A 57671-nucleotide genomic window follows, 5' to 3' on the forward strand; every position below is an offset into this window, starting at 1 on the left:
TCACTCCCTCCTACTCGATTTTCTGACAACTGTCTTGTATCATGATAAACTAGTGAAAAAGAGGAAGAATGGGGAGATAGAGTGGATAGGAAAAGGTTAATCATGGGGCTGATTGTCATTATTGCAATCCCTCTATACGTATGGATTGCTTATTATGAGATTCCTGGAAAAGCGAGAATTGGAGAGGAAAAGCTCCAACAAGACCCGATGAAGCATGATTTCGAAAAGGTCCTTGAGTTTGAAAGCAACTACATGGGAGATGCCTCAAATACTTCAGCACTTTTTCAGTTGCTGCCTTTGAATGAATATAAAGGGTCAATTGAGATGGATCCTGACCGCTTTTCGTTAGTCGTTCACTATCAAGCTTCGATTGCGGAACTCGGGGAAAAGGCGGAGCAGGCATTTCTATATAATACGACTGCGGCATTTTTAATGCTGAAAAACTTGGAAGTAGTGGAATTGCGGTTTCTTGATGATTCATACATAGTCCATCGTGAAAATGTGGAGGAGTGGTTTGGTGAAGAGTTCGGGACACTGATAGAACCGGATGTATTTAAGGAGAAAGTGCAAAAGCCTCTAGGGGAGCCGGGAATTGACGAGTGGCTAAAAGCTTATATGAAAGAGGAATGAGCATGAATATTTATATTGTAACAGGCGCCTCAAAAGGAATTGGATTTGAATTGATGAAACAATTGAGGGATAGGGGCGGGAAAGTAATTGGTGTTGCACGTACGAATCAGGGTGACCCATCCGATTTCATTAAAGTTGATTTGACTGAAACGAGTAATTTAGAGGAATTGATATGGCGTATTGTCGAAGAAAATATACATCAGGCAACAGCCTTCACGTTAATAAACAATGCTGGAATTGTCGAGCCGATCGGGTTGAGTGGCAGTGTAAATGCAGAGCAAATAACGCAGGCTGTATCTATTAATATGACTGCACCGATGATTTTATCCAATGCATTCATCGCGAGTTTGAAGCGATTTGAAGGACAAAAAAAGATTGTCAATATATCATCCGGGGCTGGTCGGAAGTCCTATGAAGGATGGGGAGTCTATTGCGCGACGAAAGCAGGACTTGATCATTTTTCCCGTGTTATTTCCTTGGAGCAGGAAAATGCCGAGTTCCCGGTTGAAATTGTATCGATAGCACCCGGAATTATTGACACAGGCATGCAGGAGACGATTCGGTCGAGTGATGCAGATGATTTTCCCCTGCTGGACCGTTTCATTGACTATAAAAGTCAAGGCCAGTTAAGTAGCGCTGCACAAACAGCTGATCAGCTAATTGCCGTATTGGACAGGAAAGACTTCAAGGAAATCGGACCGATTGCGGATATACGCCAGATAATTGACTAAAGAAACGCTTGGATCCGAAATGGTCCAAGCGTTTTTCAATCCAGCACCTGTCGAGGCTAAACGCCGCCCTGCGCTTTTTAATCGACCCGCACAACTTCTTCAAAGTCTCTCACTTTTTCAAGTGCAACGAGGAAAGGCGGGTTGTTCCGCTGGTTGAGCAGTTCATAGCGGATGACGTGCACATCCGCTTGGTGCAATGTTTTGACATAGGCGAGCAGTGCGTCCCGCTCTTCTTTGCCTCCATCGTGGCCGTCATAAACGGATATTGTAATGATCCCTCCCTTTTTTAGCATTCCCAGCAATTTGTGGATTGCTTGGATTGTTGACTTGGGTTTCGTAATAATGGACTTATCGTCGCTATAAGGTAGGTAGCCTAAATTGAACATCGCTCCGCCAATCGGTTGATTGACATAGCGATCGACATCCGCATGACTGTCCAAGATGAGATTGACTCGGCTAGTCAACTCCCCTAATCTGCCGGCAGTCGCTTCGAGGGCGGCTTGCTGAATATCGAAGGCAAAAACCTTTCCATCCTCTCCAACTAGCTCCGCTAAGAAAAATGTATCATTCCCGTTCCCGGCGGTCGCGTCGACGACGGACTCGCCAGGAAGGATAGTTGCACTCATCAGCCGCTTTGAAAAAGGAAGGACCCGGTGCAAAAGGATTTGACTCATTTACATTTCCACCTTTCCGTATCGATTGACTAAATTGTATCATGAACAATTTGAAGGGTGTCATCTGAATTGCGGAACATATTCCGTTTATCTTGTCTGATTGTGGAAAAAAGCATACACTCAAAATATCCTGCAAGTATGGGGTCGATATTACTTGAACGGAGGCAGGGATATGCCTAAAAAAGTTTGGTTGCTCGTTATCGGGATGTTCGTGAATGTCATCGGAAACTCTTTTCTTTGGCCTTTAAATACAATTTATATGCATGATTATTTAGGCAAGTCATTGGCGGTTGCGGGGCTTGTGCTCATGGCAAATGCGGGAGCAGGTGTAGTCGGAAATCTGCTAGGTGGTTTCTTATTTGATAAGATTGGCGGATTTAAATCAATCATTAGTGGAATCATCCTATCGATTTTGGCGCTTGCCTATCTCGTTTACAACCATGATTGGTATCCATATATTATTTTTCTTACAATATTAGGATTCAGTGGCGGTATCATTTTTCCGAGTATGTATGCCATGGTCGGAACAATTTGGCCTGAAGGGGGCAGGAAGGCGTTCAACTCGATCTACCTTGCTCAGAACGTCGGTGTTGCGATCGGTCCCGCTTTGGCAGGATTTGTCGCATCTGTCCATATTGACTATATCTTTTCTGCAAACCTTGCCTTTTATATTATCTTTCTGCTCATTGCGTATTTTGGATATAAGAAATTAGAAATTGCACCAGACCGGCACACCGATGTTATCCGGGAAACAGGGCGGATCAAACATAGGGCACCTTTCTATGCGCTGCTCATATTGGTTGCCGGCTACTTGGTCACTTGGCTCGTCTATTCCCAATGGTCGACAACCATTTCCACTCACGCCTTATCGATTGGCGTTACGTTGAGGGAATATAGCTCCATTTGGACAATTAACGGGTTACTCATTGTCATCGGTCAACCCATTATTAAGCCGCTGATTAAGCGGATCGAGAATAAGCTGAAGACACAGATGATTATCGGGACGTCAATCTTCATCATCTCTTTCATCGTCGTCAGTTTTGCGGGATCCTTCAAAATGTTCATCGTTTCCATGGTTATTCTTACATTCGGTGAAATGATCGTATGGCCTGCCATACCGACGATAGCTAGTCAGTTGGCGCCTAAAGGGAGAGATGGTTTTTATCAAGGTATTGTAAACTCCGCGGCAACGATCGGGCGAATGATCGGTCCATTTGCGGGTGGCGTTCTTGTGGAAATCTACGGCATGAAAATAATGCTTTTACTACTAACTAGCCTTATGGCGATAACAATCGTTTCAACATTGCTATATGATCGGCCACTTAGAACGTCGGGTGAAAAACCGGAAATCCAATAAGGATTTTCCGGTTTTTTTCATACGAAGATTGCGTTCAATATGATAGTTTGTTTAAATGAAGATAGGATAGTTGTTATTATTCTGAGGATTCAAAAGGGGGAATGCTAGATGAAACCAATTTATTCAACAGCGATGGAAGCAATTTCACGAATTGAAGATGGTTCGACATTAATGGTAGGAGGCTTCGGCCTCGTTGGAATTCCTGAACAACTCATTTTAGCGCTCGTTGAAAAAGGCGTCAAAGATTTGACGGTCATTTCAAATAACTGTGGTGTCGACGAATGGGGACTCGGTCTTTTATTGAAGGAAAAGCAAATAAAGAAAATGATCGGCTCCTATGTTGGGGAAAACAAGGAATTCGAACGTCAAGTCTTATCCGGTGAAATTGAAGTTGAATTGACACCGCAAGGGACACTTGCTGAAAAAATCCGTGCAGGTGGCGCTGGAATTCCTGCATTTTATACGCCGGCTGGGGTAGGTACGACAGTGGCGGATGGTAAAGAGACGAGGGTGTTTAACGGCAAGGAGTATGTTCTGGAAGAAGCGCTTGTCGCTGATTTTGCTTTGATTCGCGCAGCGAGGGCAGATAAAATCGGAAACTTGATCTATAACAAGACGGCTCAGAATTTCAATCCGATGATGGCAGCTGCAGGGAAAGTTACGATTGCAGAAGTTGAGGAAATCGTGGAAACAGGGCAACTCGATCCGGCGACAATTCATACACCTAGCATTTACGTACAAGGCCTATTGCAAGCGAAACAGGAAAAACGGATAGAGCGACTAACGCTCTCGTAAGGGAAGGGGATGTTCACGATGAATTTCAGAGAGAGAATTGCAAGACGAGCGGAAAAGGAAATCAATGATGGCGACTACGTCAACCTTGGTATCGGAATGCCGACATTGGTCGCTAACTATATTTCGGCTGATAAGACGGTCGTGCTTCAGTCGGAAAACGGACTTCTTGGAATTGGGCCGTATCCAACGGAAGACGAGGTCGATCCAGACCTGATCAATGCGGGGAAGGAAACGGTAACGACAATCCCCGGCTCTGCATTTTTCAACAGTGCGGAATCGTTCGCGATGATTCGCGGTGGACATGTCGACGTGGCAATCTTGGGTGGTATGGAAGTGTCCGAAAATGGGGATTTAGCAAACTGGATGATTCCTGGCAAGATGATTAAAGGGATGGGCGGCGCGATGGATCTTGTGCACGGCGCTAAGAAAATCATCGTCATTATGGATCATGTCGCAAAAGACGGTTCAGCGAAGATTAAAAAAGAATGCGCACTGCCTTTAACTGGAAAAGGCGTCGTTCATAAAATCATTACAGAACGAGCTTTGATCGACGTGACACCAGATGGTTTGGAATTGAAGGAAGTGTTCGAAGGATTCACAGTCGAAGACGTTGTGAATTCGACGGATGCGGAATTGAAAGTGAATCTAGGTTGAATATAAAATGCCAAGTCCTTCAGCGAGGGCTTGGCGTTTTCATCTATATTTCTTCATGTATTGTATTTTGGAACAATTTCGGGTACACTACAATAAACTAACTTCAATAGCGTTGGCGTTGAAAAGGAATTAGTAATCGGTCCGGTCGATTAAAGAGAGCAGGCGGTTGGTGCGAGCCTGTACGACTACGATGAACTCGCCTTTGAGCCTGTATCGGTGAACGAATAGTAGCCGGTGCCGTTTTCCGCGTTAAGGAATCAAGTTGGGCGGCATTGCCGTCAATTTGGGTGGCACCGCGGGAGTACATATACCTCTCGTCCCTTATTTATAAGGGACGGGAGTTTTTTATTTCCGCAAAACGCGATTTGAGTGTAAAGGGAAGGATGGATCGACATGAGTTATAAACATCAAGAAATTGAAAAGAAGTGGCAACAGTATTGGAAGGACAATAAGACGTACAAAATGATTGACGATGAATCAAAACCGAAATTCTATGCGCTTGATATGTTCCCATATCCTTCTGGCGCGGGCCTTCACGTCGGTCACCCGCTAGGCTATATCGCGACGGATATTTTAAGTTCATTCAAACGGAAACAGGGCTATAACGTCCTTCACCCGATGGGATGGGACGCGTTCGGTCTGCCGGCTGAACAATATGCGATTGACACTGGGAATGACCCTGCTGAATTCACGGCGAAAAACATTGCAACATTCAAACGTCAAATGAATGACCTTGGGTTTTCATACGACTGGGACCGCGAAGTGAATACGACAGATCCGAAGTATTACAAATGGACACAATGGATTTTCATTCAATTGTATAAAAAAGGCTTGGCGTATATCGATGAAGTGCCAGTGAACTGGTGTCCTGCGCTTGGCACGGTCCTTGCGAATGAAGAAGTGATCGACGGGAAATCCGAGCGTGGCGGCCATCCAGTAGAACGCCGTCCGATGCGCCAATGGGTATTGCGCATAACGGAATATGCTGACCGCTTGCTTGAGGATCTTGACGACGTTGACTGGCCGGATAGCCTGAAGGATATGCAACGCAACTGGATCGGACGATCTGAAGGTGCTCAATTGACATTCGAAATCGACGGAACCGAGCTTTCATTCGAAGCATTTACGACTCGTCCCGACACAATCTTCGGCGCAACATATGCCGTCCTAGCTCCTGAGCATAAGCTGGTCGAGCAAATTACGACAGCTGAACAAAAAGGTGCAGTCGACGCTTATTTGGATAAAGTGAAAACGAAGAGTGACTTGGAACGTACGGACCTTGCGAAAGAGAAAACAGGCGTATTCACAGGCGCTTACGCAATCAACCCTGCGAGCGGCGAAAAAATGCCGATCTGGATTGCGGATTATGTCCTTGCATCATACGGAACAGGCGCCATTATGGCGGTGCCTGCGCATGATGAACGGGATTATGAGTTCGCAGTTGAATTCAAATTGCCGATAGTAGAAGTCGTCGCTGGCGGAGATGTTACGAAAGAAGCATATACAGGAGACGGCAACCATATCAATTCTGATTTCCTAGACGGTCTAGGAAAAGAAGAAGCAATTGAAAAGGCGATTGCATGGTTCGTCGAAAAGGGCAAAGGCGAGAAGAAAATCACATACCGCCTTCGCGACTGGCTATTCTCCAGACAGCGTTATTGGGGTGAACCGATTCCAATCATCCATTGGGAAGACGGTTCCATGACGACGGTCGATGAATCCGAATTGCCGTTAATGTTGCCGAAAACGGATAACATTAAACCGAGCGGAACAGGAGAATCTCCGCTTGCGAATATCGAAGAATGGGTCAATGTCGTTGATCCCGTCACAGGCATGAAAGGCCGTCGGGAAACGAATACGATGCCGCAATGGGCAGGAAGCTGCTGGTACTACTTGCGCTATATTGACCCGGATAATGATGAAATGCTCATCGATCCGAAGCTTGCGGAACGTTGGTTGCCGGTCGACATTTATGTTGGCGGTGCGGAACATGCAGTGCTTCACCTTCTTTACGCACGTTTCTGGCATAAGGTGCTGTACGATATCGGTGTCGTATCGACGAAAGAGCCATTCCAAAAGTTATTCAACCAAGGAATGATCCTAGGAGAAGGGCATGTGAAAATGTCCAAGTCGCTTGGCAATGTCATCAATCCAGATGATATCGTTCATTCACACGGCGCAGATACACTCCGTTTATACGAAATGTTCATGGGCCCACTTGACGCATCCAAAGAATGGTCAACAAACGGCCTGGACGGATCACGTCGTTTCTTGGACCGCATTTGGCGACTATTCGTTAATGAAGATGGATCGCTTAGCGAGAAAATCGGCGGTGAACCAGGAGGCGCACTTGAAAAGGTATACCACCAAACCGTGAAGAAAGTGACCGAAGACTTCGAAGGAATGCGTAATAACACGGCGATTTCGCAAATGATGGTGTTCATCAACGAAGGTTATAAAGTCGACTCAATTCCAAAAGAATTCGTCGAAGGCTTCGTCGTCATGATCTCACCAATCACGCCGCATCTTGCAGAAGAGCTTTGGGAGAAACTTGGACATAGTGAGTCAGTAACCTATGTCACATGGCCAACATTTGATGAATCAAAACTATCCGATGACACGATCGAAGTAGCGGTTCAAATCAACGGAAAAGTCCGTGCGAAAATCAATGTTGCGAAGGATATTACGAAGGAAGAGCTTGAAAAAGTTGCTTTGTCTGACGAAAATGTAAAGCAATGGATTGATGGCAAAGAATTGAAGAAAGTGATCGCGATTCCAGGAAGACTGGTTAATATTGTAGCGGTATAAGCATAGATATATTTGTAACCCGTGGAAAGGGTATATTACTTTCCGCGGGTTATTTAATCGCGTCCAAAGGAAGTCGCCGCGCGTCCAAAGCTGGTAGTCCCAAACCCATACCCGCCATTCGAACCCAAACGAAAAACACCAGTCGCATAAAACTGGTGTTTTAATCGTGCTATCTCTTATCTCTTCGCAAACGACCCAGCACTCATCCCGGCAATTCGACCAGTAACGAGCGCGGAAGTTATATTATAACCGCCCGTATAACCATGTATATCCAAAATCTCGCCGCAGAAGAAAAGTCCTTCTTTTTTCCGCGAGGCCATCGTTTTCGGCTCGATTTCTTTCGTCGAGATGCCTCCGCCTGTGACGAATGCCTTTTCAATCGGCTGCGTGCCGTTTACAGTCATCGGAAATCCTTTCAACAAGCCCGCCAACTTACGAATCTTTTCATTCGAAAGCCCGGCACCGATATCAGCTGCGTCAATTCCCGCACGTTCAAATAAAAATAACAGCCATCGTTCTGGCGCGATTCCCTTCAAGCTGTTCTTCAATGCTTTCTTCGGATCCTCTTTTAACAAACCTTGAATCATCTGAAACGCCTTTTCTTCATTCATCGCAGGTAGGGAATCAATCCTCAATTCAACAGGCTTTCTCCCGTTTTTCATCTGTTCCTTCACGATGAACTGGCTGCATCGTAATATCGCAGGACCGCTCAATCCGAAGTGGGTGAACAACATGTCCATTTGATGCGTGACCAATGTTTTCCCTTTTGCATTCAAAACGGAAACAGCTACATCGCGCAATGCAAGTCCTTGTAGTTCTTTTGATTGGATGAACGATTCATTGGATAATAAAGGCACTTCCGTCGGATACAATTCCGTTACGGTATGACCTGCTTTCTCGGCCCAAGGATAGCCGTCTCCTGTACTCCCAGTTTGCGGTACTGCTTTGCCGCCTACAGCGATGACGACTGCATTCGCCCGGATTTCTTCGCCATCTTCCAGCCGAACACCCAAAATCTGTTCATCATCCATCAATAATTTCTTTACCCGGGTCGACAGTCTAACTTCGACGTGCAACCGATCCATTTCAGTGAGCAATGCATTGACGACATCCTTCGCTTTATTCGAGACAGGGAACATTCTGCCGTGATCTTCTTCCTTTAACGGCACACCGAGCCCTTCAAAAAATGCGATAATATCCTCATTATTGAAAACGGAAAACGGACCATATAAAAATCTTCCGTTTCCGGGGATGTTTTTCACGATTTCCTCCAAAGGCAATCGGTTTGTTACATTGCATCTGCCTCCGCCAGAAATGGATAGTTTATTTCCAAGCTTTTTTCCTTTGTCGAGAAGAAGGACTTTACTTCCGTTTTCAGCTGCGGCGATCGAGGCCATTAACCCTGAGGGACCCCCGCCGACAATTATGACGTCATACATATATGAAACCACACTTTCGATTTTTCTCCATTATACATGATGTCTTCAATAATCATTGTGAAAAATGTCGGCTGGGGGTAAACTGATAAGTAGCTTTGTGGGGTAGTTCTTAAGATTGGAAGGATCAAATATGTCATCAAATCTTGTAAAAGGCACGGCCATTTTAACGATCGGGCTCTTTCTATCGAAGGCGCTTGGTCTATTATACGTTATTCCGTTTTATGCGATTGTTGGGCAAGAAAATATCGGTTTGTATCAGTACGCATATATCCCTTACAACTTGGCGTTGGCGATTGCTATATCGGGCGCACCGCTGGCTATTTCGAAATTCGTATCGAAATATAATGCGGTTGGAGATTATGCCACCGGCCGGAAATTGATGAAATCCGGCATGCTTGTCATGGTAGTTACAGGTATATTGTCGTTCTTAATATTATTCTTTCTGGCTGAACCAATAGCGCATCTTGTTGTAGTCGATGATGACCAAAGATATACGTTAGCAGAAATTACATCCGTGATCCGATGGGTGAGTTATGCGCTGCTTGTTGTCCCGTTGATGAGTATTGTACGTGGGTATCTGCAAGGTAACCAGAAGTTTGAACCGACTTCTGTTTCTCAACTTGTTGAGCAGATTGTCCGAATTGTATTCGTATTGCTTGGAGCGTTCATCGTAGTTAATATCTTGGATTTATCCCCAAGGACAGCTGTGAAATTTGCGGTATTTGCCGCATTCATCGGTGCACTTGCTGGCCTTGCTGTCTTATATAAGTATTGGATGAAGTATAAACCTGAATTCAATCAACTGTATGCGAGCAGTCCACCGGCAAGCGATATTACTTTTTTTGATATGTATAAAGAGGTGATAGGGTACACAATCCCATTTATCCTTGTCGGTGTCATTAATCCCTTGTACCAATTTGTAGATATGATTACATTCAACAATGCGATGAAATCAATTGGCCTATCGGACGTAACAGATGACTTTTTTACAATGCTCAACTTTTTGACGCATAAAGTCGTTATGATTCCCGTTATGGTGGCTACCGGTTTTTCGATGGCTTTGATTCCGGTCATTACAAGTTATTATACAAAGAAAGATCAGAAAGGAATTACTCGATCACTCGACCAAACGTTTCAAATCATGCTGTTTCTAACCGTTCCGATGGTTCTTGGTTTGATTGTCCTTTCGAATGAAACCTATACTTTCCTATATAGCAAAAGCGCGGCCGGCGCGGAGGTCCTCGCCTCTTATGCACCCGTTGCTATTCTGTTCGGTTTATTCACCGTAACTGCTGCCATCCTTCAAGGAATCGACAAGCATAAATGGATCGTCTTCACTTCATTGACAGGGTTATTGTTCAAAATGGTGTTGAACATCCCTCTTATTAAGCTTTTTGAAGTGAATGGAGCAATCGCTGCTACGGCGATCGGCTATGCAGTTGCTGTCGCCATTAATATTTATGTCATTTCGAGGGTCCTTCATTATCGTTCGAGAATGGTGTTCAGAAGACTCATCCTCATCGGGATTTTCAATGTCATTATGCTTGTAGCTGTTCAATTAACATTAAAAGGCCTGCTAGCGATCAGCCCAGTGGGCGGCAAGATGCAAGCATTGCTTTACGTTCTAATATGTGCGTTTGTCGGGGCGGCAGTATATGGGGCTCTGTCCTTGAAATCAGGCCTTGCACAAAAATTATTCGGAGATCGTTTAACGAAGATTACAAAGAAGCTCGGTTTTGGAGGGTGAAGAATGCGTTTAGATAAACTATTGGCAAATATGGGGTTTGGCTCCCGAAAAGAGGTGCGCCAACTTTTGAAGAAAGGCGCTATCCAGGTACAAGGCGAGCAGGTGAAGGACCCCGCGCTTCACGTTGATCCACAAATCGATGAAGTGACGATTCTTGGTGAACGGGTCGTTTATAGGGAGTTCATCTACTTGATGATGCATAAACCTCAAGGCGTTATATCTGCAACGGAAGACACGCGTGATCAGACCGTCATCGACTTGTTAGATGATGAATACAGACATTTCGAGCCGTTCCCAGTCGGCAGGCTAGACAAAGACACAGAGGGCTTATTGCTCATAACGAATGACGGAAAGCTTACACATGAATTATTGTCGCCGAAAAAGGAAGTGCCGAAAACGTATTATGCCCATATTGAAGGGGTTGTCAGTGAGGAAGATATCAATAGGTTTGCTGAAGGAGTAACGCTGGAGGATGGCTATTTCACAAAACCGGGAAAACTTCGCATCTTAAAATCAGCAACTATATCCGAAATCGAACTGACAATTACGGAGGGAAAATTCCACCAAGTGAAAAGGATGTTCGAAGCTGTAGGCAAGCGGGTTGTCTACTTGAAACGCCTTTCCATGGGGCCTTTGCAGTTGGATGAAAAATTGCTGCTTGGGGAATATCGGGAATTGACAGATGAAGAGCTCTCTATGCTTCGCAATGAAAAAGGCTGAACCGGATTATCCGATTCAGTCTTTTTCATATGCTGAATTGAAGTGAATTTAGGAAGGCAATTTAACTTTTTTCTGAGTTGTCGTCCATTTACCGCGAGCGGGGCTTGTAATAAGCTCATTATATTCGAGGACGTTCAAGTCCCTTTGCGCAGTACGGTTGGTGATACCGAATTCTTCGACCACATTTTCCGTTGTGACAATACCTTTATCAAGGATATACATATAGACGTCCTTAATGCGGGTAAGCATACGATCAGTAGCTGGATTCAACTGTGGAACCACTCCTTCATCTTCATTTTCCAAAAACGATGGGCATGAGACTATTGAATGTACCCTAGGTTAGTTGAAATCGCCTCCGACAATGCACTCCTTTCATCAGAACGTTGCGTCAGATGCAATGTTCTGACAATACTAGTATAACTCATTTTGTTCGATAGTACATGAATTTTTTGTTAATTGTTTGTGTAGAATGTTTTGTCCTTTATTTTCTTAGCCGAACGTGCAAAAATAGGGTATTAAGAAAGAAGGTGCTTGGATTGGTGAATTGGGAAGAAAAAGTGTTGGCTGGGCAAGACATGTTAATCGATGATTTAAAGCAATTAGTATCCATTCCGTCTGTTTTGGATGAGGAAGCGGCAACAGAGGAAGCGCCGTTCGGACCAGAACCGAAGCGTGCGCTTGCATGGATGCTTGAAGAAGGCAGGAAGGCAGGCTTCACCGTCAAGAATGTCGACAATATGGCAGGACATATTGAAATGGGCGATGGAGATGAATTAGTAGGCATCCTCTGCCATGTCGATGTCGTCCCTGCTGGCAGCGGCTGGACGCACGGTCCATTTGAGGGCGTTGTTAAGGACGGGAAATTATTTGGACGTGGAGCGATCGATGACAAAGGGCCCACAATAGCCGCTTGGCATGCGATGAAAATGATTAAGCAATCAGGCGTTCCGTTGAATAAAAGAGTGCGACTCATCATTGGGGCTGATGAGGAAAGCGGATTCCGTTGCGTTAAGCGTTATTTCGAAAAAGAGGAGATGCCGACAATCGGATTTGCGCCGGATGCGGATTTCCCCATCATCAACGCAGAAAAAGGAATTGCTTCATTGAGTTTTCAACTGAAAACACAATTGACTGACGGCCAGCTACTTGCATTTCAATCGGGAAATCGGACAAATATGGTGCCGGATCTAGCAGAGGCTGTTATTGGGATCGGCATTTCAGAGATCAAGGACCAATTTGAAACTTTCATGGATACACATAATTATGGTTATTCAATCGTTGGGAACGAAACCGAGACAACTTTTAGTGTTAACGGCAAGTCTGCGCATGCGATGGAACCCGACAATGGCGTGAATGCGGCTGTTGTATTGGCGACATTCCTAAACCGCATCTTTGAGGAGGGACAGTCCAAAGACTTTACTCAATTCATTGTTGATGCATTTGGAAATGAAACGAGGGGAAGCTATTTGGGCTTGGCTTTTAATGATCACATATCAGGTGATACGACATTAAATGCAGGCATTGTTACTTTCTCTCCGGAACAAGGAGGGCAAGTAGAAGTGAGTATGCGATACTCGGTCACTTATCCATTTGAGGAGAAGATTGAGACGTGTTTGGAAAGATTGAAGGACTCCCCGTTCGAATTAACGGTAAAGGGTAACTCAAAGCCACACCACGTTGATGCAAATGATCCATTCATCAAAACCTTGCAAGAAATTTATAAAACATATACAGGTGAAGAGGCCGAGCTTTTGTCAATCGGCGGTGGCACGTATGCGCGTGTTCTTGATAAAGGCGTCGCTTTCGGAATGCTATTCCCGGGCAGGGAGGATGTCGCACATCAGGCGGATGAATATGTATATATAGAGGATTTATTGAAGGCGACAGCCATTTACGCAGAGGCAATCAGCCGCCTTGCATCGAAAGAAGAGGAAGGGGAAAAGGAATGACGATTTACTTTATTGACGGCCAATTCACCAGCAAGGACAGTTTGAACATCTCGATTGATGATCGAGGATATTATTTCGGCGATGGGGTTTACGAAGTTGTTAAAGTGTACGATGGAGAATTGTATACAGCCGAGGAGCATTTTGAGCGTTTATTCCAAAGCGCATCGAAAATTAAAATGTCCATCCCTTATTCTGAACAGCAATTGATCGATATTGCAAAGGAATTGGTCAAGACGAACGACATCAAAACAGGGCATATCTATATTCAAGTGACACGGGGCGTATCACCACGCGTTCATCAATTTCCAGAAATGGAAGTGCCGCCAGTCGTAACGGGATACGCAATTCCGAATCCTAGGCCATATAAAAATTTGGAAGACGGGGTATCGGCAAAAACAGTCGATGATGTCCGTTGGCTCCGCTGTGATATTAAAAGCTTGAACTTGCTTGCTAATGTGCTTGCTAAACAAGAAGCCTATGAGGACGGGTGTGCTGAAGCGATCATGGTCCGGGATGGGGTTGTCATGGAAGGATCTTCGTCCAATATGTTTGGGATTAAAAATGGCGTTGTTTATACACATCCTGCAACAAATTTAATCCTTAACGGCATCACACGCCGGGTTGTTTTAAAACTATGTAAAGAAATGAGCATTCCGGTGGAAGAGAAAACGTTCACTTCTGAGGAAGCTATGAAGATGGATGAATTTTTCATGACATCTACAACAGCTGAAGTTACACCGGTAGTTAAAATTGATGGAAAAGCGATAGGTTCAGGTTCGCCAGGTCCTATTACAAAAAAATTGCAAGAAGCTTTTACGCGTCAGATTCCGGTGACTGTAATAGGAGAATAAGAATCGCCAACTGATCGGAGTGGATGAAATTGGCGCAGCTTGTCAAACTGCTTGATTATGTATCACGCTATGAAAATGACTTATCACGATACCCGACACAATATGTCCGTTTGAAAAATTCCCAATGGCAACGAATGAAACTTCAATGGGAAAATGGAGCTGATCTTTCTGATTGGCGGCAAATTCCGGAAGAAGTTGAAGAACAACCCGAAGAGGGGAAATGGTACACCCCTCTTTTTCGTTTATTCGGCAATAGAAAAGAACAGACGGAAGAATTGATAGAAATAGAATCACATGAAGATGGCGAGGAAGAAACGGACCTTTTTAATTTTAATCCGAATATCATTTCCAATCCGACAAACCTTGAACAGCTGCGCCGGCTCTATTTGAATCAGTTGTTCCATTTCCAATTAAAATGGGCAAGCTCTACAATGCTTGAAAGTTCCCGACTCGATGCAAAATTCATGCGTGATCCTTTGCTAAAGAGTTTCACGCAACAGCTCCCGGATAGTTTTCTATTGTTTTATTATCCTGTCCTGAAAGTGAAAAAAGCGCCAGTTGAGCTGGATATTATCGTCATCACTCCACTTGAGTGCTTGTGCATTACAATGTTGGAGCAGGAAGATGTCGCTGCATTCATTGGAAGCGGGGATCGTTTTTGGATAAAAAAATCAGGAGAGCGCGAATCGAGAATCCTAAATCCGCTCATTGGGCTGAATCGGATGGAGAAAATCCTTTCAGGAATCTTTCTCGCGCAAGGAATAGATTTTCCGATTAAGAAGATCGTCGCTTCAAGAAATGGATATATTGACTACCCAAGTACGCCGTTTGATACGAAAGTTATTGATCGGCGGACATATGGTGAATGGTTCGATGCATTACGGAAATCGACGGTGCCAATGAAATTCAATCAATTCAAAGCAGCACAGTCGATTTTAGATAATGTGCAAACGACAGCAATCAGCCGATTGTTCGAGGAACCAATTGAACAATCGACTGACGAGAATAATGAACAGAAATGAGTGTAATCAATTATGCGTCTTCGCAATAAACCGTGGGCAAAAGATTTCATGGGGGAACATCCGGATATCTTAATCCATGAAGATGAAAAAACAGTGAAAGACTGGAAAGAGATCTTTGGCAATGAAAATCCGATTCATGTAGAAGTCGGAACTGGAAAAGGGCAATTCGTCATTGGTATGGCAAAAGCCAATCCGGACATCAACTATATCGGAATCGAGCATTTTGATAATGTCATCGTTTCTGCATTGGAAAAGGCAATCGAGACGGACAAGCCTTCGAACTTGCGCTTGCTCCGTGGTAATGGCGCCAATTTGGAGGAGTTGTTCGAAACGGGGGAATTGGACCGGATCTATTTGAATTTTTCCGATCCGTGGCCGAAATCCCGACATGCAAAACGGAGACTTACGCATGAATCATTTTTAGCGCGCTATGAACATGTTTTACGGAAACAGGGGGAAATCCATTTTAAGACGGACAACCGTAAGTTATTCGAGTACTCACTCGTTTCCATTTCTGCCTATGGCATGATTCTTCAAGATGTTTCACTCGATTTGCATGCTGAAATGCCGGAAGATAATATTATGACGGAATATGAAGAGAAGTTCTCCGCAAAAGGACAACCGATCTATCGATTGGAAGCGATGTACAACAACTAGGGAAATGGAATTTTTAAATGTGGCTTCCACTTCAGGCGGACGCTTTCCGCGGGCGAGGCTGAGCCTTCTCAGTCACGAAAAGCATGCTCCTTGCGGGGTCTCAGCTGTCTCGCTTTTCCCACAGGAGTCGCCGCCTTCCGTTCCAGCCAACGGAGAGTGCTAGAAAGAATGAAGTTGAAAGGGGAAATATTTTTGGATACATATACATTTCACGATATGACACTGACTTGGCTTGATGGAGGAGTGAACTTTCTTGACGGCGGCACAATGTTCGGCGTAGTGCCAAAAGCGTTGTGGTCACGGAAATACGAGGTTGATGACGATAATCTGATTGAACTTCGAACTGACCCCATATTCATTTCTTATGCCGGAAAGAATATTTTGATAGACAGCGGGATTGGAAAAGGGAAGTTGTCGGATAAGTTGAAGCGGAATCTCGGAGTTCGCGCTGAGACGAAAGTGGAGGAAAGCTTGGCAGAGCTCGGTTTGACACCGGACGATATTGATATTGTCCTCATGACGCATCTGCATAATGACCATGCAGCGGGATTGACATGTTTTAAAAACGACGAGCTTGTATCGACTTTTCCAAATGCAGAAATTTATGCATCTCAAGTGGAGTGGGATGAAATGCGGAATCCAAATATCCGTTCCAGAAATACATACTGGAAAGAAAACTGGGAGCCCATACAACACCAAGTGAAAACGTTCGAAGACCGGGTTACTGTCCTGCCAGGCATCGAAATGATCCATACAGGAGGCCATAGTGATGGCCATAGCGTCATCAAACTTACCCAAAACGATGAAACAATCTTGCATATGGGTGATATTATGCCGACCCACGCGCATAGCAACCCATTATGGGTACTCGCTTACGACGATTACCCGATGACATCGATCTTCGCGAAAGAAAAGCTCATGAAAGAAGCATTGCCGAACCGCTACCGTTTTATCTTTTACCACGATGCGGTCTATCGCCTCGTCCAATGGGATGAAACCGGAAAAGAAATCACCGAATCGGTCAAACTTACCAGATCATAAAAATAGCCGTCACACGAAAACGTGTGACGGCATTTTTTATTTCTGAATCAATTCAACGACCGTGCCAGTTTCAGCATTCGCCGCGAATTCAAACTGTTCAAGTTCACCATTTCTAATTCTCGAAATACCGCCGCGATATACTTCCATTGACAATACATTGTTTGTAAACTGCTCAGGCTTCATAACGATCCAAGAACCATCGATCGGTCCTTCTTTTTTAAAAGCATCCTTCACCGAATTCAAAACCTGTTCCGCCGGTGTATTCGGATTCATCTTTTCAAAGGCCTGGTTAACAATCAGACCGGCAGCCACACCCGTTAAAATTCCTGCTACGAAATCTTTTGCTTTCATACCTAGAAACCCCCTCAATCAATCTCCCCCAAGTGTACCATATTTACATAAAGATTTTAAATTCCGATATATATTTTCATATTGATTCAAATTAATTCGTAAAGCTAAATATTCAAGATGGATAGTTTCTGAATACTGCATTATAATAGGGGAAGTACATATCGAATTGGGGGAAATATTCATGAACAATGAAACGTTGACAATGTTTAAAACTTTAACCGAACTACCCGGAGCACCAGGAAATGAACATATGCTCCGCAGCTATATGCGCGAAGAGCTTGGAAAATATTCTGATGAACTGATCCAGGACAATCTCGGAGGTATTTTCGGTGTCCGTAAAGGACCTGAAGACGCTCCTCGCATCATGGTGGCGGGCCATATGGATGAAGTCGGCTTCATGGTATCAGCTATCACTGACAACGGCATGATCCGTTTCCAACCGCTTGGTGGCTGGTGGAGCCAAGTGCTGCTCGCACAACGCGTTCAAATCATTACAGATGAAGGTCCTGTCGTCGGCGTCATCGGTTCCATTCCTCCGCATCTGCTCAGTGACGAAGTCCGCAATAAACCGATGGATATTAAAAACATGCTGATTGACATCGGCGCAGACGATAAAGAAGATGCTAAGAAAATCGGAATCCGGCCAGGACAGCAAATCGTCCCGATCTGCCCATTCACACCAATGGCGAACGATAAGAAAATTTTGGCGAAAGCATGGGATAATCGCTACGGATGTGGATTAGCGATAGAGTTACTGAAAGAGGTACAAGGTGAAAAGCTTCCGAATAACCTTTACTCCGGAGCTAACGTTATGGAAGAAGTCGGCCTGCGTGGCGCTCAAGCTGCTGCTAGAATGATTAATCCTGACCTGTTCTTTGCATTGGATGCGAGCCCTGCAAATGATGCTTCCGGCAATAAAAACGAATTTGGACAGCTTGGTAAAGGGACGTTGCTACGTATTTTCGACCGGTCGATGGTAACGCATCGAGGCATGCGTGAATTCATCTTGGATACGGCAGAAACTCATAAAATCCCTTATCAGTATTTCATTTCCCAAGGTGGAACAGACGCCGGACAAGTTCATATTTCGAACGAAGGCGTACCGAGCGCTGTCATCGGCATTTGTTCTCGTTATATCCACACATCGGCTTCCATCATTCACACGGATGATTATGCAGCTGCAAAAGAGCTTCTTGTGAAACTTGTGAAAGCGTGTGATAAAACAACCATTGATACTATCAAAAGTAATGTTTAATTAATTTGACGACCATCCTTCGAAAAGTTGAGGATGGTCTTTTCTTGGAAGAGGAGGAAAAGCATGAAATTCGTAATTGGATCAACCAACAAAGCGAAGGTGAAGGCAGCACGTACAATAATCGATGAACATTTTCCAAGCAGTGAACTGTTTGAAGTGAAAGTGCCTTCAGGAGTCAAGGATCAACCCTTCGGTGATGAGGAAACGAGAACGGGGGCATTGAACAGAGCAATGAATGCTTCCGCTGAAATAGACGGAGCAATTGGCATAGGCCTGGAAGGAGGCGTGCGGATGCTTGGTGACGAAATGTTCGTTTGCAACTGGGGTGCAATCGTGACACCTTCCGGAAAAACATTCACCGCTGCAGGCGCTCAAATTCCATTGCCGAAACGTATTGCAACGGAATTGCAACGAGGTAGGGAACTGGGCGTCGTCGTCGATGAGTATTTCAAAGCGAGCGGCATCCGCCAGAACGAAGGGGCGATTGGTATGTTTACAGCACATGTCGTAACCCGAGATTTACTTTTCGAGCATGTCATGCAATTATTGATCGGCCAATTAACATACAGTCAAAACGATCAATGAACACGATATTTGCATATGGCTGTTATTATCTTTAAAATAGATAGCGGTATATCCATATAACTACGCTTGAATGATTGGAGGAAGTTGAATGTTCCGTACATGGAAATTTCTATTCCTGACTTTCCTTTCCATAACGATTCTAGCCGGCTGCGGGAAAACGCTTGATGAGCGATCTGCGGACGGTATTGCAGCAGCTAAAGAAGCTTTTCAACTGCATGATAAAAACGTAAATGACGAAGTGAAAGGTGTTTCATTATATAAGCCGGCGGGATTTACGATCGAGGACAATTCCGATGCGCAAAATATAGTGATGAAAAAGGGCGATGAAATGTTCATCCTTTTCATCAATCCGAACGAAAATAGGGATAGTCGCCTTTTCTATGACTTATTGGAAGGCGAAAAGGAATCGGATCGCTATGAAGAAGTATTTACCGAGGAAGGGTATTTCGGATTTGCATCCATTTCAGAAGTGGGCGAGGATCAGGTTGAGTTGATTGCAAGCGTCGGCGGCATTAAAATGACAACCATCACAAAGAATAAAAACATCGAAAAAAACATGGCCAGCATGATGGAGATCGTACGCTCCATTGAACAAGACTCTTAATACCCTGTTATTATGGGTCAGTTGAATGGAGCGGAAGGCGGCGACTCCTGTCTGTCTAGCTACAGGCGCTAGATGCTCGGGTCATAAGTCAAAGCTGCTCTGTGGCAAAGGACGCCACGCCGCATCTTCGTCTTATGCCTGTCGCATCTGAGCAAGCGCCTTCCGCTTTTCGTTGGAAAGCGTCCGTCTGGAGCGGAAATCAACGGTATTATTAAATAGAAAAATAAAAAAGCGGTCACCCGACGCATTTGCGACGAGCGGCCGTTTAGTATTGAAAGGAAAGGTGATAAAAATGAATTCTGCACAATTAGTGGAATTGTTGAAAGAACGCCTTCCATCCGAAAACCTGCAATGGCGTTTTGACAGGAAAACCGATAAAGTTCGGTTAGAGCATTCCATATTGAAAAAAGGGATGGATATATCATTACCTGAAATCCTTGCCAAATATGAAACGAAGAAAGAATCTGCAATCAATGAGGTCATCTATACAATAACGGAAACGTTCAACGCGATGGAAATGGAGCAGAAGGAAGGGTTCAAAAAAACCAATTCCATCTACCCTGTCATCCGTTCCACCTCATTCCCACAAAAATCCAAAGCAGGAGACAGTTTCATCGTCAAAGATCATACTGCGGAAACAAGAATCTTCTATGCATTGGATTTAGGAACTACATATCGATTAATCGATGAAACAATGCTGGACTCCCTTGGAATGTCAGAAAACGAAATTATGGAGTCTGCCATATTCAAGGTAAGGTCTTTACCGACCGAAATGAAAAAAGATGAAGTTGCTGGAAATGTCTTCTACTTCGTCAATAACAATGACGGTTATGATGCAAGCCGGATTTTGAACCAAGCATTCCTGAAAGAGATGGAAGGGAAGATTGAAGGACATATGACTGTTTCCGTCCCTCATCAAGATGTTCTGATCATTGGCGATATCCGAAACGATACTGGATACGATATACTTGCTCAAATGACCATGCAGTTTTTCACGGTAGGGACAGTTCCTGTGACATCCCTGTCATTCATATACGAAGAAGGTAAAATGGAACCAATTTTCATTATGGCGAAAAATCGAGTTGCAAGAAAGGAAGGAAGAAAGAAATGAATCTATTTTACAATCAAAACGGCGTCGGGGACGTGCTTATGGTCCAATTGACCACTGTCCGTCCACAAGATACAGAAGTTGAAACAGTGAAAGATATTACATTAATAAAGGACTCAACGACCGGTGAAATCGTTGCAATCAATGTCTTCAATGCATCTGAGTACGTGAAAATCGGAGCGGATGGACAAGTGGAAACAACTGAAGAAATCGTTGGGTCTTTAAAGAATGCATTGAAAAATAACGGAGTCGATCTGGAGCTTGATGTAGACCTTACTCCTAAATTTGTTGTTGGGTATGTGAAAAAGAAAGAAAAGCATCCGAACGCTGATAAATTAAGCATCTGCACTGTTGATGTTGGAAGCGAAACACTTCAAATCGTCTGCGGCGCCCCGAATGTAGATGAAGGCCAGAAAGTAGTTGTAGCAAAAGTAGGTGCAGTTATGCCTTCTGGAATGATTATCCGCGATGCAGAACTAAGAGGAATCGCATCATCCGGGATGATCTGCTCAGCCAAAGAACTGAACTTACCAGACGCCCCAGCAGAAAAAGGAATCCTAGTCCTCCCAGCAGACGCTGAAATTGGCCAACCATTTGAAGGGTAACATTAGACGTTGATTGAAGCGGAAATCATCTATATTGTATAAGTATTCCGAAGCGTACTGTCCAAAACAGTACGTTTTTCTTATTTTAGCCATCTGATTGATTTAATTGATGAAAACCTGCTAAAATAGAATGATCGACTTGAAAAGAGTGATAGTATGACTTGGATTAAAAAAGTAATGAACCGTTTCTTTGATACAGAAAAAGATGAAGAAATTGAGAATGAAATCGAAATTGAAAATGGTATGGAAAATAGTAAACCTAAAAATGATATGGAAGAAGCACGGAGGGAAAAACCCGCTTTCCGATTTCCAATCATAACCGATGCTGAAATATATGGTTGGGAACCCGACGCTGACCGAGATCTGGAAAGTGACAGAAAGAAATTGGAACAACTCGTAACAGAGTTAGACGATGATGATTTTGAACCCATTCCGTTATACAAGAATGATAGATGGCCGAGCGACAATACAAAAGTGACTATTCACAAGTCCACATCCACACCCAAATACCGGACTGGGATAAATGATAATCCGCTCACTACGCCAATGCCGGAGAAAAGTGTTTCAAAAGAAGAGGACGATAAACGCTCGACCATTATCCAAAAACGGAGTAATCGGCCGTTTACGCCGACCAACGTTCCATCCCCTGTGTACGGATATCGAAAACCGAAGCCGAAAATGGAAGATTATCAATCTATCTATGATAATGAGATAGGCAAAGTAGAAGAATCTCAAACTGAAAATGCAACAGAATTTCAATATGAAAATGAAGAAACTGAAATAGCTGGTTCAATCATAAATAATGAAATATATCGCATTGAATCAGAGGATCCCGTACATACTTTGGATAAAGATGCTGAAATGATTGAACGTGAAAGTAATTTGACACCGCCACTAGAAAAAGAACAACCAGATGAACGGGAATCTGTAGAAGTTATGAAGCCACTGGATGATTTGCCAGAGATTGACGACCGTACTGAAGTTATAATCGAAGAAAGTGTTGATGCCTCTCCAGTTATAGAAACTGAAGAGCAAAAGGTTGAACAACCAGTTGAAATCATGGAAGAAGAGACAATAGAACATGAAGAGGCAGAGCCTCCAAAAAAGGAAAAAATTGTTCCCTTCAATGTTTTGATGCTGAAAAACGATAAACTGAAGTACGAAACTCATGACAAAAAAGAAATACGTACACAGGCAAGCATGATTGAAGAACGTGAAGAAACCGGGCGTGCCATAAGTCAGAATGAAGATACAGTGAAGAATGTTTCGGAACGCGAGGATGTTTTTGAGGAAATTGAAGAACCGCCACATTATGCTCTCCCGCCGAAAAACTTTCTAATTCATCCTGAAGAGCATATTGAGGATACGGAATGGCTTCAAAGTCAGTCTGTGAAATTGGAAGAAGCGCTGTCTTATTTTGCGGTTCAGGCAAATGTCATTGAAGCAGTGCAAGGTCCGACTGTCACAAGGTTCGAATTGACTGTGGGACACGGCACGAAGGTGAGCAAAGTGCGTAACTTGACCGACGATTTGAAGTTGGCCCTTGCCGCAGAAGATATACGTATTCAAGCCCCGATACCAGGGACCAGCTCGATCGGGATAGAAATTCCGAACCGTAAGGCTCGCCCTGTAAGGATTTCTGAAGTAATAGAAACAAAACGATTCCAAGAGTCGGAATCTCCATTGGAAGCCGTTCTCGGACTTAGCTTAACAGGAGAGCCGGTAACTTTGGATCTCCGAAAAATGCCGCATGGAATGATTGCAGGGGCGACAGGGTCCGGAAAATCGGTGTGCATCAACTCCATTTTAATTAGCTTGTTGTATAAGGCTGCACCAACCGATTTGAAAATGCTGCTCATTGACCCGAAGATGGTGGAACTTGCTCCTTTTAACGGCATTCCTCATTTACTAAGCCCTGTTATAACTGACGTAAAGGCTGCTACCGCGGCTTTAAAATGGGCGGTCGGTGAAATGGAGCGACGTTACGAATTATTTGCGCATGTCGGTGCTAGAAATATTGAACGATACAATGAAATGGCCGAGAAGGATCGTAAATTTTCTCTTAAATTGCCGTACTTACTCATTGTCATTGACGAGCTTGCAGATTTGATGATGATGGCTCCGGCGGATGTGGAAGTCTCAATAAGCCGGATCACCCAAAAAGCAAGAGCATGCGGGATCCATCTAATCATTGCAACGCAGCGCCCTTCCGTCGATGTCATTACAGGGACGATCAAAGCGAATGTACCGACCCGAATCGCATTTTCTGTATCATCTCAAATAGATTCCCGCACAATTATTGATACACCTGGAGCTGAAAGGCTTCTTGGTAAAGGGGATATGCTCTATCTGGGGAATGGTCAATCTTCAGCGGTACGTTTACAAGGTACATTTGTCACGGATGCGGAAATTGAACGTATAATAGAACACGTTCAGAACGAAGCCGATCCGGATTACCTGTTCGGTCAAGATGATTTATTGGCCAACTCAATTGAAGAAGAGGAATCCGACCCTCTATTTACAGATGCCTGCCTTTTCATAATAGATCAGGGAAGTGCTTCTACCTCATTATTACAACGAAACTTCAGCATTGGATACAACCGTGCTGCGAAATTGATGGATCGTATGGAAAAGCTCGGTTTCATATCTGAGCAAAAGGGAAGTAAGCCACGGGATGTCTTTTTGACAGAAAGTGAATTCAGTCAATTTCTAAACGGACCCGATAAGCCGGTGGAACGATAATTTGAATAAATGACAGATTTAACATGCCCGAATAGGGAATAGAGAAAAATAAAATGAATGAAGGATTGGTTTGAAATGCCAATCCTTCAGAATGTGGGAACAGAAATGATCCCGGGAGGTTGCATTATGACATTGTTCCATTTTACAGGAATCAAAGGATCGGGGATGAGTTCCCTTGCACAGATTCTTCATGATTCCTCTCATGCCGTGCAGGGATCAGATGTGGAGAAGTATTTCTTTACGGAAGATCCATTGCATGATCGAAAAATACCAGTATTTTCTTTTGATGAAAAAAATATAAAGCATGGGATGACGGTTATTGCAGGGAACGCTTTCCCGGATACCCATCCTGAAATTGTCAAAGCTCATGAACTCGGTATTGACGTTATAAGGTATCATGATTTCTTAGGCCAATATATGAAAAAATTTATATCTGTCGGTGTTACAGGGTCACATGGGAAGACTTCCACAACAGGATTGTTAGCCCACGTCCTATCCGGCAATTCCCCGACGTCCTATCTTATCGGGGATGGCACGGGCAGAGGGGTGGAAGAAAGTTCTTATTTTGTTTTCGAAGCTTGTGAATATAAACGCCATTTCCTTGCCTATGAGCCGGATTATGCAATCATGACAAATATCGATTTCGATCATCCGGATTATTTTAAGGATCTAGAGGATGTTATGGATGCATTCGGGCAAATGGCTCTGCGAGTAAAGAAGGCGATCATTGCCTGCGGTGATGATATTCATTTACAACAAATACAAGCGAATGTTCCGGTCGTCTATTATGGCTTTGACGAGGCAAATGACTTCTCCGCCAAAAATATCACGAAGTCGGAAAAGGGTTCCACTTTTGACGTGTATGTGAGAAATGAATTCTTCCATACCTTTACAATCGCTTTACCGGGAGATCATGCCATCCTGAATTCATTAGGCGTCATTGCCCTTTGCCATTACGAAGGGATTCCGGTAGACGGTGTTGAGGAAAGACTGGCTACATTTAACGGTGTAAAGAGACGCTTTACAGTAACGGAATCGTATGGAAGGGTCATTGTCGATGACTATGCCCATCACCCAACAGAAATTAAGGCGACATTGCAATCTGCTCGTCAAAAATATCCGGGCAAGGAAATCGTTGCGATCTTCCAACCGCATACATTTACAAGGACAGCGGCATTGTTGGAACCTTTTGCCGAAAGTTTATCGGCAGCGGATCATGTGTACTTATGTGACATTTTCGGTTCAGCTCGTGAACAATGCGGCAATTTGACGATAGAAGACTTGGTTAAGAAGATTCCTGGCTCCAAGCACTTGGAACTTGAAGGTATTGATGTGCTTGACGCACATGGAAATGCCGTTTACTTATTTATGGGTGCTGGCGATATACAGAAATATATGAATGTCTTTGCCGAACATACAAAAAAAGAGGAAACAGCCTGATCCATTAGGGTCGGCTGTTTTTTTAATGTCCAAAAGCTGTCTTTTTAGGAAATAAAATATTTTATTTCGGGAAAAATGAAGGGAATTTGAAAAAGATGTCGAAAAAGGATAGAGAGGGCAGCGTTTATTTACTTAGTTTAAAGGGTACAAATTATTTATGGATGCTTATCGGAAGGAGGAAATGCCATGGTGGTTTTATTGTATATCGCAGCGATCGTCGCTGCTATTGCATTCTTGATTTTATGTATTAGTCTTGCAATGACATTAGGTTCATTAAAAACGACTTTACGAAGCGTTTCTGAAACAATGGATGGGTTGTCAAAACAGATGGAAGGTATTACTTCCGAGACAACGGAACTTTTGCATAAGACGAACGCCCTTGCAGAGGATATTCAACAGAAATCCGAAAAGTTAAACACTGTCGTCGATGCGGTGAAAGGGGTAGGAGATTCTGTCGGTAACCTGAATAGCTCAGTTCGCAGAGTCACTAATTCAATCACGGTTGAAGCTGAAAAGAACAGTGATAAAATAGCCCAAGCTGTACAATGGAGCAATGTCGCCTTTGGAATCATTGGCAAAGTGAAGGAAATGAAAGCAGAAAGATCATCCGGTTGGACGGTCTATAAAGCAGATCCAACTCAAAAAAGGCTACCTAGCCCTAACAGCCGCTAATGAACGATAAAAAACATTAGGAGGAATGGACATGACTGAAAAACAAAAACCGAACTATAATGACACAACTTATGACCATCAATATTATGGGGGCCAAGATTATAAAAACACATTTGGCGAACCCTCTCATTTACCTGTGAATTATCCATATCGTTCCAATACGGATGATTTCTATGATAACGACAGCTCCGGGGCGGGCAGCTTTCTTCTTGGTGCACTTGTAGGAGGTGTGGTCGGTGCTGCAGCAGCGTTATTCTTAGCGCCAAAAACAGGGAAAGAGATGCGTGGCGATCTTTCCGAACAGGCCATCCAAATCAAAAATAAAAGTATCGAACTGAGCGCTGTCGCTAAAGACAAGGCGACTGAACTATCTTCTGTCGCTAAGGAAAAAACAGACGGCTTGACGAAAACAATCCAAGAGCAATCGGAACAAATCGTGGACAAAGTGAAGTCGATGGCAAACAAAACATCCATTCCAATGGATGATGGAACTGTTTCTTCCGAAGGTGAAGAAGCGATCGATTTTGTAGAGAGCAAAACCGAGGAGAATAAAGAAGCGGCAGAAAGTCAATCTACAAAAAACAGCAATGTTTCCTACGACAATAGCGAGAATATCGGAGAAGAAAAGAATGTAAATCAAAATCATATCTCGGTCGAAAAAGAGAAATGATATAAAGCCGGACAACCATTAAAAGGTTGTCCGGCTTTTGCGTTCATTGGCATTAACCTAACTTTGAAGTACTAAATTTAATTTCCAATTCGTCGCCATTGTATATCGGATCATTGAAGCCGATCGGCTCTCCATTTCTTAGTAATTTGTATGAGGAAGCTGTTGTTGGCAGTGTATAGTCGGTAAAAAGGAAAACATCACTGAAAACAAATGGTTTTTGCACAGTCTCAGTTATCGTCAAGCGATCACCTTTATTTACAATCGTGGCATTGTCGGCAGGGTTTCCATTTAAGAGTGCTTGAGCACTGTTCCGAGTAATGGTGACAGCCGTCCCATTAAAAGTCACTTGTGCAGAAGCCTGATGTCCAATTTTTAAAGAAGAAACTATTTCGCCAACCGTTGGAAGGGTTTGAGCGATATAGCTGATTTCATCCCCGTCCTTCAAATCATAATCGGCAAAGATCTGTACATCGTCGATTAGGAACTTCGCAGCATGCTCCTCAATTACAGTCCTTTTATTATTGACAAACACTTCAAAGGGAATAGACACTTTTGCATCTAATTCTTCAACCACATCTCCTAATTTTGACGGATAGGAATATCGAATACTATCACGATCTTTAATAAGTGTGTCTGGCTGGACAGGCATATTATTTATTTCGATTTGTGGGGCTATCGTTAGTTGTTTTCCATTTATCGATACATGGATTGTTGTAAAATCTCCAATAAGATCGCGAACTGTTAGTTTAGCATCTTTTCCATCAACCCCAGGTACGAGTGTAATCTGATCGCCATTAGTTATTTGGTGTTTGGTGCTTGCGGGATTGCCGTTGAGCAGGATGATTGCAGGGTTTCCATGCTCCCCGGGTATCGTTGTCATTTTCTCGTTTAAAGTTATCGACATGCCAAGCCCTGGCTTCCCATAAAGCTGTCTAGCTTTAATATTTGCAGCAAGCAATGCATCGCCAACCGTCATTTCTTTCAGTTCAAACAAACGGATCGTTTTGTCGTTGACGGTAACCGACATGTAATGGATGGGTGATCGTCTAGCGGCGATTGCAATCCCGATTGGCGTTACAAGGGCGGGGGTAGAAACGATGCCTTCCGATAACGTCACATCTTTCAAAGCGTCAAGACCCCGTATTCCGACACGATTCTCCGGTAAATCAAGCTGGCGGCTTAATTCCTTTGTTATCTCAGGTGTTAAACTGCCCCCACCAACTACCATGACAGCTTGTGGAGATTTAGTGTTGTTCAGTCTTTTGATTTCTTCGGCGATATGCGATGCCAATTTATCAATGGACGGTTTGATAATTGAAATGACTTCCGAAGAAGGCACTTGTTGATCAAATCCTAATATATCTGTGACCGCAATGGATTCTTCAGTTGCTAAGGAACGTTTAGCAAGCTCTGCAACTGGAAAGTCTAGTAAATAGTGATTACTAAGCGCTTCGGTGATTTCATCTCCCGCAACAGGCACCATTCCATACGCCACGACTGTATTATTATCCGTTATCGCAATATCGGATGTACCGGCCCCAATATCGACGAGGGCGACATTCAGTCTCCGCATGGAAGGCGGGATGAGAACGTTGATGGCGGCAATCGGCTCAAGTGTTAACGCCTCCATCTCCAAGTCTGCCCGTTTTAAGGCGGACAATAGCGACTCGACGACTACACGCGGAAGGAAAGTGGCAATGACCTCAGCAGAAGCTGTACGTCCCGTCTGGTCAATGAGACTGCCAATTTCATCTCCATCTAGTTTGTAATGAAGAACCGAATATCCTACACAATAATAATAATCATCAGAAGTAGGATTGGCCGTTAATAATAGTTGCTGCGCTTGTTGGACAGCAGCCAATTCTAGCCGATTAATATCTTCGGAAGTGAAAAGCGGGTTTTCCGAAATATCAATTGTCATTGAACCTTCGGATGTTTTCAATGCGCGTCCGGCTGCTGCTACACTTACATGTCTCAATGTGCCGTGGCGGTCTTCTAAATTTGATTTTATTTCCGATATGACATTCGCGACACTTAAAATATTATGTATTTGTCCATCAATCATCGAACGGTCTTTATGTTCGATTGTGACGAGGTCGGCGACGTGATAGATACCATCGTTTTCAGTTAAGATAATACCGACAACTGAACGCGTACCAATATCGAGAGCAAAAAGTTTTTTTGACAGAGTAATACACCCTTTCATCGTCAAATACTGAGTTTTTTAGACAATTTGTAGAAATGACGTGACTTTTCAAAAACATTTCATTATACTAGGACTATTATATAAAAATGTAACATAGAATTCCTACTTCGAAAAGGAATGATATGTGCGGGGAGGAGACATTAAGATGAGACAAAACGATTTAGACGAGTTGCGTGGTCAAGTAGATGAGTTAAATACTAAAATTTTGGATTTAATTAACGAACGTACATCAGTTGTCCAAGAAATTGGTAAAGTGAAGGAAAAGCAAGGTGTGAACAGATATGATCCAATCCGCGAGAGGGAAATGCTGAACGCACTAGTGCAATCGAATGAAGGTCCAATACCTAATGGGATTGTGGAACAGATTTTTAAAGGTATTTTCATGTCCGCTTTGGAAATTCAGGAGGATGAGCAACGAAATGCTTTGCTCGTTTCACGTAAACGAAAACCTGAAGATACAATTGTTGATGTGAATGGTGAAAAGATTGGGAATGGTACACCGTCATTCGTCTTCGGTCCTTGTGCGGTTGAATCTTATGAACAAGTATTGGCGGTTGCTGAATCCATTAAATCTAAAGGCTTGACGATGCTGCGAGGCGGAGCTTATAAACCACGTACATCCCCTTATGACTTCCAAGGTCTCGGGCTTGAAGGTTTGAAGATTTTGAAGCGTGTTTCCAATGAAACTGGATTGTCGATTGTTACTGAAATCATCACTCCAGCCCATTTGGAAGAGGCGCTTGAATATATCGATGTCATCCAGATCGGCGCGCGAAATATGCAGAACTTTGAATTGTTGAAGGAAGCTGGGATGGCGAATAAGCCAGTTCTCTTGAAACGGGGATTAGCTGCTACGATTGATGAATTCATCAATGCAGCCGAGTACATCATATCAAAAGGAAATAGCCAAATCATGCTTTGCGAACGTGGAATCCGTACGTATGAGCGGGCGACACGCAATACATTGGACATTTCGGCTGTTCCAATTTTAAAACAAGAGACGCATTTACCGGTATTCGTAGACGTCACTCACTCAACAGGCAGGAAGGATTTATTGCTTCCAACTGCAAAAGCGGCAATTGCTGTTGGTGCTGATGGCGTAATGGCTGAAGTGCATCCTGATCCAGCTGTCGCTCTATCCGACGCTGCACAGCAAATGGATATTAAACAGTTTGACGAGTTCTACGAAGAGTTGCAAAGGTTTATGAATACGCACCAGATCGTCTAAAGAAAATATAAAACGCCGGACCTTTAAAGGTTCCGGTGTTTTGATTATAATGAAGTAAGTATGCGAGTACATAATGATAAGAAGGAGATTCGACAATGTCAGTGACAATTTATGACGTGGCAAGAGAAGCGAACGTCTCCATGGCCACAGTTTCACGTGTTGTAAACGGCAATCAAAATGTAAAGCCCGCTACGCGTAAAAAGGTGCTTGAATGTATTGAGCGTCTTGGGTACAGACCGAATGCAGTGGCAAGGGGTCTTGCGAGTAAAAAAACAACAACAATCGGTGTAATCGTTCCTGATATTTCGAAAAGTTATTATGCCGAACTTTCCCGCGGCATTGCGGATGTTGCGACGATGTATGAATACAATATTATCCTTTCCAATTCCGATAAGCGTCCTACAAGGGAAGTCGAACTATTTGAAGATCATCTTGGCAAACAAGTGGACGGACTGATTTTCATGAGTGACTCACTTTCTGAAGAGATTAAGTCAGGAATGGCGACGGCAAATGTTCCGATTGTGCTTGCTGGTACGTTGGATTCGGATACAAACTTACCGACAGTCAATATCGATCATGAAGAGGCGGCATATGAGGCTGTCAAGAAATTGATTGACAACGGGCATAAGCGAATTGCACATGTGTCCGGTCCGATGTCGAGGGACATCAATCGTCTATGCAAGAAAGTAGGCTATGAGCGGGCATTGCGGGAAGCGGGCTTGCCACTGATAGAGGAGTATTTTGTTGAAACGGATAATACGTACGATGATGCATATGAGAAGTGGAAATTGCTTCGCGATTTAGATGAGAAACCGACTGGTATTTTCGCGGGCAATGATGAAATTGGTGTTGGGATCTTGAACGGTATTAGGGATGATGGATTTGCGGTGCCGGGTGATTTTGAAATGATCTGTTTCCAGCATTCTTTGCTTTCACGTGCAGTTAGACCGCAATTGACAGCGATTGTTGTTCCGTTATATGATTTGGGCGCGGTTTCGATGCGATTGTTGACGAAGCTGATGAATGGGGAAGAGGTCGAGGAGACAAATGTTGCTTTGCCGTACCGTATGGAGGAACGTCAATCGACTAAATGAAAAAAGCTGTTCCGGATGAATGAACCGGGACAGCTTTTTATCATTGAGATAAGGAACGTCAATCGGATTTCCGTTCCAGGCGGACGCTTTTCGCGGGCACGGCTTCAGCCTCCTCACTACGCTGCGCTTCGTTGCGGGGTCTTCAGCTCGCGCTGTTCCCGCTGGAAAAGCCGTAACGAAGAACGGCTTTTGCGAACAAAAGCGAAGCGTTGAGAGCACATCTTTGCATTTCGCCGCCTTCCACTCCAATCAACTAGAGTGTGCTATCAAACAATCGCGCCCGATTCTTGAACAGTGTCAAACCGTTGATTTCCGTTCCAGACGGACGCGTTCCGGAGGGCGTGCGGTGAACCAACCCGTTCGCTTCGCTTCCGTTGGTTGTTTCACCTGTCAAAGCAAAGATGTGCTCCTTTCGCTACGCTTCACTCGCAAAAGCCGTTCTTCGTTACGGCTCTCGCTGATCCTCCCGGAGTCGCCGTCTTCCACTCCAATCAACTAAGAGTGTGCTATCAAACAATCGCGCCCATTTGCTTTATAATGGCCTGTATTTTAATTGTTAGCGTGCTCGGCTGTTATACGGAGAAACCCCTTATTTTACACCGTGAAAAATAAATGATTTTGTTTCCTCTGTTGCCTGTTCAAATTCCCAATCTCCATAGGTTTGAATTTGTGAAAAACCTACTTGGTGTAATGATTCATAAATCTCTTCTTGGGTTCGGAATCTTAATTGCATTTTTTCATGAATAACTACTTCATCCGTACGTGCATTTTTCACAGTTTCATAAAACGTAAATACATCTTCTACGAACCCCTCGTATTCCGTCCAAATTTCAAGCTGCTCACCGCTCAGCTGATCCGTTGCAACATCAGGAGTTTCATCTTTTGCCCACTGTTCCCATACTTTCGCTAATGGATTACGTGTATCAAAAATAAAGTGCCCTCCAGATTTTAATGCTCGATATGCATCTGAAATGACGTTCTTCCAACTATCCTCTGTAAGAAATACTTGTGCAACATTTGCCGTCATAATTACAGCGTCGAACGCATTTGTTTGTAAATTTGTGCTATCACCAACAATCCAAGTTACTACGTCTGGATATTCCTTACTTTTCGCATATTCAATCGCTTCTTCATTCGGGTCAATAGCTGTAATATGATATCCTGCCTTCGCAAAATGAGTTGTCAGTCTTCCTGTTCCACATCCCAAATCAGCTATTTTTTTAGCATTTATCTTATTCAGGAGCCCTAAAAAGAATTCATCGTCTTTGCCCCAGCCATTAATTTGGTCATATACTAATGGAATCATTTATTTACCTACTTTCTAAATCATACTATTGTCTCTTATTTCTTCCATAAAATGGCCCGTTTGCGATATTGGTGATATTGCTTGTTCAGCATAATCTCCACCATCAAACAAATTACCAAATACAAAATATAAAACCACACTAGCAATTAACGTTAAGAAAAAAACACTAATATATTTGGACATATCATCCCTCCTACGAGTCGATACAATGGCCCGTTTGATGAATGTAACTTTATGAAATATACGCTCCGTTGCTTGGAGTGCAGGCTCCGACTCCGGGAGGATTAGCGTGAGCCTTGAGACCCCTCAAAAAGAAGGATGCCTTAATTTCTGCAAAGGTCGCAGAAATACGGCAAATCGAACCCTTCGCTGTTCAATTGGCTCAAGCCACGCCCTCCGGAAAGCGTGCGCCGGAACGTAAAGCAACAGTTTATACGCAACATCTCGGCCCATTTGCTGAAATCTATTGTATCTTAATCTACTTCATCAATTAATTTCCCATTGATTTCTTCCAGTTCTGCATCGGTCAAATTCGATGTACTCTTTACCACCCCAATTATAGATGATGGCATAGACAGATTTTGAAACATCTTTTTTAAAATAGCCCAGAAAAAACAATTAATTTCTTCACTTTTTACATTCATTTACACAACTATTTCTGATCACGAATGATATGTAGGGCTCTCTTGAGCATTTGGGCGTTTTTTTCTGTGATTTCATCCTTTCGTGGAATTGGTTCGTATAATGGTTTTGGGTCTTGCCATGTTTGGATGAACGGGACTGGTGATTCATCTTGCCAAGCATTCAACCAATCTTCGGGAAGGTGGCCAGTGGGGATCGGGATTTGCTTCATCGCAAGCCAAATGTGAGACCATGCTCTTGGAACGACTCGCCATATATCATATCCGCCTCCGCCTACTGCAATCCATCGCCCCTCACAATACCGCTCAGCAATTTCCCGAGCAATTCTAGGAATTTCTTCAAAGATTCTCATCGATCCATATAAATGGGTTAATGGATCGAAGTAGTGAGCGTCTGCGCCGTTTTGTGTCAAAATGACATCGGGTTTGAAAAAAGCTGCAACTTCTTCAATTGCAGACTTATAGATTTCGAGAAATGAATCGTCCTCTGTAAATGCATCGATCGGGAAGTTGAAGGAAGTTCCATAGCCTTCACCATTCCCACGCTCCGTAATATTGCCTGTCCCCGGGAACAAATACCGACCGGTTTCATGGATGGAAAGTGTGCAAACGTCCGGATCGTCATAAAAGGTCCATTGCACGCCATCCCCATGATGTGCGTCTGTGTCAATGTAAAGTACGCGGGCTCCGTATTTCTTTTGCATATATTTGATGGCGACTGAGCTGTCATTATAGACGCAAAAGCCGGAAGCCTTCCCTTGAAAGCCATGGTGTAGACCGCCGCCCAAGTTCACCGCATATTTTGTGCGTCCTTCCATCACTTCATCGACAGCTGTCAATGTTCCGCCTACAAGCATTGCACTCGCTTCGTGCATATTTGGAAAGATGGGCGTGTCTTCAGTGCCAATCCCGTAGACAGACCCGACATCTTCGCTGATTTGCCCTATTCCAGCTTTTTTTACAATATTAATGAACTTTGGATCGTGTACTAATAATAGTTCATCGTCAGTCGCCATTCTTGGCGCAATGATATCTTCTTCTGAAATTGCATTAATTTTCTTCAATAGATCAAGCGTCAGGACAATCCGTTTTTGATTGAAAGGGTGTGTATCTGAAAATGAGTATCCAAGTTGTTTGTCGGAAAAAATGAACACAGCATCTTTTTTCATAGACTTATGCCGGGAACATTCGGCCATAAGACTTCAAATCCGCTATCACGTAAGCCTTGAATGACTTTCAGCGGATTCATCGTCTTAATACGAATGACAAGTATTTTATTATCCTCATTTTCTTTGTCAGGATAAACGAGGACGCTAAGGACATTCATCTTATGTTCATGAAACACTTTGGATACTTCAAATAGGATTCCTGGAATGTTTGGAACTCGAACTTCTATTTGTGAGCCCGGTTGGTGAGCGCCGGTCAATTCAATATATTTATACAAAAGATCCGTTTCTGTAATGATACCGACTAATTTGCTATTCGAAACGATGGGCAGACAACCGATCTGGTTGTCATAGAAGACGACCGCGGTCTCTTCTACAAAATCCATTGGATGACCTAAAATTACATTGCGTTTCATAATTTCAGCTAATGTTTTTTTGTAAACGTTTTCATTTTTTGTGTCGGAATATAGTGAAGGCACTGCATCTTTCAAATCCCGGTCTGTAATTAGTCCGAGCACTTCACCCTTTTCTGAAACGATGGGAAGATGCCGGATTTTATGTTCCTTCATGATGGCTAACGCGTCGTTGATTGTGTGATCCGGAGAGAGGGTTATAACCTCTCTCTTCATAATTTCCTCGATAAGCATCTATGAATTACCTCCTATCAATACATGAAACGATTCATGAAACGAAGACTGTCGAATTGTTGAATAGACTCTTGATCCACTCGTTTTCCGATTCTGGCCATTAGACAATTCGCTGGATGCGAACTGATTTCGGGGTCATCGGTTGCATAATATTCTAACCCGCCGGCGTTCATCATCTTCTCCATCACTTTCCGATACTCCCACACATTTAACTTAGTCCCTTTCAAGTCCCAATGCCAATAGTATTCGGTTGTCAGTATAATATAATCTTCCATAGCGTCATCCATCATGGATACTTCAAGCAGCGCTTTTCCAACACCGCCACTTCGATACTTAGGAATTACTTCGATTGCGCCCAATTCGATTAGGTTTTCCATCTTTCCTTGTGACCATCTTTCCAAGGGATCCGGATACAAATAAGTGACATAACCGACAATTACATTCATGTCACGGACGATTAAAATTCTGCCTTCCGGAAGATCCGCTATTTCAATTAGCGCCTTATGTTGTTGTGCCGGGGGCCTGAACGCTACAAGGTGTTCATGGAAATCGAGGCTGGCAAGTTCTTTGCCGGGAATCGGTCCTTCTATTATAAGATTGCCGTTCCGATGCTTTACTTCCTTTGCATTATACGTTTTCACATGCTCCAACTTTTTCACCGCCCTATAAATAGACCTGCTTTAAGTATACAACAAATCATTGACGAGGCATTAGAAATTTATTACTACTAATCAAACAATCCAAATAAGGAAAAATGTTAGCGAATATATAGAAAATACTGTAGAATAGTAGGGGTTAAATGTCTTTTGAAAGGGTGATAGGAATGGAGAGTAAAACTTTACCTGTAATGCAAGGGGATTATCAGTTACGGGATTACGAGCAAACAGCAAAAGACTTCAAGTGGTCAGAAGCAGAGAAGGAATTTAGCTGGCATGAGACCGGGTTGATCAACATCGCACACGAAGCTGTAGATCGACATGCGAATTCCTATCGGAAGAACAAAGTGGCGTTATTTTATAAAGATGCAAACCGAAAAGAAACGTACACTTTCCATGAAATGAAAAGAATGTCAAATAAAGCGGCAAATGTTTTAAGGAATCATTCATCATTGGACAAAGGGGACCGTCTCTTCGTATTCATGCCTCGATCTCCGGAATTGTATTTTGCGATACTCGGTGCATTAAAAATGGGGACGATTGTAGGGCCGTTATTCGAAGCTTTCATGGAAGGGGCGGTATTCGATCGTCTTTCCGATAGTGAGGCGAAAGCGGTTGTGACAACGCCGGAATTGGTCAGCAGGATACCGATTGATAAGTTGCCGCATTTAAAAACAATCTTTCTAGTAGGAGATAACATTGAAGAGGATTCGAAGTTCATTGATTTCAATAAACATTTGAAGGAAGCATCGCCATATTTCCAAGTTGAATGGCTTGAACGGGAATCGCCGACATTACTTCACTATACATCGGGGTCAACGGGGAAGCCGAAGGGTGTGCTCCATGTACAAGAGGCAATGGTGCAGCAATTGCAGACAGCAAAATGGGTAATGGATTTAAAGGATGAAGATGTTTTCTGGTGTACTGCAGATCCGGGTTGGGTGACAGGCACCGCCTACGGGATTTTTGGTCCTATGCTTGCGGGCGCAACATCGCTTATTCTTGGTGGAAGATTTTCCACGGATAGTTGGTATGAATCTATTCAGGAATACGGCGTAACAGTTTGGTACAGTGCACCGACAGCATTCCGAATGCTCATGGGGGCCGGAGCTGGCCCATTGGAAAAATACGATTTGTCTTCATTACGCCATATTCTATCTGTCGGGGAGCCTTTGAATCCTGAAGTAATCCGTTGGGGGATGGAAGTGTTCAATCTTCGCATCCATGACACTTGGTGGATGACTGAAACTGGCGCGCAAACAATCTGTAATTTTGGCTCGTTGCCGATAAAACCGGGTTCGATGGGTAAACCGGTCCCTGGCATTGAAGCGGCAATTGTCGATGATCGCGGACAAATTCTACGGCCTAATCAGATGGGCAATTTAGCGATTAAAAAAGGTTGGCCTGCAATGATGAGGCAAATCTGGAACAATCCCGAGAAGTACGACTCTTATTTCTTGAATAATGAATGGTATGTTTCCGGGGACTCGGCTTATATGGATGAAGACGGCTATTTCTTTTTCCAAGGACGTGTTGATGATGTCATCATGACAAGCGGGGAGCGGGTCGGTCCATTCGAGGTGGAAAGTAAGTTGCTCGAGCATCCAGCCATTGTAGAAGCCGGAGTGATTGGGAAGCCTGATCCGGTTCGCGGTGAAATCATTAAAGCTTTTATCGCGCTTCATGAAGGCTATGAACCGTCAGAAGAACTTGCGGATGCTATTAAGCAGTTCGTCAAGAAAGAGCTTGCAGCACATGCGGCTCCCAGGGAAATCGAGTTTAAGGACAAGCTCCCTAAAACAAGAAGTGGAAAAATCATGCGCCGTGTTTTGAAAGCGTGGGAATTGAATTTGCCCGTTGGCGACTTATCGACGATGGAAGATTGATTCATTGAAAAGAGAGGGACTCCCGAATTTGGGAGTCCCTCTTTTCATTAGTCATCATCTTCATCATCGTCGGAAGGTGGTTTATTACTTCCACCGCCTCCTTGATTGTTGCCGTTATTTCCATTGTTGCCATTGTTACCGTTGTTACCATTATTCCCGTTGCCATTGCCATTATTCCCATTATCATTGCCGTTGTGTCCCGGTGGAGTGATAGGTGGATCAATTTCATCCTCGTCTTCATCATCATCCACCTCTGGCGGTTCTGGACTGTCTATCGTAACGATATTCGATCCTTCAGATAAAAGACCGGTTATATCGACAGCCCTGACATAATAAGATCCTGGTCCTACTGCTAGTGAATGAGAAGAGCCATCAATGATCGTGGCAATCCGTTCATTATTTTGATAAACGTAATAACCGATAACATCGTTGGAAGGAGATTCCGTCCATTGTAGCGTAGAATCACTAAGGGACGCGCTAACCCCTGCAGGTGCGGCTTCGTCGGCAGGGAAAGTTGCCCCTGACACAACACCTGATGCAAACACAGACATCGATGGGAATAGTTTGGATGCGTCCCCACCCCACGGGCCGAGCATTCGATCGATGAAACCTTGGTTCACTCCAGTTCCTCCTGAAACGATGAATTCGGAAGGTGTCGAAGGAAGTGCCATGTAACGGCTGCCTTTTACAGACACATAGGAAGCATTAATGATGCTATCATCTGGTTCGGTAGGAAGCATTACTTTAGAGTTGAATAAATCAGATCTGACCAAGCCTGCTGATGTACAAGCGGCTGAAGGCGCAAGCCCCGAAATGCCACAGAAAGGTTTGGATACTACGCCTTCTGGTTGTTTGAAAGTGCTGCCTGCTCCGACAATATCAGGTTTCACTTCATTCGCTTTATTCATCAATCTGCCGAAGAGCATAGTCGTCCGGGTCGTCGGATGCATTTGCCCGGATCCGCGAGTATATAATTTGCGCGATTGGTCGTAATAGCCGAACCATAACCCTAGTGAAACGTTCGGATTGTAACCGACGAGCCATGCATCCCCGTACCCATTCGTTGTTCCCGTTTTCGCAGCAAAATCGGTTTTGAAATTCATGAAACTAGATAATTGTTGTCCAGTTCCACCAGGTTTAAGAACATCCCTGAGCATATCCGTCACAATGTAAGACGTTTCTGGACTGAACACATCAACCGGATCGATTTCATGTTGATAAACGATATTTCCGTGCATGTCTTCAATCCGTTCAATGATATAGGACTGTATGAACTTTCCGCCGTTTGCAAATGTGGCGAATGCATTCGTGTTTTCCTCAACGCTGACACCCTCACTCATTCCGCCAAAGGATGTGGAATAGTTTACGTAGTCTTCGGGTTTGAGCTTGGTAAAATTCATTTTCTCCAAAAACTCTGCAGGACGTTTTTCTACAATCTCTCTATACAATCGGGCTGTTGGAAGGTTCAGTGATTCTGCTAAAGCTTGCCTTGCCGGAATAATTCCGTTTTCCACAGATGCTGTATAGTTTGTAGGAGCCCAAGTACCACTGCCGTCCGGGATTTCAAATTTGACGTCGACGACCGGGCTTCCTGCTCCGATGACCCCGTATTCAATCGCGGGCGCATAGACGAGAAGCGGTTTCATCGATGAACCATTTGGCCGATGGGTTTGCGTAGCATAGTTAGTGTTAATCAGTTGGTGATCGCGACCTCCGATGAAGGAAAGAATCCGACCAGTTTTATTTTCAATCATGATAGCCCCAACTTGAACAGGGTTGTCCTTTAAAACAGTTTCACCAGTAGTAAAATCCTTCTCGTCACGTGTATACGTAAAACCGTAATTTTCGAATTCCTGTCCGACCTTATTCATCTCATCGTAAAGGTCTTTTTCAATCGTCGAATAAATCCGGTATCCGCCAGTCCGCATATCGCGTTCCGCTAGAATTTTATACTTTTCCTTAAGCTTGTTCTCTTCCTCGAGGCGGTCCGGATCGATTCCGTCCTTCTCTGCAATGATTCTCGCTAAGATATCTTTCGTGCGCTCTTGGACCTCTTGGGTCAAGTATGGATATCTTTCAGTCGCGCGTTGCGTCTTTTCTGTGAAGTCCTTTGTAATATCGTACGTTATCGATTCGTTATATTGGGCATCCGTAATGTAGCCAGTTTCTTTCATTCTGAATAGAACGGTTTTCATCCTGTCAATTCCTGGCTTTAAATTTTCTTCCTTTTTCACGCCGCCTCCATAATAACTACTCAAGAAAGGCGTGTACGCAAAGGGAGCCTGTGGAATCCCTGCTATATAAGCAGATTGCGGAAGATTGAGCTCCTTGGCAGAAATACCGAAAATCCCTTCTGCTGCCGTTTCAATTCCTGCAATATTTTGTCCAATTGCATTTCTACCATATGGGATGATATTTAAGTAAGCTTCCAAAATTTCATCTTTGTCCATAAAATGTTCAATTCGCATAGCTAGAAGGATTTCCTTAGCCTTCCGTTCGTAAGATACCTCATTCGTCAAAATCTGGTTTTTAATGAGCTGTTGTGTAAGAGTCGAACCACCAGTCTGGCTGGAAGAGTTTGTAACGTCTTGAAACAGTCCGCGGAAAATTGCTTTTGGCACAATTCCATTATGCGATTCAAAATATTCGTCTTCCGTCGCTAGAACGGCATCGATGACATATGGAGATACATCTTTCAATGTCGTTTCCTTTCGTTCGATATCTGCGCTCACTTTGCCTAAGTATATATCATTGGAAAAATATATTTCCGAGGTCTCTTCATAGTTGAAAATGGCATTCCGCATTTCAGCTTTTGAACGAAGGGGCTCTTTTGCGACAAGCGAGGCAAAATATCCAGCTCCGACAGAGGCGGCAAAAACACCGATTGTCAAACCGAAAACGAGGAAAAGAAGGAACAGATTCCATATGACTCCGGAAGTGATGCGTACTCCCTTTGCCCAACCTTTCGCCTTCATCGATTCGAATTTTTCTTCTATTAGATCAATCCTATTTTTTCGTTTTCCACTCAAGTTTTAATCCCCCCTAAAATCCTTCCTATTATAGCACATTTCAGCAGAATCAATATAAAATGTTTGACAATCGGATATTTTAGACTACAATAGGGATTATATAATTTTTTTGCACATTGAAGAAGCCGAAGTAGCGGCGATACATCTGTTATAGAGAGGCAGCGGTTGGTGAAAGCTGCTCAGAATATCGTTGACGAATTACAGCTTTGGAGTGCGACGTTTACGCGGCGATAATGCGTCTTTGAGCGGAGAATTTCGATTCTCAAGCCGGGTGGTACCGCGTTATTTGACAAAGTTCATAACGTCCCTGCATGATTCCATTGAATCATGTAGGGGCTTTTTTATTTTACTGGAGGGATTACGTTGACGAATGAATTACTTGAGGATTTAAAGTGGAGAGGCCTTTTATATCAACAAACTGATGAGGAAGGTCTGGAAAAATTATTGAATGAAGAGAAAATCTCTTTATATTGCGGAACAGACCCAACTGCGGATAGCTTGCACATTGGCCACATCGTTCCGTTTCTGACACTTAGCCGTTTTCAACAATTTGGCCACCGTCCGATCGTTCTTGTCGGCGGTGCCACGGGCATGATTGGCGATCCGTCTTTTAAAGCGGAAGAGCGGCAGCTGCTGTCTGATGAGCAAATTGCTAAAAACGTGGCGGGCATCCGCGGGCAATTGGAGCATATCTTTGATTTCGAGAGTGAAAACGGGGCTATCTTAGTTGACAATAAAGACTGGTTTGGTGAAATGTCCGCTATCAGCTTCCTTCGTGACTACGGAAAGCTGTTAAGCATCAACTATATGCTGGCAAAGGAAAACGTTGCTTCCCGTTTGGAAACAGGCCTCTCCTTCACGGAATTCTCCTATATGCTAATTCAGGGCGCTGACTTCAGCCACTTGTACGACAAGTACAAATGCCGGTTGCAAATCGGAGGATCAGATCAGTGGGGCAATATTACAACGGGACTTGAAATCATCAGGAAAACGCATAGCGATGAAGCGAAAGCATTCGGTATAACGATGCCGCTTGTAACAAAAGCGGATGGGACAAAGTTCGGTAAAACAGCGGGTGGTTCCGTCTGGCTGGATCCGACGAAAACTTCTCCTTACGAGTTCTACCAATTTTGGATTAATACTTCCGATACAGATGTCATCAAGTACTTGAAAATCTTCACTTTCGTTGAAAGGGAAGCGATCGAAGCATTGGAAGTTTCCGTTCAAGAAGAACCGCATTTACGCAAGGCGCAACAAATGTTGGCGGAAGAGATGACACGTCTAATTCACGGGCAGGACGCTCTAGACCAAGCAATCCGCATCTCAAAAGCATTATTTAGCGGTGACTTGAAGGCATTAACAGTCGATGAAATGAAAGATGCATTCAAAGACGTTCCGACATTCGAAATGGAATTGGCGGATAAAAACATCGTCGATTTCATCGTTGAAGCGGGCGTTTCCCCTTCCAAGCGTCAAGCGAGAGAAGACGTGACGAATGGCGCGATTTCATTGAATGGTGAAAAGGTGACAGATACGGCATATGAAGTGACGGAAGCAGATCGTTTGGAAAATGCATTTACAATCGTACGTCGAGGTAAGAAAAATTATAAAATGGTGAAATTCATTTAATGTAAAAGGTGACAGCCATCCAAACAATTCGGAATTGTTCGGGTGGCTGTCACCTGTTTTCTTAAGCTTTCATCTTCGCGGCGGCGCGTTTTCGTGGTGCTGGCTTCTTCTTTTTTGTTTTATCCAGAGATGCTTGTAATGCAGCCATCAGATCTGTTGTGTTGGACGGGGAGATAGGCTGTTTTTCTTGTGTGGCGACAGTAGCATTGCCTGATTTCTTCTCTTCAATCAATTCCATTAGCGCCGTTCGATATTCATCCGTATATTTGTCAGGGTCGAAGACAGTCGTCAATTGATCCACTAATAGAAGAGCGGTGTCGAGTTCCTTTTTCACGACGGTATCTTCATCCGGAATATTCGGTACATCCCCGACATTGCGAACTTCATCCGGAAAATGAATCGTTTCCATTAATAAAGAGTCCTTATAGACCCTTACAACTGCTAATTGTTCCTTCGAACGAATAATAATCTTTGCGACACCTATTTTTCCCGATTCCTTCAAAGCCTTCCGCAATAACGCATACGCCTTGCCTCCGTTCGCATCAGGTGCCATGAAATAACTTCTTTCGAAATAGATCGGGTCAATTTCTTCCAACTTTACAAAATCAATGATCTGCACAGCTTTGTCCTCATTTTCCTTCTTCAGCTTTTCAAGCTCCTCATCATCGAGCACGACAAATTTGTTTTTCGTATATTCATACGCCTTAACGATTTCCTCGGTTTTCACTTCTTTATCACAAATCGGGCATACTTTTTGATAACTGATCGGAGAGTGGCACTCTTTGTGAAGTTGACGCAATTTGATGTCGTTGTTTTCCGTTGCCGCGTGAAGCTTGATCGGAATATTGACAAGTCCGAAACTGATGCTGCCTTTCCATATTGTATGCAATGAAATCACCCGCTTTTATGCTTAGTATGGAAAGCTGGCTCATTCCTATGTATATGAAAAGATTAATACCAAACAATAAAAGAAAAACGATGGAGCGATCATGGATGAAGCCGATGTTAATGACAGACGCAAGCGTTATTCCAACAGGGAAAGAATGGTTATATGAAACGAAATATGATGGTTTTCGATGCATCCTGCACTGGACGGAAAATGGCGTTCAGCTGTTTAGCAGAAATGAAAAACTGCTGAATGATATGTATCCTGAAATCATCCGGTTTTGCGAAAGTCTCGGAGAAACGATAACACAGTTTCTCCCTTTAACTCTTGATGGAGAATTAGTGCATTTACGAAATGATTACAGAAGTGAATTTACAATTGTACAGACACGGGGGAGGATGCGGCAAAAAAACGTTATCGAACAGCATGCCAAAGCATTTCCATGCAAATATATCGTTTTTGATCTTCTTGCATATAAGAAAAGGGATCAAACCGAACTTCCATTATTTAAAAGAAAGGAAAGTTTGGCAAAGTTATTTGAAAAGATCGGGCTGCCATTGAAAATTGATTACTTAAATTCGGCATGTATTCAACAAATCGAAGTGTTTTTAGATGCGGAGAAAATATGGCCGTTAGTCGTGACGAATAATGGGGAAGGTATTATCGCTAAAAGAAACTCGAGTCCATGGGACAATGCGAAGAGAACTGTTCATTGGGTCAAAGTGAAAAACTGGCGGACTGTAAACGTTATCGTAACGAAATATGATAAAGCGAATGGATTCTTTACTGGCGCGGTCTTTAAAAATGAAGAACTTATAGAAGTTGTCACATTTTTACATGGGTTCGATGAGGATGAATTGCAAACGTTGAGTATGCTGTTTCGGACGAAGGGCAAAAAAATAAATGAATCTGCATGGGTACTTGAGCCATCCATTTGTGTGAAAATTCATTGCATCGATTTTGATGGAAAGCATCTTCGTGAACCGAGATTTTCATCATTTGATTTTGAAATCGACTTGGAAGCTTGCCAGTGGCGACTTATGCTTCGACAACTTTATCCAATTCCTGAAACTGTACAAATTACGCATCCCGATAAGCCTGTATGGCCAAAACTTGGCGTTGGGAAAGATGATTATTTGCTTTATTTGCAATCGGTATCTCCTTATATGCTCCCCTTTTTACGCAATCGGTTGCTGACGGTTATCCGATATGCCCATGGTGTCCCGGGTGAAAAGTTTTATCAGAAAAACGCTCCGAATTATATGCCTGATTTCGTGAGAACGTCAAGAAGTGATGAGATCGACTATATAGTTTGCAACAATATTGAGACGCTACTATGGTTAGGGAACCAGCTTGCGTTGGAATTCCATATTCCTTTTCAAACGATTGCAACTGAATATCCGACGGAAATTGTATTTGATTTAGACCCCCCTTCAGTAGACGAATTTACAGTAGCTGTCGAAGCTGCCTTACGCATGAAGATGATATTCGACCAATTTGAGTTGCAGTCTTTCGTTAAAACATCAGGAGGAAAGGGTTTGCAGTTGTATATTCCTCTGCCGCTCCATACATTTCACTATGAAGACACCCGGATTTTCACGAAATTCGTTTGTGATTTTCTTTGCGATCAAGAACCGAATTGGTTTACAACTGAACGTCTGAAAAAGAATAGAGGCAATAAGCTTTATTTGGATTACGTTCAGCATCATGAAGGGAAGACGATCGTAGCGCCTTATTCACCGAGAGGAAGGGAAGAAGCGACTGTAGCTGCTCCGCTAGAGTGGGGAGAGGTGACGCAGTCATTGAGCCCGAAGTCATTTACCATTCTGACGATGCCTGACAGAATTAAGACAATCGGCAATCCGTTTCGTGATTTTCAGGAAACTGGTGATCAGCAGCCGTTCATGGAAGTTCTCGAGCACTTAAAAGCACTTTTGGCAAAACAATAAGATCCTTTATTCAGGGAAAGGCTCATTCTTCTCCGGAACGGCTCGTTTATTCGTTTCAACTGTTTATCACACAAGAGCAAAAATAAAAACCCCGGAAATAGCAATTTCCGGGGTTTAAACTAAGCATGTTATTAACGGCTGTAGAATTCAACGATAAGAGCTTCGTTAATTTCAGCAGCAAGTTCGCTGCGCTCTGGAAGACGTACGAATGAACCGACTTTAGTGTCAGCATTGAATGTAACGTACTCAGGAACATAGTTGTTCACTTCAAGAGCTTCGTTTACAACGTTAAGGTTTTGAGATTTTTCACGAAGTGAAATCTCTTGACCAGGTTTTACGCTGTAAGATGGGATGTCAACGCGCTTGCCGTCAACTAGGATATGTCCGTGGTTGACAAGTTGGCGTGCTGCACGACGAGTGCGTGCAAGACCCATGCGGTATACTAGGTTGTCAAGGCGAGTTTCAAGAAGGATCATGAAGTTTTCACCATGCTTACCAGGCATTTTACCAGCTTTGTTGAAAACAGTTTTGAATTGACGTTCGTTCACGCCGAACATGAAACGAAGTTTTTGTTTCTCTTGTAATTGCAATCCGTATTCGGAAAGTTTTTTACGTTGTGTAGGACCGTGTTGTCCTGGTGCGTAAGGGCGTTTTTCGATTTCTTTTCCAGTACCGCTTAGCGAAACGCCAAGACGACGGGAAAGTTTCCATGATGGACCTGTATAACGAGCCATGAAAGACTCCTCCTCTTAAATTGGTTTTATTTTGTTGTAAAATAAGAACCAGATGCATTCAATTCTTGTGCCATTCTATACTCTTGCATCCTCGCCTCAGCAGCCTCGAGGTTACGCGATACACCTTTTTGAAAGGAATAGACTGGACAGCATGAATCATACAACTGCTGCAACTATTTTACACAAGGTCCATCATACCAACTCTGCAAATGAGAGTCAAGTTTTTTTGTTTGAATCAAAACGGCGAAAAGTCCTATTCAAAAAGCTGTTAAATATAGGATAAATACATTAGAATATGAATATAGACATATATTTTAAGGGACGTATAGATGAGGGTGATAGGATGAATGACTATAGATCGATGCTAAATGAATTGAAATGTGCAATATTCGATTTACTTTCCAGCAGTTTCGATGAGCTACAGTTGGAGACTACGCTAGTTGAATTCAAGAAACTATTCATGAATTGTTTTGAAATCCCGAATTCAGACATACTTCTGTATGATAATAATCGCTTCATACCTTTATCCCTAGGTGAAGAAAGCGCATCCATATCAAATGATTCGATGAAGGATCATCCGATTTTAAATGTTTCATTTATATCGAACGTTGCACACGTTGGTTCTGAATACGCAGACGACTCTCTCGTAATCCGGGATTACGAGCTTAACCCGCTAGGCGCTGTACTTTTTAAGTCAACGGAGAAATGGCTTGAATTTGCCTCAACTCCTTACTTGAAGGAATTGAAAAAAGTATTTGGAACTTTTTTTAGTCAAGTTGTGAAGATTCGTCAGCTTTATGATAAGGAAAAGACCTATAGACGACTATTTGAAGTGACTGAGCTCTTTAATTCTACAATGGAAAGCAATGTCATCCTTGAAGGAATGATGGGGGCTGTATCCAAGTCGTTTCCCGCGTATGAAGTACATCTGCTCCTGTCACATGAGCAAAAAGGGAAAATTAAGGAATACCGGTTATTTGATTATTTAAATGAACGCGCCTCGGCCGTGGATGCTTTCCTTTCAGGGGAGATGACTGTTGAAAAGGCCTTGGATCTATCATGCAATTTGATGAATGCACCGATTCGTGGCAGGCAGGGTATTTATGGAGTATTGCAGATCATGGCTCCGAAAGACACTGAATTTACAGTGACACAAAAGAATTTCATTAGGCTGATTTCAAATGCGGCGGGAAGTGCTCTTGAAAACGCGAGTCTTTACGAACAATCACATCGGCTTGTGAACGATTTGCAATTAGTGAATGAAGCTTCTAGAAAATTGAACAGTAATTTGGATCTTCAAGAGATGATTGCATTTCTTATGACACAATTTAAGAAAGCATTTCAACCGAGTGAAATGGCTTTTGTTTTTAATGAAGATTACGACATAGCACCTATCAGCACTTCATTTTTCCAGGACGATGCAGGTGCGGAATTTGTGGATAAGATCTTTGCCCGATTCAGTATGGGGGAGGAAGCGATCTTTGATGCGAATGTTAAAAACTGTGAGGGCGATGGAAATTCATTTAAATCGCTAGTCGCACTTCCTATTACAAATAGGGGAGATATGATTGGATTTGTCGTTCTATTGCATAAAGAAGAATACTTTTTCTCTTTCGATAGCTTCAAACTGATGCGATCCCTTATTAGTCATTCATCATTGGCGATTTCGAATATATTGCTTCGAGATCAATTACAAGAACTTGTCGATAAAGACAATTTAACGAAATTGTACACACGAACGTATTTAGACAAATCGGTCGCAGCCGCCATTAATAAAAAGGAAGAAAGTATATTTTTATTACTGGACGTTGATGATTTCAAAATGGTTAATGATAGTTACGGTCATACAACCGGAGATGAGGTTTTGCGGCAAATATCATCTTTCATCCTATCGAAAATTAAAGGGTTTGGAATTGCAAGTAGATGGGGTGGGGAGGAAATTGCAATTTTCTTGCCGTCAATGAAAATGAAAGATGGAATTGAATTCGCAAAAATGCTTGTTGAAAGCATTCCTGCGCAGACGAATCCTCAAGTGACAGTTTCAATTGGTATGAGCAGGTGGTCGCCGACTGACGGCACTTCTTACAAGGAAATTTTCCAATTCACGGACAAGGCCCTTTATCGTGCCAAAAATAACGGGAAAAATCAATACATCATACATGGAGTCTCATCAAGCAAATGAAAAATGTTGCTGATGAGACTCTTTTTCTTTCATAGAAAAAAGAGTAGAATGAAAATAGGGAATGTAAGTGCTTACAAAAACAGAAGGGTGGAATAGAAATGAAAAAAGATACACTTCATAAAGACACGCTTGTTGTACATGAAGGCTATGATGATTCTTTGCATCATGGAAGCTTGGCGGTGCCGCTATATCAAACATCCACATATGCATTTGAAAATGCATTGCAAGGGGAAAAGCGATTTTCAGGAGAAGAAGCGGGGAACATTTACTCAAGATTAGGCAGTCCGACGGTCCAAGTGCTTGAAAAAAGAATGGCTGCGCTTGAAAACGGTGCAGGTGCACTCGCATTCGGTTCCGGCATGGCTGCGGTTAGTTCAATTCTCGTCCATTTGACGAAAGCCGGAGATCACATTATATGTTCAAGGGGAATCTATGGTTGTACGTTCGGTCTGCTAGGAATCATGAAAGAAAAATATAATATTACCCATAGCCTCATCAGTATGACGACAGAAGAGGAAATTGAAAAAGAGATTACACCGGAAACGGTCTGTATTTATGTAGAAACGCCGATAAATCCGACAATGGAATTGGTGGATTTACAAAAGGTCGTAAATGTTGCTAATCGACATGGCTTGAAAGTTGTAGTCGATAATACGTTCACCTCCCCTTATTTACAAAACCCGATTGATATCGGAGCAGACTTTGTACTGCACAGTGCAACGAAATATATTAATGGGCATGGAGATGTTATTGCTGGTCTACTCGTTGGAAAAGATGCAGATGAAATAGAGAAGATCCGGATGACTGTACAAAAGGACTATGGCGCCATCATGTCTCCTTTTGATGCTTGGTTATTAATACGCGGGTTGAAGACGTTGCCTGTAAGGATGGATAGGCATACAGTGAACGCTGAAAAACTTCTTGTCTATTTAAAAGGCCAACAATTTGTTGAAGATATTTATTATCCGTTCGACGCAGGGAATCCGCAATTCGAAATTGCGAAGCGTCAAATGAAGGCCGGCGGTGGATTGATTTCATTTACGGTAAAAGGTGGTAAGAAAGGTGCGCAATTATTCATGGACAGCCTTTCATTAATAAAGATAGCCGTAAGTCTTGGAGATGCGGAGACGCTTATTCAACATCCGGCGACAATGACGCATTCAGGAGTGCCGGAGGCGGATCGTCTGCAAATGGGGATTACCGATTCACTACTACGTTTATCTGTAGGATTGGAGCATGCCGAGGACCTAATTGCCGATTTGACATCTGCATTTACTGTTTTGGAGCAAAATAGTTCAACATTAGCGTGAAAAAAACATGGCCCGACAACTTTCTGTCGAGCCATGTTTTTGTTATAAATGTTTAATAAGTATTTTCACGACTTCTTCAAGACCTTTTTGATCGTCTTCATTAAAGCGGTTAAGCTCGGGGCTATCAATATCGAGCACTCCAAGAACTTCTCCGTCTTTTACGAGCGGCACGACGATTTCCGAGCGAGAAGCCGCATCACAAGCGATATGGCCTGGGAATTGATTGACGTCCGGAACGAGTATGGTTTTTCCCTCTGCAGCAGCAGTGCCGCATACCCCTCTTCCGAGCGGAATTCGTATGCAGGCAGGTAAGCCTTGGAACGGACCAAGGACAAGTTCATCGTTTCCATCCATCAAATAAAAGCCGACCCAATTAATACGGTCGAAAAATTGATTAAGCAAAGCGGATGCGTTACTTAAGTTAGCATATCGGTTTGGTTCGCCGGATAGCAAGGCATCGAGCTGCTTCGTCAGTTGGCTGTATTTTTCTGTTGGGACATTTGAATAATCAATCGCAGTATACAAAAAAAGCACCCCCTAAAATAGTCATACATACAGTATACGTTCCATGCAGTATTTCTACAAATTTCGTTGGTTTTGACGAAAAAACACCTTTTTCCCTATAATTCGTTCCTTTTCGATACGAAAACACTTTAAACATGTTACTATATAAGATAATATTATTTTAGCATCAATTGAAAATAATAAGGGTGATTACGATTTATCGATATATTTTGGGACGACTTGCAACTTCCAAAGAGTCGACATCGTCTGTAATCACTTATCAATATAAACGAAAACGATAAAAACTTCATATTTAGTGACTTCGGAATAGGGGGATCACAATGATGAAATACTTCATCATTCCAATTATAATTTTAATTGTGCTTATCACGATCGCATTTTTATTCAGGCGTAAACATATAAGTGAAATCGGCAGGCTAGAGCATGAAAAGATGCAGATTCAAAACAAGCCGATCTTTGAAGAAATGATGAAAGTTAAACAATTGAATATGACAGGTGAAACCGAAGAGAAATTCGAACGTTGGCGGAATGAGTGGACAGAAGTTGTTGACGTACATATGCCTAAAATCGATTCAATGCTGTTTGATGCGGAAGATATGATCGATCGGTTCCGTTTCAAAAAGGCGACGTTGACGGAAAAAGAAATCCAAGAAAAAATCCGACAATGTGATAAGAGAAAGAACGACATATTGGAAGAACTGAATGAATTAATAGGCAGCGAAGAAAAGAATCGAATTGAAATCGAAAAACTGCATGAACAATATCGCCTGGCGCGCAAGACGATATTGGCGCATCAGCACTCTTTCGGTATGACGGTTGAACCATTGGAGAAAGAACTGGAATCTTTTGCTCCTAAATTTGAAGAGTACGATGAATTGACGGCTAATGGAAACTATTTGCAAGCGCGTGAAATCGTCATTACCCTTGTATCAAAGGGCGAAAATCTCTCGACGCTTATCCATGATATTCCATCCTTATTAACGGATCTGCAAAGCAAGATTCCTGCTTCCATTCGGGAATTGCGGAATGGGATAAAGGAAATGGAAGAACAATCGTATAATTTAGCGCATCTGGAGATTCCAAAACAAATGGATGAAATGGAAATGAATATCGAGGAACTATTACAAAAAATGTCCGATCTGGATATTGATACCGTGCGCCAAAATGCAATGGAAATGTTCGACCGGATTGAAACATGCTATGATTCATTAGAAAATGAGGTCAACGCAAGGCATTACATTGAAATGTATTTTGAAGAAGTGGAAGAATCGTTGGCGACCATCACAAGTTTGACGAAAGAGACATTCAACGAAGCGGCGTATGTCCAACAAAGTTATCGGTTGGAAGAAAAAGAGGCAAAATTACCGCAGTTGAACTTAAAAAAGCTTGAAACTCTCCAAAAACGATATGATACATTGAAAATCTTGCTTGAGGATAAGGAATCAGCCTACTCTTCCCTACAAGCAGAGCTTAAGCAGATCACTGATGAGCTTGAAGGAATTGAAGAGGAACGAGAAAGTCTTGCCAACCGTATGAAAAACTTACGAATCGATGAAAATAACGTTAGAAATCGATTGAATGACCTCTCACGGGATCTTCAAAATACGGACAGGATGCTTCACCGTGGAAATATACCAGGCATTCCGGACGAAATGGATGCGCGGCTTGAAGAGGCGGAGGAGCAGCTTTACCTTGTCAGCCAAAGTTTGCAGGAAGTACCGCTCAACATCACAGTCGCGGAAAGTTACTTGGCTAATGCCGATCGTGTCGTAGAAGACGTAAAAGGCAAAGTGGAAGAGCTGTTGGAAAATGTTATGCTAATTGAACGGATCATCCAATATGGAAACCGATATCGCGCCTCCAATCCGGAGATGCATGAGCGTTTGTTAGACGCGGAAGAATCATTCAGGCAATTCCGTTATGCCAAAGCTCTAGAAGAAGCCGCCACAGCAGTCGAAGCGGTCGAGCCTGGAGCGATAAAACGGATTGAGGAAATGTTGAAAGAGCATGTGTAAAGCAAAGTAACATAAAAAGCCACCGGCATATAGAGTGCAGGTGGCTTTGTCATTCGAAAAGCGAAAGGCGCTTGCTCAGATGCGACAGGCATAAGGCGAAGATACGGCGTGGCGGTTTTTGCCACAGAGTAGCTTTGACTTATGACCCGAGCATCTAGCGCCTGTAGCTGGACAGCGAAAAGCGAAAGGCGAAAGGCTTTTTTAAAGAAAGGGAAATTGTAATGATTTATTTTGATAATAGTGCAACAACGCAGCCCGATGAAAGTGTTCTTGAATCTTTCATCGCCGCTAATATAAAATATTATGCCAATCCGGCATCGATACATGTAATGGGAAGAGAAGCGGAGGCTTTACTAAACCGTTCAAAAAAACAAATGCTGTCCATCGTCGACAACGAGGACGGAGAAGCTATATTAACTTCCGGGGGAACCGAATCGAATAATTTAGCCATCCTCGGTCTCTCCGAAGCATACAAGTCACGAGGCAACCATATTATCACTACTCAAATCGAACACCCTTCCATTTTGAATGCCTGCAGACAACTGGAACAAACCGGATTTGATGTTGAGTATCTCGCTGTAGATGAACAGGGCAGGATTTCAATAGAAGAATTAACAGCGAAGCTGAAAAAAGAAACGATCCTTGTTAGCATTATGCATGTCAATAACGAAATCGGGACGATTCAACCTATTCGCCAATGTGCTGAATTGATTAAACGCAACAGTCGTGCTATTTTCCATTCAGATTGCGTCCAAAGTTTCGGAAAATTGCCAGTTAGCATGGAAGAGTTAGGCGTGGATGCGATCACGATTTCAGCTCATAAAGTAAATGGTTTAAAAAACTCCGGCGTATTGCTTTTGAAAAAAGGTATTAAGCCCAGTCCAATCAATTTTGGCGGCGGGCAGGAAAACGGGATAAGAAGCGGAACAGTATCAGTGCCAAATGCTGTCGCGATGGCAAAAGCGATGCGAATCAGTTCTGTGAAAGAAGAAAGAACCAATTTTCGGGAATGGCGAAATATGCTCGTCGAGGCATGTGGAACTATTGAGAAGGTCCAAGTCCTGTCTCCTTTGGACGGTGCACCACATATCGTCTCACTTGCGTTTAAATCGATAAAAGGAGAAGTGGCAGTCAATTATTTTCAAGAGCAAGGCATCATCATTTCAACTTCGAGCGCTTGTTCATCGAAAAATAAAAAAGCCAGCCATGTCATCGAAACGATCGGCTTGGACAATAAGTTTAAAAACGGTGTCATCCGTGTAAGTTTCGGCAACACTAATACAAAAGAACAGGTGAAAGAATTTATAGACGTCTTACACCGTTTCATGGAATTGATTGAGAAGGGAATGTAACTGATGGAGTGGAATGAAATTTTAATTAGGTATGGTGAGTTATCTTTAAAGGGCCGAAACCGAAATGTGTTCGTACGTAAATTGAAAAACAATATAAAAGACGCGATGCGGGATTTACAGTCAGTACGTTTAAAAGCTGAGCGGGATCGAATGTTTTTAGTCGCAGATGATGAAGAAGATATGAAAAAAGCAATTGAAAGGCTACCACATATTTTTGGAATTCAGTCTTTCAGTCCAGTTGCTAAATGTGAAGCAGATCTCGATGCTATCAAAAAGAAAGCCATTGACGTCATCGGTTCAGGGGAAACAACAGGGCGGACTTTTAAAGTAGAGATAAAACGCGCAGACAAAACATTTCCTTATGTGACGGGAGAACTGCAGCAAGAAATCGGTGGGCATGTACTGAGCCAATTTCCGGAACTTGTCGTACAAATGAAAAAGCCGGATATCCTTTTACTCGTCGATATCCGCAAAGACGGAGCTTTTCTTACGTCAAAAGTATTTAAAGGTGCAGGTGGGATGCCAGTCGGTTCCAACGGACATTCACTGCTGATGCTTTCTGGAGGGATAGATAGTCCGGTTGCCGGTTATCTTTTGATGAAGCGCGGTGTATCGATAGATGCGATCCATTTTGCAAGTCCGCCTTATACAAGTGAATTGGCAAAACGAAAAGTAACGGATTTGACGGAACAGCTCAGTTCATTCGGTGCGTCCGTCCGTCTGCATATCATCCCTTTTACAGAGTTGCAACAAGCAATTGTGAAACAAGTTCCGGATAATTTATCGATGACAACAACGAGAAGAATGATGCTTCAAATTGCAGATAAAGTACGAGAAGAGATCGGTGCATTAGCAATAATAACTGGTGAAAGTCTTGGGCAGGTTGCCAGTCAAACGCTTGACAGTTTAACGGCTATTAATGAAGTGACAGCGACACCAATCTTAAGGCCGCTTATTGCGATGGATAAACTGGAGATTATCGATATCTCCCAAAAAATTGGGACATACGATATTTCAATAAGACCTTATGAGGATTGCTGCACCATTTTTACACCTTCCAATCCTAAAACAAAACCTAAAATCGAAAAGGTTCAACACTTTGAAAGCTTCTTTGATTTTCCGCCTTTGATTGATGAAGCGGTTAGAAATAGAACGACTATCGAGGCATTCGAACAGCGTCAAGCAGATGCCGATTTTTCCGACTTGCTGTAAGTAAGGAAAAAATTCCCGTTAAAACCTCCTGCATGAATTTCCGGAAACGGACCATTCTATTGTCACAAGGAGGTGACAACAACATGGCTAACAACAACAGCGGCAACTCAAACCAACTCCTCGTACCAGGGGTACAACAAGCTATCGACCAAATGAAGAACGAAATCGCGGCAGAATTTGGTGTTAACCTTGGACCGGACTCCACATCGCGTGCCAACGGATCCGTCGGCGGAGAAATCACTAAGCGATTAGTGCGTCAAGCCCAACAGCAAATGAACGGTTACCAAAAATAAAAGTGCATGAAAACTGTCCCGAATCTAACTTCGGGGCAGTTTTTTGAAAAAATTACCATTTAGAAAATCAAAATCCTTTGCATGATTTTCCGGATACGGACCATTCTATAGTTACAAGGAGGTGACAACGACATGCCAAACAACAACAGCGGCAACTCAAATCAGCTTCTAGTACCAGGAGTTCAACAAGCCATCGACCAAATGAAGAACGAAATTGCAGCAGAATTTGGTGTTAACCTTGGACCGGACTCCACATCGCGTGCCAACGGATCCGTCGGCGGAGAAATCACTAAGCGATTAGTGCGTCAAGCCCAACAGCAAATGAACGGTTACCAACAACAATAATAATTTCATGAAAGCTGTCTCGGAAATTTATTTCCGAGGCAGTTTTTCATTATAAAGCGGAAGGAGGCATTTAGCCACGACAGTTAGAGCAAAGATGTGCTCGTAACGCTTCGCTTTTTCTCGCAAAAGCCGTTCTTCGTAACGGCTTTCACTGGAGAGCTTGAAAAAAAGTGCTCTTTGCCTTTTCTTTCAAGATCGAAGTGACCCGAGACTGCCGCCTGGAGCTGGATTGAATTCTGTGATTTGATTATCCCACAGTCTTCACATTCACCGTTTGGATTATTCAAGGATATGCAAGAAAAATAAATATGTTTTGAACTTTCCGCGATGAATTTGTATAATTAGGACATACAAAAGGGGGAGAGACGAATGAATCGCGAACAATTGATGGCACCTGAGAAGTATAACCTCGTTTCTGAATTCGAAAAGTATGCAACTGGTGATGGAAAGCGTGCGCTTATTTATGTTAACTCGAAAGGGCAAGAGCAGGAAATTACATATGACGAATTGATGGTTTCTGCTAATAGAGCAGCAAATGTTTTTCTTGAGAGTGGATTAGCAAAGGGAGACGTAATCCTCGTTATGGTTCCGCGTCTGATTGATGCCTATGTTACGTATATCGGCGCTTTGAAGGCAGGTATTGTAGTTATCCCTAGCTCAGAAATGTTGCGTTCATCCGATATTGAATACCGCTTGGAGCATAGTGGTGCAAAAGCGATCGTTGCCTATGAAGCATTCATGGATCAGTTTGAGTCCGTCAATAATTTAGACGAAGTTCAATTATTTGTTATTGGTGAAGCGAAGGAAGGACAGAAATCATTAACGCACTTAATGGAGTCGGCTTCATCTGATTTTGAGGGGACTGAAACGGATGGAACGGATATGGCATTTCTATCCTATACATCGGGTACGACAGGAAAACCAAAAGGAGTCGTCCATACGCATGCTTGGGGATATGCCCATTTGCGTACAGCGGGACCGAACTGGCTTGGCATTGAAGAGGGAGACGTTGTTTGGGCGACAGCTGCACCCGGTTGGCAGAAATGGATATGGACGCCATTCCTATCCGTCCTTGGCAGTGGAGCAACAGGTCTTATATATGATGGACGCTTCGATGTGAAGGTCTATTTGGAAATGATTAAGAAATATGAAGTGAATGTGCTTTGTTGTACGCCTACTGAGTACCGTTTCATGGCAAAGGCAGATAACCTTCAGAAATATGATCTCTCTTCGTTAAAAAGTGCGGTATCCGCCGGTGAGCCGTTGAATAGGGAAGTCATTGATACTTTCAAAAATGTTTTTGATCTTCCTGTAAGGGATGGATACGGTCAAACAGAGAATACGTTGCTTGTCGGAACGATGCTCGGTATGGAAGCAAGACCTGGGTCGATGGGAAAACCTACACCAGGGAACCGTGTAGATATTATCGATGAAGAAGGCAAGCCCGTATCCCCTGGTGGAGTTGGCGATATTGCTGTCCATATTTCTACCCCAGCCCTCTTCAAAGAATATTTGAACGACCCAGAACGCACGAACATGCAGTTCAGAGGCGAATATTATGTAACTGGAGATCGTGCAAAGTTGGATGAGGATGGCTATTTCTGGTTTGAAGGACGTGGGGATGATATTATCATAAGCTCGGGTTATACAATTGGACCGTTTGAAGTCGAAGATGCATTGACAAAGCACACCGCTGTCCGTGAATGTGCTGTCGTTGGAAGCCCTGATGAAGTTCGAGGGAGCATTGTGAAAGCATTCATTGTCTTGCGTGATCCTAACTTGGAGCAGAGCGAGGATTTGGTGAAAGAATTGCAAGAACATGTGAAGACGCTAACGGCACCCTATAAATATCCGCGCACAATCGAATTTGTAACGGAATTGCCGAAGACCGCTTCGGGAAAAATTATGCGCGTCGAGTTAAGGAAAGCTGAACAACGTAAATAAGTATGTAGACCGTCCTTTACCGAGGCCACTGAAAAAGTCCAAATTAGTTGATTTCCGCTTCAGTCGGACGCTTTCCGCGGGGCGGGCGGTGAGCCTCCTCGTCCGCGTCGCTTTGCTTTGGCTCCCTGCGGGGTCTCACCTGTCCCGCTGATCCCGCTGGAGTCGCCGACTTCCGCTTCAATCAACGGAGACTGCTTGGAATCTAATCGTCTTTATATAAATGAAATGATACGAGCCCATCATCAATAAAATTGATGATGGGCTCGTTGTATCTGCGGTATAATTGATGTATTACATTCAGGTGGTGTCCCGATGATTTCAAACCAAGA

49 protein-coding genes, 1 pseudogene and 1 other annotated feature (1 of these 51 running past the window's edge) are annotated in these 57671 nt (G+C 43.2%); of the genes and pseudogenes, 36 read left to right on the plus strand and 14 right to left on the minus strand.

The features are described from left to right. The first annotated feature begins 81 nt into the window (after positions 1-81). Both SLU01_RS02325 and SLU01_RS02330 read left to right on the plus strand, forming a co-directional pair. Positions 82-630 (plus strand): DUF4825 domain-containing protein, encoded by a 549-nt coding sequence (locus tag SLU01_RS02325; RefSeq protein WP_147054945.1) that lies wholly within the window; start codon positions 82-84, stop codon positions 628-630. A gap of 2 nt (positions 631-632) precedes the next feature. Further along, positions 633-1361: an SDR family NAD(P)-dependent oxidoreductase gene (locus SLU01_RS02330; RefSeq protein ID WP_147054948.1), complete on the plus strand. Its 729-nt coding sequence runs from the start codon at positions 633-635 to the stop codon at positions 1359-1361. A 77-nt stretch (positions 1362-1438) separates the two neighbouring features. On the opposite strand, the gene mnmM is transcribed toward SLU01_RS02330, so the two are convergent. Beyond that, positions 1439-2035 (minus strand): tRNA 5-(aminomethyl)-2-thiouridylate-methyltransferase MnmM, encoded by a 597-nt coding sequence (mnmM, locus tag SLU01_RS02335; protein ID WP_147054950.1) that lies wholly within the window; start codon positions 2033-2035, stop codon positions 1439-1441. Positions 2036-2207: 172 nt separating this feature from the next. Here mnmM and SLU01_RS02340 point away from each other — a divergent pair, with 172 nt between their 5' ends. The 4 genes from SLU01_RS02340 to leuS all read left to right on the plus strand — a co-directional run bounded on the left by SLU01_RS02340 (position 2208) and on the right by leuS (position 7649). Beyond that, complete coding sequence (locus SLU01_RS02340; protein ID WP_147054952.1) at positions 2208-3392, plus strand: MDR family MFS transporter; 1185 nt, start codon at positions 2208-2210, stop codon at positions 3390-3392. A gap of 108 nt (positions 3393-3500) precedes the next feature. Next, complete coding sequence (locus tag SLU01_RS02345) at positions 3501-4187, plus strand: CoA transferase subunit A (protein WP_147054954.1); 687 nt, start codon at positions 3501-3503, stop codon at positions 4185-4187. A 9-nt stretch (positions 4188-4196) separates the two neighbouring features. Next, the gene (locus SLU01_RS02350; protein ID WP_147054956.1) at positions 4197-4841 is read left to right on the plus strand and encodes a 3-oxoacid CoA-transferase subunit B; all 645 of its coding nucleotides are present in this window, start codon (positions 4197-4199) and stop codon (positions 4839-4841) included. A gap of 109 nt (positions 4842-4950) precedes the next feature. Continuing rightward, positions 4951-5166: a binding site (T-box leader), on the plus strand. Positions 5167-5234: 68 nt separating this feature from the next. Next, positions 5235-7649, plus strand: coding sequence for a leucine--tRNA ligase (leuS, locus tag SLU01_RS02355; RefSeq protein WP_147054958.1), 2415 nt, complete (start codon positions 5235-5237; stop codon positions 7647-7649). A gap of 176 nt (positions 7650-7825) precedes the next feature. Here the strand turns inward: leuS and SLU01_RS02360 are convergent, their stop codons facing one another. Next, positions 7826-9088 carry a BaiN/RdsA family NAD(P)/FAD-dependent oxidoreductase gene (locus SLU01_RS02360; protein ID WP_147054961.1) on the minus strand — a complete coding sequence of 421 codons (1263 nt, stop codon included), beginning with the start codon at positions 9086-9088 and terminating at the stop codon, positions 7826-7828. 130 nt (positions 9089-9218) lie between these two features. On the opposite strand from SLU01_RS02360, the gene SLU01_RS02365 reads away from it, so the two are divergent. Further along, the gene (locus SLU01_RS02365) at positions 9219-10835 is read left to right on the plus strand and encodes a putative polysaccharide biosynthesis protein (protein ID WP_147054963.1); all 1617 of its coding nucleotides are present in this window, start codon (positions 9219-9221) and stop codon (positions 10833-10835) included. Between the two features lie 3 nt (positions 10836-10838). Further along, positions 10839-11555 (plus strand): pseudouridine synthase, encoded by a 717-nt coding sequence (locus tag SLU01_RS02370; RefSeq protein WP_147054965.1) that lies wholly within the window; start codon positions 10839-10841, stop codon positions 11553-11555. A gap of 48 nt (positions 11556-11603) precedes the next feature. Here the strand turns inward: SLU01_RS02370 and SLU01_RS02375 are convergent, their stop codons facing one another. Further along, positions 11604-11825 (minus strand): DeoR family transcriptional regulator, encoded by a 222-nt coding sequence (locus SLU01_RS02375; protein ID WP_147055032.1) that lies wholly within the window; start codon positions 11823-11825, stop codon positions 11604-11606. Positions 11826-12094: 269 nt separating this feature from the next. Between SLU01_RS02375 and pepV the strand changes: the two genes are divergently transcribed. From pepV to SLU01_RS02400, 5 genes are all read left to right on the plus strand, one after another. After that, a complete protein-coding gene (pepV, locus tag SLU01_RS02380; RefSeq protein ID WP_373866384.1) occupies positions 12095-13504 on the plus strand; it encodes a dipeptidase PepV in 1410 nt (469 codons plus the stop codon). Continuing rightward, complete coding sequence (gene dat / locus SLU01_RS02385) at positions 13501-14355, plus strand: D-amino-acid transaminase (protein WP_147054969.1); 855 nt, start codon at positions 13501-13503, stop codon at positions 14353-14355. Before pepV ends, dat begins: the two co-directional genes overlap by 4 nt. A 29-nt stretch (positions 14356-14384) precedes the next feature. Beyond that, positions 14385-15377, plus strand: coding sequence for a nuclease-related domain-containing protein (locus SLU01_RS02390; protein ID WP_147054971.1), 993 nt, complete (start codon positions 14385-14387; stop codon positions 15375-15377). A gap of 12 nt (positions 15378-15389) precedes the next feature. Continuing rightward, positions 15390-16034, plus strand: a complete 645-nt coding sequence (gene trmB / locus SLU01_RS02395) for a tRNA (guanosine(46)-N7)-methyltransferase TrmB (RefSeq protein WP_147054973.1) — start codon at positions 15390-15392, stop codon at positions 16032-16034. 192 nt (positions 16035-16226) lie between these two features. Continuing rightward, positions 16227-17075 (plus strand): YtnP family quorum-quenching lactonase, encoded by an 849-nt coding sequence (locus tag SLU01_RS02400; RefSeq protein WP_147054975.1) that lies wholly within the window; start codon positions 16227-16229, stop codon positions 17073-17075. Positions 17076-17111: 36 nt separating this feature from the next. Here SLU01_RS02400 and SLU01_RS02405 read toward each other — a convergent pair whose 3' ends face one another. Continuing rightward, a complete protein-coding gene (locus SLU01_RS02405) occupies positions 17112-17426 on the minus strand; it encodes a hypothetical protein (protein ID WP_147054977.1) in 315 nt (104 codons plus the stop codon). Between the two features lie 181 nt (positions 17427-17607). Here SLU01_RS02405 and SLU01_RS02410 point away from each other — a divergent pair, with 181 nt between their 5' ends. From SLU01_RS02410 to SLU01_RS02450, 9 genes are all read left to right on the plus strand, one after another. After that, a complete protein-coding gene (locus SLU01_RS02410; RefSeq protein WP_147054979.1) occupies positions 17608-18681 on the plus strand; it encodes a M42 family metallopeptidase in 1074 nt (357 codons plus the stop codon). A 63-nt stretch (positions 18682-18744) separates the two neighbouring features. After that, on the plus strand, positions 18745-19266 hold the full coding sequence (locus SLU01_RS02415) for a DUF84 family protein (protein ID WP_147054981.1): 522 nt from the start codon (positions 18745-18747) through the stop codon (positions 19264-19266). Between the two features lie 88 nt (positions 19267-19354). Beyond that, positions 19355-19870 carry a hypothetical protein gene (locus tag SLU01_RS02420; protein ID WP_147054983.1) on the plus strand — a complete coding sequence of 172 codons (516 nt, stop codon included), beginning with the start codon at positions 19355-19357 and terminating at the stop codon, positions 19868-19870. 292 nt (positions 19871-20162) lie between these two features. Continuing rightward, entirely contained in the window at positions 20163-20981 is an 819-nt protein-coding gene (locus SLU01_RS02425; protein WP_147054985.1) for a DUF1444 domain-containing protein, read from the plus strand. Beyond that, entirely contained in the window at positions 20978-21583 is a 606-nt protein-coding gene (ytpR, locus tag SLU01_RS02430; RefSeq protein WP_147054987.1) for a YtpR family tRNA-binding protein, read from the plus strand. The genes SLU01_RS02425 and ytpR overlap by 4 nt, the downstream gene beginning before the upstream one ends. 156 nt (positions 21584-21739) lie before the next feature. Continuing rightward, positions 21740-24325 carry a DNA translocase FtsK gene (locus SLU01_RS02435; protein WP_147054989.1) on the plus strand — a complete coding sequence of 862 codons (2586 nt, stop codon included), beginning with the start codon at positions 21740-21742 and terminating at the stop codon, positions 24323-24325. Between the two features lie 126 nt (positions 24326-24451). Beyond that, positions 24452-25765: a UDP-N-acetylmuramate--L-alanine ligase gene (gene murC / locus SLU01_RS02440; protein WP_147054991.1), complete on the plus strand. Its 1314-nt coding sequence runs from the start codon at positions 24452-24454 to the stop codon at positions 25763-25765. 186 nt (positions 25766-25951) lie between these two features. Next, positions 25952-26437 (plus strand): DUF948 domain-containing protein, encoded by a 486-nt coding sequence (locus SLU01_RS02445; protein WP_147054992.1) that lies wholly within the window; start codon positions 25952-25954, stop codon positions 26435-26437. A gap of 31 nt (positions 26438-26468) precedes the next feature. Further along, positions 26469-27107: a YtxH domain-containing protein gene (locus SLU01_RS02450; protein ID WP_170232553.1), complete on the plus strand. Its 639-nt coding sequence runs from the start codon at positions 26469-26471 to the stop codon at positions 27105-27107. Positions 27108-27159: 52 nt separating this feature from the next. Here the strand turns inward: SLU01_RS02450 and pilM are convergent, their stop codons facing one another. After that, a complete protein-coding gene (gene pilM, locus SLU01_RS02455) occupies positions 27160-29313 on the minus strand; it encodes a pilus assembly protein PilM (protein ID WP_246110845.1) in 2154 nt (717 codons plus the stop codon). A 145-nt stretch (positions 29314-29458) separates the two neighbouring features. On the opposite strand from pilM, the gene SLU01_RS02460 reads away from it, so the two are divergent. Both SLU01_RS02460 and ccpA read left to right on the plus strand, forming a co-directional pair. After that, complete coding sequence (locus SLU01_RS02460) at positions 29459-30541, plus strand: bifunctional 3-deoxy-7-phosphoheptulonate synthase/chorismate mutase (RefSeq protein WP_147054996.1); 1083 nt, start codon at positions 29459-29461, stop codon at positions 30539-30541. 95 nt (positions 30542-30636) lie between these two features. Further along, positions 30637-31635: a catabolite control protein A gene (gene ccpA, locus SLU01_RS02465; protein ID WP_147054998.1), complete on the plus strand. Its 999-nt coding sequence runs from the start codon at positions 30637-30639 to the stop codon at positions 31633-31635. A 589-nt stretch (positions 31636-32224) separates the two neighbouring features. Here the strand turns inward: ccpA and SLU01_RS02470 are convergent. The 5 genes from SLU01_RS02470 to SLU01_RS02485 all read right to left on the minus strand — a co-directional run bounded on the left by SLU01_RS02470 (position 32225) and on the right by SLU01_RS02485 (position 36045). Continuing rightward, the gene (locus tag SLU01_RS02470) at positions 32225-32941 is read right to left on the minus strand and encodes a class I SAM-dependent methyltransferase (protein WP_147055000.1); all 717 of its coding nucleotides are present in this window, start codon (positions 32939-32941) and stop codon (positions 32225-32227) included. A gap of 15 nt (positions 32942-32956) precedes the next feature. Then, complete coding sequence (locus SLU01_RS17870; RefSeq protein WP_170232554.1) at positions 32957-33124, minus strand: hypothetical protein; 168 nt, start codon at positions 33122-33124, stop codon at positions 32957-32959. A 469-nt stretch (positions 33125-33593) separates the two neighbouring features. Further along, the gene (locus SLU01_RS02475) at positions 33594-34751 is read right to left on the minus strand and encodes an acetoin utilization protein AcuC (protein ID WP_147055002.1); all 1158 of its coding nucleotides are present in this window, start codon (positions 34749-34751) and stop codon (positions 33594-33596) included. Continuing rightward, a complete protein-coding gene (locus SLU01_RS02480) occupies positions 34748-35395 on the minus strand; it encodes an acetoin utilization AcuB family protein (RefSeq protein WP_147055004.1) in 648 nt (215 codons plus the stop codon). The genes SLU01_RS02475 and SLU01_RS02480 overlap by 4 nt, the downstream gene beginning before the upstream one ends. A gap of 17 nt (positions 35396-35412) precedes the next feature. Then, complete coding sequence (locus SLU01_RS02485; RefSeq protein WP_147055006.1) at positions 35413-36045, minus strand: GNAT family N-acetyltransferase; 633 nt, start codon at positions 36043-36045, stop codon at positions 35413-35415. Positions 36046-36218: 173 nt separating this feature from the next. Between SLU01_RS02485 and acsA the strand changes: the two genes are divergently transcribed. After that, positions 36219-37937 carry an acetate--CoA ligase gene (gene acsA / locus SLU01_RS02490; protein ID WP_147055008.1) on the plus strand — a complete coding sequence of 573 codons (1719 nt, stop codon included), beginning with the start codon at positions 36219-36221 and terminating at the stop codon, positions 37935-37937. Positions 37938-37984: 47 nt separating this feature from the next. Here the strand turns inward: acsA and SLU01_RS02495 are convergent, their stop codons facing one another. Next, complete coding sequence (locus SLU01_RS02495) at positions 37985-40912, minus strand: transglycosylase domain-containing protein (RefSeq protein WP_147055035.1); 2928 nt, start codon at positions 40910-40912, stop codon at positions 37985-37987. Between the two features lie 417 nt (positions 40913-41329). On the opposite strand from SLU01_RS02495, the gene tyrS reads away from it, so the two are divergent. Continuing rightward, complete coding sequence (gene tyrS, locus SLU01_RS02500) at positions 41330-42595, plus strand: tyrosine--tRNA ligase (RefSeq protein WP_147055010.1); 1266 nt, start codon at positions 41330-41332, stop codon at positions 42593-42595. Between the two features lie 61 nt (positions 42596-42656). On the opposite strand, the gene ku is transcribed toward tyrS, so the two are convergent. Then, the gene (ku, locus tag SLU01_RS02505) at positions 42657-43484 is read right to left on the minus strand and encodes a non-homologous end joining protein Ku (RefSeq protein WP_147055037.1); all 828 of its coding nucleotides are present in this window, start codon (positions 43482-43484) and stop codon (positions 42657-42659) included. A 104-nt stretch (positions 43485-43588) separates the two neighbouring features. Between ku and SLU01_RS02510 the strand changes: the two genes are divergently transcribed. Continuing rightward, positions 43589-45430 (plus strand): DNA ligase D, encoded by a 1842-nt coding sequence (locus SLU01_RS02510; RefSeq protein WP_147055039.1) that lies wholly within the window; start codon positions 43589-43591, stop codon positions 45428-45430. A 131-nt stretch (positions 45431-45561) separates the two neighbouring features. On the opposite strand, the gene rpsD is transcribed toward SLU01_RS02510, so the two are convergent. Then, positions 45562-46164, minus strand: a complete 603-nt coding sequence (gene rpsD / locus SLU01_RS02515; RefSeq protein ID WP_147055012.1) for a 30S ribosomal protein S4 — start codon at positions 46162-46164, stop codon at positions 45562-45564. 343 nt (positions 46165-46507) lie between these two features. Between rpsD and SLU01_RS02520 the strand changes: the two genes are divergently transcribed. Together SLU01_RS02520 and megL are read left to right on the plus strand one after the other, a co-directional pair. Next, on the plus strand, positions 46508-48346 hold the full coding sequence (locus tag SLU01_RS02520) for a sensor domain-containing diguanylate cyclase (RefSeq protein ID WP_170232555.1): 1839 nt from the start codon (positions 46508-46510) through the stop codon (positions 48344-48346). A gap of 98 nt (positions 48347-48444) precedes the next feature. After that, on the plus strand, positions 48445-49656 hold the full coding sequence (gene megL / locus SLU01_RS02525; protein ID WP_147055016.1) for a methionine gamma-lyase: 1212 nt from the start codon (positions 48445-48447) through the stop codon (positions 49654-49656). 42 nt (positions 49657-49698) lie between these two features. Here the strand turns inward: megL and msrC are convergent, their stop codons facing one another. After that, positions 49699-50181: a free L-methionine (R)-S-oxide reductase MsrC gene (msrC, locus tag SLU01_RS02530; protein WP_147055018.1), complete on the minus strand. Its 483-nt coding sequence runs from the start codon at positions 50179-50181 to the stop codon at positions 49699-49701. A gap of 323 nt (positions 50182-50504) precedes the next feature. On the opposite strand from msrC, the gene ezrA reads away from it, so the two are divergent. The 7 genes and pseudogenes from ezrA to SLU01_RS02565 all read left to right on the plus strand — a co-directional run. After that, the gene (gene ezrA, locus SLU01_RS02535) at positions 50505-52196 is read left to right on the plus strand and encodes a septation ring formation regulator EzrA (RefSeq protein WP_174842604.1); all 1692 of its coding nucleotides are present in this window, start codon (positions 50505-50507) and stop codon (positions 52194-52196) included. Positions 52197-52417: 221 nt separating this feature from the next. Continuing rightward, entirely contained in the window at positions 52418-53548 is a 1131-nt protein-coding gene (locus SLU01_RS02540; protein WP_147055022.1) for a cysteine desulfurase family protein, read from the plus strand. A gap of 3 nt (positions 53549-53551) precedes the next feature. Further along, a complete protein-coding gene (thiI, locus tag SLU01_RS02545; RefSeq protein ID WP_147055024.1) occupies positions 53552-54760 on the plus strand; it encodes a tRNA uracil 4-sulfurtransferase ThiI in 1209 nt (402 codons plus the stop codon). A gap of 83 nt (positions 54761-54843) precedes the next feature. Beyond that, positions 54844-55053 (plus strand): alpha/beta-type small acid-soluble spore protein, encoded by a 210-nt coding sequence (locus SLU01_RS02550; protein WP_147055026.1) that lies wholly within the window; start codon positions 54844-54846, stop codon positions 55051-55053. Positions 55054-55185: 132 nt separating this feature from the next. Then, a complete protein-coding gene (locus SLU01_RS02555; RefSeq protein WP_147055028.1) occupies positions 55186-55398 on the plus strand; it encodes an alpha/beta-type small acid-soluble spore protein in 213 nt (70 codons plus the stop codon). Between the two features lie 369 nt (positions 55399-55767). Continuing rightward, positions 55768-57342: an acyl-CoA synthetase MbcS gene (gene mbcS, locus SLU01_RS02560; RefSeq protein WP_147055030.1), complete on the plus strand. Its 1575-nt coding sequence runs from the start codon at positions 55768-55770 to the stop codon at positions 57340-57342. Positions 57343-57654: 312 nt separating this feature from the next. Continuing rightward, a pseudogene (locus SLU01_RS02565) lies at positions 57655-57671 on the plus strand (IS1182 family transposase) (it continues 1445 nt past the right edge of the window).

It is taken from the genome of Sporosarcina luteola (assembly GCF_007991495.1).
Classification (GTDB): Bacteria; Bacillota; Bacilli; order Bacillales_A; family Planococcaceae; genus Sporosarcina; species Sporosarcina luteola.

Bases quoted from the DNA above. Each gene is read 5' to 3' on its own strand.
- SLU01_RS02460 (WP_147054996.1), top strand. From the start codon at position 29,459: ATGAGACAAAACGATTTAGACGAGTTGCGTGGTCAAGTAGATGAGTTA.
- SLU01_RS02540 (WP_147055022.1), top strand. From the start codon at position 52,418: ATGATTTATTTTGATAATAGTGCAACAACGCAGCCCGATGAAAGTGTT.
- SLU01_RS02410 (WP_147054979.1), top strand. From the start codon at position 17,608: ATGAACAATGAAACGTTGACAATGTTTAAAACTTTAACCGAACTACCC.
- SLU01_RS02425 (WP_147054985.1), top strand. From the start codon at position 20,163: ATGAATTCTGCACAATTAGTGGAATTGTTGAAAGAACGCCTTCCATCC.
- thiI (WP_147055024.1), top strand. From the start codon at position 53,552: ATGGAGTGGAATGAAATTTTAATTAGGTATGGTGAGTTATCTTTAAAG.
- SLU01_RS02350 (WP_147054956.1), top strand. From the start codon at position 4,197: ATGTTCACGATGAATTTCAGAGAGAGAATTGCAAGACGAGCGGAAAAG.
- SLU01_RS02405 (WP_147054977.1), bottom strand. From the start codon at position 17,426: ATGAAAGCAAAAGATTTCGTAGCAGGAATTTTAACGGGTGTGGCTGCC.
- SLU01_RS02360 (WP_147054961.1), bottom strand. From the start codon at position 9,088: ATGTATGACGTCATAATTGTCGGCGGGGGTCCCTCAGGGTTAATGGCC.
- SLU01_RS02435 (WP_147054989.1), top strand. From the start codon at position 21,740: ATGACTTGGATTAAAAAAGTAATGAACCGTTTCTTTGATACAGAAAAA.
- SLU01_RS02480 (WP_147055004.1), bottom strand. From the start codon at position 35,395: ATGCTTATCGAGGAAATTATGAAGAGAGAGGTTATAACCCTCTCTCCG.
- pilM (WP_246110845.1), bottom strand. From the start codon at position 29,313: ATGAAAGGGTGTATTACTCTGTCAAAAAAACTTTTTGCTCTCGATATT.
- SLU01_RS02495 (WP_147055035.1), bottom strand. From the start codon at position 40,912: ATGAAGGCGAAAGGTTGGGCAAAGGGAGTACGCATCACTTCCGGAGTC.
- SLU01_RS02345 (WP_147054954.1), top strand. From the start codon at position 3,501: ATGAAACCAATTTATTCAACAGCGATGGAAGCAATTTCACGAATTGAA.
- megL (WP_147055016.1), top strand. From the start codon at position 48,445: ATGAAAAAAGATACACTTCATAAAGACACGCTTGTTGTACATGAAGGC.
- SLU01_RS02420 (WP_147054983.1), top strand. From the start codon at position 19,355: ATGTTCCGTACATGGAAATTTCTATTCCTGACTTTCCTTTCCATAACG.
- mnmM (WP_147054950.1), bottom strand. From the start codon at position 2,035: ATGAGTCAAATCCTTTTGCACCGGGTCCTTCCTTTTTCAAAGCGGCTG.
- SLU01_RS02415 (WP_147054981.1), top strand. From the start codon at position 18,745: ATGAAATTCGTAATTGGATCAACCAACAAAGCGAAGGTGAAGGCAGCA.
- SLU01_RS02470 (WP_147055000.1), bottom strand. From the start codon at position 32,941: ATGATTCCATTAGTATATGACCAAATTAATGGCTGGGGCAAAGACGAT.
- dat (WP_147054969.1), top strand. From the start codon at position 13,501: ATGACGATTTACTTTATTGACGGCCAATTCACCAGCAAGGACAGTTTG.
- SLU01_RS02520 (WP_170232555.1), top strand. From the start codon at position 46,508: ATGAATGACTATAGATCGATGCTAAATGAATTGAAATGTGCAATATTC.
- murC (WP_147054991.1), top strand. From the start codon at position 24,452: ATGACATTGTTCCATTTTACAGGAATCAAAGGATCGGGGATGAGTTCC.
- trmB (WP_147054973.1), top strand. From the start codon at position 15,390: ATGCGTCTTCGCAATAAACCGTGGGCAAAAGATTTCATGGGGGAACAT.
- SLU01_RS02340 (WP_147054952.1), top strand. From the start codon at position 2,208: ATGCCTAAAAAAGTTTGGTTGCTCGTTATCGGGATGTTCGTGAATGTC.
- rpsD (WP_147055012.1), bottom strand. From the start codon at position 46,164: ATGGCTCGTTATACAGGTCCATCATGGAAACTTTCCCGTCGTCTTGGC.
- SLU01_RS02550 (WP_147055026.1), top strand. From the start codon at position 54,844: ATGGCTAACAACAACAGCGGCAACTCAAACCAACTCCTCGTACCAGGG.
- SLU01_RS02450 (WP_170232553.1), top strand. From the start codon at position 26,469: ATGACTGAAAAACAAAAACCGAACTATAATGACACAACTTATGACCAT.
- SLU01_RS02510 (WP_147055039.1), top strand. From the start codon at position 43,589: ATGAAGCCGATGTTAATGACAGACGCAAGCGTTATTCCAACAGGGAAA.
- SLU01_RS02445 (WP_147054992.1), top strand. From the start codon at position 25,952: ATGGTGGTTTTATTGTATATCGCAGCGATCGTCGCTGCTATTGCATTC.
- SLU01_RS02330 (WP_147054948.1), top strand. From the start codon at position 633: ATGAATATTTATATTGTAACAGGCGCCTCAAAAGGAATTGGATTTGAA.
- mbcS (WP_147055030.1), top strand. From the start codon at position 55,768: ATGAATCGCGAACAATTGATGGCACCTGAGAAGTATAACCTCGTTTCT.
- acsA (WP_147055008.1), top strand. From the start codon at position 36,219: ATGGAGAGTAAAACTTTACCTGTAATGCAAGGGGATTATCAGTTACGG.
- SLU01_RS02370 (WP_147054965.1), top strand. From the start codon at position 10,839: ATGCGTTTAGATAAACTATTGGCAAATATGGGGTTTGGCTCCCGAAAA.
- SLU01_RS17870 (WP_170232554.1), bottom strand. From the start codon at position 33,124: ATGTCCAAATATATTAGTGTTTTTTTCTTAACGTTAATTGCTAGTGTG.
- ezrA (WP_174842604.1), top strand. From the start codon at position 50,505: ATGAAATACTTCATCATTCCAATTATAATTTTAATTGTGCTTATCACG.
- SLU01_RS02365 (WP_147054963.1), top strand. From the start codon at position 9,219: ATGTCATCAAATCTTGTAAAAGGCACGGCCATTTTAACGATCGGGCTC.
- ccpA (WP_147054998.1), top strand. From the start codon at position 30,637: ATGTCAGTGACAATTTATGACGTGGCAAGAGAAGCGAACGTCTCCATG.
- SLU01_RS02475 (WP_147055002.1), bottom strand. From the start codon at position 34,751: ATGAAAAAAGATGCTGTGTTCATTTTTTCCGACAAACAACTTGGATAC.
- SLU01_RS02555 (WP_147055028.1), top strand. From the start codon at position 55,186: ATGCCAAACAACAACAGCGGCAACTCAAATCAGCTTCTAGTACCAGGA.
- ytpR (WP_147054987.1), top strand. From the start codon at position 20,978: ATGAATCTATTTTACAATCAAAACGGCGTCGGGGACGTGCTTATGGTC.
- leuS (WP_147054958.1), top strand. From the start codon at position 5,235: ATGAGTTATAAACATCAAGAAATTGAAAAGAAGTGGCAACAGTATTGG.